54 protein-coding genes and 8 tRNA genes (1 of these 62 running past the window's edge) are annotated in these 57,671 nt (G+C 34.6%); 7 read left to right on the top strand and 55 right to left on the bottom strand.

Features of this window, described 5'->3' with window-relative positions; genetic code table 11:
• From CAN42_RS05070 to CAN42_RS05035, 8 genes are all read right to left on the bottom strand, one after another.
• Window positions 1-2,056, bottom strand: the 5' portion of a protein-coding gene (locus tag CAN42_RS05070; protein WP_085875807.1) for a Rib/alpha-like domain-containing protein. Its footprint begins 650 nt before the window's first position; 2,056 of the gene's 2,706 nt are visible here — the first part of the coding sequence; the start codon lies at window positions 2,054-2,056; its stop codon lies off the left edge, out of view.
• A 215-nt stretch (window positions 2,057-2,271) separates the two neighbouring features.
• Window positions 2,272-3,375 carry a polysaccharide pyruvyl transferase CsaB gene (gene csaB / locus CAN42_RS05065; RefSeq protein ID WP_085875806.1) on the bottom strand — a complete coding sequence of 368 codons (1,104 nt, stop codon included), beginning with the start codon at window positions 3,373-3,375 and terminating at the stop codon, window positions 2,272-2,274.
• 13 nt (window positions 3,376-3,388) lie between these two features.
• The gene (locus tag CAN42_RS05060; RefSeq protein WP_085875805.1) at window positions 3,389-4,531 is read right to left on the bottom strand and encodes a glycosyltransferase family 4 protein; all 1,143 of its coding nucleotides are present in this window, start codon (window positions 4,529-4,531) and stop codon (window positions 3,389-3,391) included.
• 136 nt (window positions 4,532-4,667) lie between these two features.
• On the bottom strand, window positions 4,668-6,032 hold the full coding sequence (locus CAN42_RS05055) for an O-antigen ligase family protein (RefSeq protein WP_085875804.1): 1,365 nt from the start codon (window positions 6,030-6,032) through the stop codon (window positions 4,668-4,670).
• Between the two features lies 1 nt (window position 6,033).
• Window positions 6,034-6,510: a DUF4330 domain-containing protein gene (locus CAN42_RS05050; protein WP_085875803.1), complete on the bottom strand. Its 477-nt coding sequence runs from the start codon at window positions 6,508-6,510 to the stop codon at window positions 6,034-6,036.
• The gene (locus CAN42_RS05045) at window positions 6,507-6,974 is read right to left on the bottom strand and encodes a DUF4330 family protein (protein ID WP_085875802.1); all 468 of its coding nucleotides are present in this window, start codon (window positions 6,972-6,974) and stop codon (window positions 6,507-6,509) included. The genes CAN42_RS05050 and CAN42_RS05045 overlap by 4 nt, the downstream gene beginning before the upstream one ends.
• Window positions 6,955-8,031, bottom strand: a complete 1,077-nt coding sequence (locus CAN42_RS05040; protein WP_167627559.1) for a glycosyltransferase — start codon at window positions 8,029-8,031, stop codon at window positions 6,955-6,957. The genes CAN42_RS05045 and CAN42_RS05040 overlap by 20 nt, the downstream gene beginning before the upstream one ends.
• A gap of 107 nt (window positions 8,032-8,138) precedes the next feature.
• Window positions 8,139-8,324 carry a hypothetical protein gene (locus tag CAN42_RS05035; protein WP_085875800.1) on the bottom strand — a complete coding sequence of 62 codons (186 nt, stop codon included), beginning with the start codon at window positions 8,322-8,324 and terminating at the stop codon, window positions 8,139-8,141.
• Between the two features lie 314 nt (window positions 8,325-8,638).
• Here CAN42_RS05035 and carB point away from each other — a divergent pair, with 314 nt between their 5' ends.
• Window positions 8,639-11,842, top strand: a complete 3,204-nt coding sequence (gene carB, locus CAN42_RS05030) for a carbamoyl-phosphate synthase large subunit (protein WP_085875799.1) — start codon at window positions 8,639-8,641, stop codon at window positions 11,840-11,842.
• 54 nt (window positions 11,843-11,896) lie between these two features.
• Here carB and CAN42_RS05025 read toward each other — a convergent pair whose 3' ends face one another.
• The 4 genes from CAN42_RS05025 to CAN42_RS05010 all read right to left on the bottom strand — a co-directional run bounded on the left by CAN42_RS05025 (window position 11,897) and on the right by CAN42_RS05010 (window position 15,182).
• The gene (locus CAN42_RS05025) at window positions 11,897-12,649 is read right to left on the bottom strand and encodes a TRM11 family SAM-dependent methyltransferase (RefSeq protein ID WP_085875798.1); all 753 of its coding nucleotides are present in this window, start codon (window positions 12,647-12,649) and stop codon (window positions 11,897-11,899) included.
• Window positions 12,649-13,533 (bottom strand): type II restriction endonuclease, encoded by an 885-nt coding sequence (locus CAN42_RS05020; RefSeq protein ID WP_085875797.1) that lies wholly within the window; start codon window positions 13,531-13,533, stop codon window positions 12,649-12,651. The genes CAN42_RS05025 and CAN42_RS05020 overlap by 1 nt, the downstream gene beginning before the upstream one ends.
• Before the next feature lie 24 nt (window positions 13,534-13,557).
• Window positions 13,558-14,541 carry a DNA adenine methylase gene (locus CAN42_RS05015; RefSeq protein ID WP_245149848.1) on the bottom strand — a complete coding sequence of 328 codons (984 nt, stop codon included), beginning with the start codon at window positions 14,539-14,541 and terminating at the stop codon, window positions 13,558-13,560.
• 119 nt (window positions 14,542-14,660) lie between these two features.
• Entirely contained in the window at window positions 14,661-15,182 is a 522-nt protein-coding gene (locus CAN42_RS05010; protein ID WP_085875795.1) for a DUF3783 domain-containing protein, read from the bottom strand.
• A 186-nt stretch (window positions 15,183-15,368) separates the two neighbouring features.
• Here CAN42_RS05010 and CAN42_RS05005 point away from each other — a divergent pair, with 186 nt between their 5' ends.
• Together CAN42_RS05005 and CAN42_RS05000 are read left to right on the top strand one after the other, a co-directional pair.
• Window positions 15,369-15,809: a LytTR family DNA-binding domain-containing protein gene (locus CAN42_RS05005; protein ID WP_085875794.1), complete on the top strand. Its 441-nt coding sequence runs from the start codon at window positions 15,369-15,371 to the stop codon at window positions 15,807-15,809.
• A gap of 9 nt (window positions 15,810-15,818) precedes the next feature.
• Window positions 15,819-16,271 carry a DUF3021 domain-containing protein gene (locus CAN42_RS05000; RefSeq protein ID WP_085875793.1) on the top strand — a complete coding sequence of 151 codons (453 nt, stop codon included), beginning with the start codon at window positions 15,819-15,821 and terminating at the stop codon, window positions 16,269-16,271.
• Window positions 16,272-16,371: 100 nt separating this feature from the next.
• On the opposite strand, the gene gloA is transcribed toward CAN42_RS05000, so the two are convergent.
• The 12 genes from gloA to CAN42_RS04940 form a co-directional block, all read right to left on the bottom strand.
• A complete protein-coding gene (gene gloA / locus CAN42_RS04995; RefSeq protein ID WP_062571695.1) occupies window positions 16,372-16,752 on the bottom strand; it encodes a lactoylglutathione lyase in 381 nt (126 codons plus the stop codon).
• Between the two features lie 202 nt (window positions 16,753-16,954).
• The gene (locus CAN42_RS04990) at window positions 16,955-17,638 is read right to left on the bottom strand and encodes a V-type ATP synthase subunit D (protein ID WP_062571696.1); all 684 of its coding nucleotides are present in this window, start codon (window positions 17,636-17,638) and stop codon (window positions 16,955-16,957) included.
• The gene (locus CAN42_RS04985) at window positions 17,638-19,062 is read right to left on the bottom strand and encodes a V-type ATP synthase subunit B (RefSeq protein ID WP_085875792.1); all 1,425 of its coding nucleotides are present in this window, start codon (window positions 19,060-19,062) and stop codon (window positions 17,638-17,640) included. Before CAN42_RS04985 ends, CAN42_RS04990 begins: the two co-directional genes overlap by 1 nt.
• Entirely contained in the window at window positions 19,055-20,824 is a 1,770-nt protein-coding gene (locus CAN42_RS04980; RefSeq protein WP_085875791.1) for a V-type ATP synthase subunit A, read from the bottom strand. The genes CAN42_RS04985 and CAN42_RS04980 overlap by 8 nt, the downstream gene beginning before the upstream one ends.
• A gap of 27 nt (window positions 20,825-20,851) precedes the next feature.
• Window positions 20,852-21,166: a V-type ATP synthase subunit F gene (locus tag CAN42_RS04975; protein ID WP_062571699.1), complete on the bottom strand. Its 315-nt coding sequence runs from the start codon at window positions 21,164-21,166 to the stop codon at window positions 20,852-20,854.
• Window positions 21,159-22,151 carry a V-type ATP synthase subunit C gene (locus CAN42_RS04970; protein ID WP_085875790.1) on the bottom strand — a complete coding sequence of 331 codons (993 nt, stop codon included), beginning with the start codon at window positions 22,149-22,151 and terminating at the stop codon, window positions 21,159-21,161. Before CAN42_RS04970 ends, CAN42_RS04975 begins: the two co-directional genes overlap by 8 nt.
• A gap of 17 nt (window positions 22,152-22,168) precedes the next feature.
• Complete coding sequence (locus CAN42_RS04965) at window positions 22,169-22,717, bottom strand: V-type ATP synthase subunit E (protein WP_085875789.1); 549 nt, start codon at window positions 22,715-22,717, stop codon at window positions 22,169-22,171.
• 8 nt (window positions 22,718-22,725) lie between these two features.
• Window positions 22,726-23,196 (bottom strand): V-type ATP synthase subunit K, encoded by a 471-nt coding sequence (locus CAN42_RS04960; protein WP_197415059.1) that lies wholly within the window; start codon window positions 23,194-23,196, stop codon window positions 22,726-22,728.
• A 10-nt stretch (window positions 23,197-23,206) separates the two neighbouring features.
• Window positions 23,207-25,156 carry a V-type ATP synthase subunit I gene (locus CAN42_RS04955; RefSeq protein WP_085875788.1) on the bottom strand — a complete coding sequence of 650 codons (1,950 nt, stop codon included), beginning with the start codon at window positions 25,154-25,156 and terminating at the stop codon, window positions 23,207-23,209.
• The gene (locus tag CAN42_RS04950; RefSeq protein ID WP_062571703.1) at window positions 25,143-25,466 is read right to left on the bottom strand and encodes a hypothetical protein; all 324 of its coding nucleotides are present in this window, start codon (window positions 25,464-25,466) and stop codon (window positions 25,143-25,145) included. The genes CAN42_RS04955 and CAN42_RS04950 overlap by 14 nt, the downstream gene beginning before the upstream one ends.
• A gap of 265 nt (window positions 25,467-25,731) precedes the next feature.
• Window positions 25,732-26,277: an ECF transporter S component gene (locus CAN42_RS04945; RefSeq protein WP_085875787.1), complete on the bottom strand. Its 546-nt coding sequence runs from the start codon at window positions 26,275-26,277 to the stop codon at window positions 25,732-25,734.
• A complete protein-coding gene (locus CAN42_RS04940; protein ID WP_085875786.1) occupies window positions 26,274-27,221 on the bottom strand; it encodes a nucleoside hydrolase in 948 nt (315 codons plus the stop codon). The genes CAN42_RS04945 and CAN42_RS04940 overlap by 4 nt, the downstream gene beginning before the upstream one ends.
• Before the next feature lie 160 nt (window positions 27,222-27,381).
• Here CAN42_RS04940 and CAN42_RS04935 point away from each other — a divergent pair, with 160 nt between their 5' ends.
• Together CAN42_RS04935 and CAN42_RS04930 are read left to right on the top strand one after the other, a co-directional pair.
• Complete coding sequence (locus CAN42_RS04935) at window positions 27,382-27,972, top strand: TlpA family protein disulfide reductase (protein WP_085875785.1); 591 nt, start codon at window positions 27,382-27,384, stop codon at window positions 27,970-27,972.
• Window positions 27,973-28,219: 247 nt separating this feature from the next.
• A complete protein-coding gene (locus CAN42_RS04930) occupies window positions 28,220-28,759 on the top strand; it encodes a glutathione peroxidase (protein WP_167627558.1) in 540 nt (179 codons plus the stop codon).
• A 174-nt stretch (window positions 28,760-28,933) separates the two neighbouring features.
• Here the strand turns inward: CAN42_RS04930 and tuf are convergent, their stop codons facing one another.
• From tuf to CAN42_RS04830, 19 genes are all read right to left on the bottom strand, one after another.
• Entirely contained in the window at window positions 28,934-30,127 is a 1,194-nt protein-coding gene (gene tuf / locus CAN42_RS04925) for an elongation factor Tu (RefSeq protein WP_062571798.1), read from the bottom strand.
• Between the two features lie 18 nt (window positions 30,128-30,145).
• Window positions 30,146-32,221, bottom strand: a complete 2,076-nt coding sequence (gene fusA, locus CAN42_RS04920; protein ID WP_085875783.1) for an elongation factor G — start codon at window positions 32,219-32,221, stop codon at window positions 30,146-30,148.
• Between the two features lie 15 nt (window positions 32,222-32,236).
• A complete protein-coding gene (gene rpsG, locus CAN42_RS04915) occupies window positions 32,237-32,707 on the bottom strand; it encodes a 30S ribosomal protein S7 (RefSeq protein ID WP_085875782.1) in 471 nt (156 codons plus the stop codon).
• Between the two features lie 92 nt (window positions 32,708-32,799).
• Window positions 32,800-33,213 carry a 30S ribosomal protein S12 gene (gene rpsL / locus CAN42_RS04910; protein ID WP_019124174.1) on the bottom strand — a complete coding sequence of 138 codons (414 nt, stop codon included), beginning with the start codon at window positions 33,211-33,213 and terminating at the stop codon, window positions 32,800-32,802.
• Between the two features lie 199 nt (window positions 33,214-33,412).
• Window positions 33,413-34,003: a hypothetical protein gene (locus CAN42_RS04905; protein ID WP_085875781.1), complete on the bottom strand. Its 591-nt coding sequence runs from the start codon at window positions 34,001-34,003 to the stop codon at window positions 33,413-33,415.
• A 299-nt stretch (window positions 34,004-34,302) separates the two neighbouring features.
• A complete protein-coding gene (locus tag CAN42_RS09100) occupies window positions 34,303-34,632 on the bottom strand; it encodes a hypothetical protein (protein WP_245149847.1) in 330 nt (109 codons plus the stop codon).
• A complete protein-coding gene (locus CAN42_RS04895) occupies window positions 34,620-35,264 on the bottom strand; it encodes a hypothetical protein (RefSeq protein WP_085875780.1) in 645 nt (214 codons plus the stop codon). The genes CAN42_RS09100 and CAN42_RS04895 overlap by 13 nt, the downstream gene beginning before the upstream one ends.
• A 94-nt stretch (window positions 35,265-35,358) precedes the next feature.
• Complete coding sequence (locus tag CAN42_RS04890; protein WP_085875779.1) at window positions 35,359-36,387, bottom strand: DmpA family aminopeptidase; 1,029 nt, start codon at window positions 36,385-36,387, stop codon at window positions 35,359-35,361.
• A 106-nt stretch (window positions 36,388-36,493) separates the two neighbouring features.
• Window positions 36,494-37,450 carry an ABC transporter permease gene (locus CAN42_RS04885; protein ID WP_085875778.1) on the bottom strand — a complete coding sequence of 319 codons (957 nt, stop codon included), beginning with the start codon at window positions 37,448-37,450 and terminating at the stop codon, window positions 36,494-36,496.
• Window positions 37,443-38,570, bottom strand: coding sequence for an ABC transporter permease (locus tag CAN42_RS04880; protein ID WP_085875777.1), 1,128 nt, complete (start codon window positions 38,568-38,570; stop codon window positions 37,443-37,445). The genes CAN42_RS04885 and CAN42_RS04880 overlap by 8 nt, the downstream gene beginning before the upstream one ends.
• Entirely contained in the window at window positions 38,557-40,089 is a 1,533-nt protein-coding gene (locus tag CAN42_RS04875; protein ID WP_085875776.1) for an ABC transporter ATP-binding protein, read from the bottom strand. The genes CAN42_RS04880 and CAN42_RS04875 overlap by 14 nt, the downstream gene beginning before the upstream one ends.
• A 117-nt stretch (window positions 40,090-40,206) precedes the next feature.
• Complete coding sequence (locus CAN42_RS04870) at window positions 40,207-41,289, bottom strand: BMP family lipoprotein (protein ID WP_085875775.1); 1,083 nt, start codon at window positions 41,287-41,289, stop codon at window positions 40,207-40,209.
• Window positions 41,290-41,659: 370 nt separating this feature from the next.
• Window positions 41,660-44,788, bottom strand: coding sequence for a stalk domain-containing protein (locus CAN42_RS04865; RefSeq protein ID WP_085875774.1), 3,129 nt, complete (start codon window positions 44,786-44,788; stop codon window positions 41,660-41,662).
• 403 nt (window positions 44,789-45,191) lie between these two features.
• Window positions 45,192-46,220, bottom strand: a complete 1,029-nt coding sequence (locus tag CAN42_RS04855) for a hypothetical protein (protein ID WP_085875772.1) — start codon at window positions 46,218-46,220, stop codon at window positions 45,192-45,194.
• An 83-nt stretch (window positions 46,221-46,303) separates the two neighbouring features.
• Window positions 46,304-47,350, bottom strand: coding sequence for an ABC transporter substrate-binding protein (locus CAN42_RS04850; protein WP_085876369.1), 1,047 nt, complete (start codon window positions 47,348-47,350; stop codon window positions 46,304-46,306).
• 8 nt (window positions 47,351-47,358) lie between these two features.
• On the bottom strand, window positions 47,359-48,141 hold the full coding sequence (locus tag CAN42_RS04845; RefSeq protein WP_085875771.1) for an ABC transporter permease: 783 nt from the start codon (window positions 48,139-48,141) through the stop codon (window positions 47,359-47,361).
• Window positions 48,141-48,971 carry an ABC transporter permease gene (locus CAN42_RS04840; protein ID WP_085875770.1) on the bottom strand — a complete coding sequence of 277 codons (831 nt, stop codon included), beginning with the start codon at window positions 48,969-48,971 and terminating at the stop codon, window positions 48,141-48,143. Before CAN42_RS04840 ends, CAN42_RS04845 begins: the two co-directional genes overlap by 1 nt.
• A gap of 1 nt (window position 48,972) precedes the next feature.
• Window positions 48,973-50,007 (bottom strand): ABC transporter ATP-binding protein, encoded by a 1,035-nt coding sequence (locus CAN42_RS04835; RefSeq protein WP_085875769.1) that lies wholly within the window; start codon window positions 50,005-50,007, stop codon window positions 48,973-48,975.
• Between the two features lie 10 nt (window positions 50,008-50,017).
• Window positions 50,018-50,557, bottom strand: coding sequence for a helix-turn-helix domain-containing protein (locus CAN42_RS04830; protein ID WP_085875768.1), 540 nt, complete (start codon window positions 50,555-50,557; stop codon window positions 50,018-50,020).
• Window positions 50,558-51,027: 470 nt separating this feature from the next.
• Between CAN42_RS04830 and CAN42_RS04825 the strand changes: the two genes are divergently transcribed.
• Window positions 51,028-51,735 (top strand): heparan-alpha-glucosaminide N-acetyltransferase, encoded by a 708-nt coding sequence (locus CAN42_RS04825; protein ID WP_085875767.1) that lies wholly within the window; start codon window positions 51,028-51,030, stop codon window positions 51,733-51,735.
• Here CAN42_RS04825 and CAN42_RS04820 read toward each other — a convergent pair whose 3' ends face one another.
• The 4 genes from CAN42_RS04820 to CAN42_RS04805 are packed head-to-tail and all read right to left on the bottom strand — an operon-like array spanning window position 51,736 to window position 55,491.
• A complete protein-coding gene (locus CAN42_RS04820; RefSeq protein WP_085875766.1) occupies window positions 51,736-52,584 on the bottom strand; it encodes a TPM domain-containing protein in 849 nt (282 codons plus the stop codon).
• A 9-nt stretch (window positions 52,585-52,593) separates the two neighbouring features.
• On the bottom strand, window positions 52,594-53,166 hold the full coding sequence (locus CAN42_RS04815) for a LemA family protein (protein WP_085875765.1): 573 nt from the start codon (window positions 53,164-53,166) through the stop codon (window positions 52,594-52,596).
• Complete coding sequence (gene thiI, locus CAN42_RS04810) at window positions 53,156-54,337, bottom strand: tRNA uracil 4-sulfurtransferase ThiI (RefSeq protein ID WP_085875764.1); 1,182 nt, start codon at window positions 54,335-54,337, stop codon at window positions 53,156-53,158. Before thiI ends, CAN42_RS04815 begins: the two co-directional genes overlap by 11 nt.
• Window positions 54,338-54,345: 8 nt before the next feature.
• Window positions 54,346-55,491: a cysteine desulfurase family protein gene (locus CAN42_RS04805; protein WP_085875763.1), complete on the bottom strand. Its 1,146-nt coding sequence runs from the start codon at window positions 55,489-55,491 to the stop codon at window positions 54,346-54,348.
• 145 nt (window positions 55,492-55,636) lie between these two features.
• Here CAN42_RS04805 and CAN42_RS04800 point away from each other — a divergent pair, with 145 nt between their 5' ends.
• Window positions 55,637-56,599 carry a ribonuclease H-like domain-containing protein gene (locus CAN42_RS04800; RefSeq protein WP_085875762.1) on the top strand — a complete coding sequence of 321 codons (963 nt, stop codon included), beginning with the start codon at window positions 55,637-55,639 and terminating at the stop codon, window positions 56,597-56,599.
• Window positions 56,600-56,877: 278 nt separating this feature from the next.
• Here the strand turns inward: CAN42_RS04800 and CAN42_RS04795 are convergent.
• From CAN42_RS04795 to CAN42_RS04760, 8 genes are all read right to left on the bottom strand, one after another.
• Window positions 56,878-56,964: transfer RNA gene (locus CAN42_RS04795), tRNA-Leu, on the bottom strand.
• Between the two features lie 41 nt (window positions 56,965-57,005).
• Window positions 57,006-57,082, bottom strand: a tRNA-Arg gene (locus CAN42_RS04790).
• 9 nt (window positions 57,083-57,091) lie between these two features.
• A tRNA-Gly gene (locus tag CAN42_RS04785) sits at window positions 57,092-57,166 on the bottom strand.
• A gap of 24 nt (window positions 57,167-57,190) precedes the next feature.
• Window positions 57,191-57,276, bottom strand: a tRNA-Tyr gene (locus tag CAN42_RS04780).
• A 27-nt stretch (window positions 57,277-57,303) separates the two neighbouring features.
• Window positions 57,304-57,379, bottom strand: a tRNA-Thr gene (locus CAN42_RS04775).
• Window positions 57,380-57,433: 54 nt separating this feature from the next.
• A tRNA-Asp gene (locus tag CAN42_RS04770) sits at window positions 57,434-57,510 on the bottom strand.
• A gap of 6 nt (window positions 57,511-57,516) precedes the next feature.
• Window positions 57,517-57,592: transfer RNA gene (locus tag CAN42_RS04765), tRNA-Val, on the bottom strand.
• A 3-nt stretch (window positions 57,593-57,595) separates the two neighbouring features.
• Window positions 57,596-57,670: transfer RNA gene (locus tag CAN42_RS04760), tRNA-Glu, on the bottom strand.
• Between the last annotated feature and the right edge of the window lies 1 nt (window position 57,671).

The following is a 57,671-nucleotide window of genomic DNA, read 5'->3' as shown; positions in this document are numbered from 1 at the left end:
CTTCCTTTCCAGGTTCTTCTTCAGGATCTTTCTTGTCTTCTTCCTTTCCAGGTTTCTCTTCAGGATCTTTCTTGTCACTTTCTTTTTCCTTTAAGACTATAGTATCTTCTGGACTTATAACATTTTTTGATCCATCAGCATAGACTAAAGTTACCTCTCCCTTATCACTTACTTCTACTGTGGTTGCTTGAGAATTAGCATTCTTAACTTTTTCTACAATTTCAGATTTTTCTGAAGGACTTAAGGACTCAAGCTTTTCAACTGGAGTTTTATCAGGCTTTTGAACTTTGTATTTGTCTGCAAGAGGATGTAAAACTTCAACAGGAATCTCTACAATTCTTGATGAGCCTTCCTTGAAAGTAACTTTAACTTTTCCAGTGTAAGTCCCTGGTCTTTTTGTGTCGATTGGGCCACTTACATCTTCAACTTTTGCTCCATCTGGAAGGTCTTTAATATTATCTGAAAGATTTATTACTCCATTGTAAGGAATCTCTTCTTTGATGATATCTTCAGCTTTTATTGTTGGAATCGGTGTAATTATTTTTCCAGGTGTTTTATCAATTACCTTGACAGGAACTTCAACTTCCTTAATTGATGTGTCAGAGAAAGTTAATTTTAATATAGCAAGACTCTTTCCAGTTTGAGAAGTGTCTGCTTTGGTTTTAATTTCAACTTTAACAAGATTGTTTGGAAGATTTGTTATTCCTCCTTTTAATTTTTCGATAGTAGGGTTATCACCCTTATTTACTTCTACTTCATTAACCAATGGATTAAATTTTTCTGATTCAAAGTCTCTCACTCTCCTTAATGTGAATACTTTATCAGAATCAATTACTTGTTCAAGGATATTGTCAATCTTCTTATCACCATCATACCAAGCAACTTTTCCTTCATAGTCTTTAAGGTGAGAATCTTCTAATAGTAACTCAATATATCTAATAGTTTTAAGTCCAACGCCCCTCCTTATTGCAAATTTTGTATAATAATGAGAATCATTAAATTTATATCCATCTTCGGGTTGGAACTCCACTTTATAACAACCTCTTGGTATTGGATTTTCTTCTAAAATCGCATAATTTTTTATTATTGCATATTCACCAATGAATTCAGCATAAAAATCTAAATTTTTTGAACCCATTTCAAAATCATCTTTAGGTAAAGAACTGCTTAATGACCAATACCAAAAAGTTTTACCTTCACTATTTATTACATCTGGTTTAAAATCTACAAACTTATAAATTCCTGAATCTTTCCTTATATAAAAATATATTTTTTTTGAGTTTTGAATTTCTTTCAAGGAGAACTTTTTTTGTGAATCTTTTAATGAAAGTGAACCTTTCCAATTTTCATTTTCCGCAGTGGCAATAAATTCTACTCTTTTATAATTATCTTTTATTTGCAAAATTTCATAACCGTCGGAATCTCTTTCTGGTGTAAAATCAATGTCGTAAAAATATGGCTTATTTTGAAAGGCCGCCTTAAAGATGCGGGGCTTATCAATTGAATAAATATTTAATGGAAAACTATAATTATCCGCAAATATATTGGTAATCCCATCACCTGATGTCCATCCTAAAAATTCATGTTCACTCTTTATTTCTGGATCACTTTCATTATTATCCGCTTTCCTAACATAGAGAACCTGTTTATTATTTTTTTTATAATATAAAATACTCCTCCACCTTGCACCCTTTAGTACATAATATTCTTTGCCTTTAATAACTTTTCCATTATAGGAGATATCACTTAATGAAACTTCATTCCCTTCCTTATCTAAGAGCTTTCCATAACGTTGCACTCCATTAACCTTCCTAGTTTCTGGAACAAAAATTATCTTGACATACTTGTCCTTGACCCCATCATCTGGCATATTTTCTATAACAAGTGGGAGTTCTTCTTTCTTCTCAGAATTTTTTACATCAGAAGCTTGTGCTTGAAGAGCTAAAGTCTTCTCCAAATTATTATATGTAAAATTTTTGCCTGCTGCCCAAGTTGGACTTAGGCTTGAAGATAAAATTGCCAAACTAGTTACTAATGAAAACATTTTTCTATTCATGATGTTCCTCCTGTCTAAATAAATATAAGCCCTTTCAACAAAGAATTTGAAAATTATAAATCTACAAATTCATAAATAATGTATTCGTTTTCTTCGCAACTTTATTATAACAAAATTAAACTTATCATTCTATAAGCACAACAAAAAAAGAAGTCAGTTGTCTGACTCCTCATTTCAAAAATTTTATTTACACTTTATGACTTATAAGCATAATCTTAAAAATTTTTTTCACCTAACAAGGTCAAAGCTATCTCGATATTTCTCTTTGACTCTTGCTTCATTTCTTCTGTCCTTTGACTTAAAACTTTTCTCCTCTCTTCTAAGTTTTCAAGAGCTAACTTTGTCTTATAGAAAAGTTCTTCTGGAGTGAAGTTCTCAACATCAACTGCTTCTTCAATGCCAAGTTCTTTAACCATGGCTTCTACCTTTGGGTCGTAAATTATTCCCACCATTGGAAGGTCAACACTTGCTGCATATACAAGTGAATGAAGTCTCATTGCTGCAAGAAGTTTTAATTTTTTAAAAATACCCATTAAGTCTCCTGCTGAGTAGGTGTTTTCAATTAGCATTACCTTGTCCTTATGTCGACATCTTTCAGCAACTTCACTTGAATAGATGTTGTCTCTTGGATTGTGGAAGGGCACAAGTAGGATGTCGTAACCATCTTCTATTAGCTTGTCGATAGTTGCTGCAAATTTATCCTTTATCTCGTCAATATTCTTCTGATCTCTTATACAAAATCCTATAGTCTTATCTGTAATCTTAATATTTTCACCTTGCAAGATTTTGTTCACCCTATCTTCTCCTGCTGCTGCTAAGGTGAAGACTGGATCAGCTGTCACTTCTATATTTTTGTTTGTTACTCCCAAGTCTCTAACAAATTTATAGGACAAGTCATCTCTTAAGGTAATGTAGTTTGCCTTGTTAAGTACCCATCTTGTCAAAAATCTATTGAGTTTTTTATCTATTGGCCCAATACCATTGGCATAGACGTAGACTTTTTTTCTTAAAAATTTCGCCAAGATAATAACAGAAAGATAATAAATTATGGACCTCGTTGATGTAATGTCTTGAAGTAGTGATCCTCCACCTGACAAGAGTAGGTCTGCATCTTTTAAGGCTCTGCGAACTTCATTAAAAGAAAATCTATTTACTGCCCCTATCCCATAAACTTGTCTTGTCTTCTCAGGATTGTTTGAGAGTGCTGTCATCTCTAAGTCAATATTTAGTTTTTTAAAATCATCTACCATGGCCTTTAAGATGGCATCGTCGCCAGAATTGTCAAAGCCAAAGTATCCTGATACTACAATTTTTTTCATAAGATCACTCTGTTTATTTATTATTTACCAAGAGATTTTTCTCGCTTAAAATATCTTGGTAAATTTCAAATTGTTTTTCTCCCATGGCATTGTGTGAATAATCTGATTTCACAAAATTATTTATATTTTCGCCAAGATCTTCTAAAAGTTTTCTATCATTATAGATTTTTAAAATGCTTTCAGATAATTTTTTTGAATCTCCAACTTCAAATAAAAATCCTGTTTTTTCATCTATGACAATTTTTGGTATTCCACCAACTCTTGTTGCAAGTGTTGGAACTTTTAGAAGAGCAGCCTCTAAGATTACATAAGGAAAAGACTCAGAAATACTTGTAAGCACATTTACGTCCATGGCATTAAAGAGACTGTACTTGTCCTTTACAAAGCCAAGTAAATGGACCTTATCCTCTATTCCATATTCCTTTAAGAGCTCTTCAATCCTAGATTTTTCTGGTCCACCACCAGCTATTAGAAAGATTATGTCTGTATTCTTGTCTAGGGTTTCCTTGCAAGCTCTTACAAAAGTTTCATGGTCTTTGACCTTATCAAGCCTAGCAACAATTCCTACAACTAACTCACCATTGTAATTAATCTTGTACTTTTCAAAGAAGCTAGTCTTTGGAAGGTAGTCAATCTTTTCTTCAGTGTCAATCCCGTTATAGAGAACGTAAATGTTTCTTCTTTTAAAGCCCCTCTTTATAAGCATCCTCTTAAAGGTATCACTTACACAAATGTAGTAATCAAACTTCTTTAGTGCAATTTTGTTAAGGCTTGTATAAATTAAATTTTTGTAAAAGCTGTCCTTGAAGTCCAACTTGTAGTCTGAATGGATAGTGGTTAGCATTGGTATGTCAATTTTACTTTTCAAAAACATACAAATGAAGTTGGCACGAGCACCATGGGCATGAACTAAATCATAGTTTTCACTTATAATTAAGTCCCTTATTTTTGAAACAACAGAAAGGTCTGACCTCTTTTCTTGGTAAAAGACTTCTATGTCAATTCCTCTTTCCACTGCCTCATCGTAAAATTCGTTTTTTATAAAGCAGATGATTTTTGCATCTACCTTGCCCTCAAGCCCCTTCATCAAGTTAAAAATATGGGTCTTGGCGCCACCATTATCTCCTCCAGAAATTAAATGGAGAACCTTAATCATTGTTCATCCCCCTTTTTGTAAAGAGTTCTATCTTACTTTTATTATTCAAATCGTTTCCCTTCTTCATACCTACAATTTATTCAAATATGACATAAGGTTAAATAATTGTCTCCAACTACTTAACCTTACAAGTAAATCAATTTTTTATATTTAATGAAGCCCTTAAGATTGCAAGAACTATAAAGAATAGGCTCACAATTCTAAGGTAGAACCATGTGTAGTCTGCGAAACTCATTACCATAAATCCACATATTGCTGCTATGCCTCCATATTGAACAAGGCTAAGAGCAGGATCATTTTCCCTAAATTCTTTAAAGCTAATTAAGATTTTTGAAAAAAGCTTAATTATATGTCCTATTAAGAAGAAGAGTCCATAGGCTCCAATCTCTATCATAAGTTGAAGGTAGAGATTATGACAGTGAGCCACCTTAGTTAGTTGTGGTGACTTGTAGTTTTCAAAGGCAGCCTGGAAGACTTCATTGCCCAGTCCTACTCCACCTAACTTTGAAAAATTCTTTTTCATAATATTTGCACTTTCGTAAATATATTTTCTGTAGTTAATTGAAGAGTCACTCTTGTTAAAAATTGACATAAGCCTTATTTGTATATTTCCTGGCAAGAAGAAAAATAAAATCAAGCCAAGCATAAAAAATATAGGAAGTAGTCTTGGATTGTAAAGCAAAGTAAATACAAAAACACAAATGGCAAAGGATGCCCAAGCAGACCTTGATCCAGTTGTCAAAAGCACAAACATAGAAATTAAAATTGTAAAGGCTGAAAGGATCTTTATATACTTGTTTTCATTTTTTAAAAAGTTAGCAACTATTAGGGACACTGTCAAGAGATAGTATTCTCCCAAGACATTTGGATTACCCATAGTTGAATAAATTCTTCCACTTAGTTCTTGGCTTATGGACATATCTGTTTGTGAAAGGTCAACAGAAACTCCAATTACAAATTTTTGTAGAAGTCCATAAAAACTTACAAGTAAAGTTGCTAATGTTAGGGCTGTCAATATTTGAAATAAATCCTTGCGAGTCCTAATGTTGTTGATAAAAATTGCATAAAATAAAAATACTGAGAAGTAATTTACTGCATACTTAAGACTTAATCTTGGATAAATTGAAAAGACTGTTGAAAGACCTATTGTCAATATAAATAAGACTAAGAAGTCATCAAAGGCAAGTCTTTTTTTATCCTCTTTCCTATATAAGTTTAAGATCCACAAGATAAAGACTATTAGGTATAAGTAGAGGTTAGACCACAAATTAAAGGGAACTATACTTATAAATATAAGACTAAGGGCAATTATTATATTTATGTGCCTTGATAGGCTCTCTAAAAGTCCAAAGAAAAAACTCTTTTCCTTTAAAAAGTCTAAAATCTTTGCAAAAATATTTTCAAAAAATAAGCGAATCCTCAATAGAAGATTTCTTATTAGCGAATCATCCCAGGCATTGTAATCTAAATTAAATCTCAGCAAGTCAAAAAATTTTGTCATTTTACTCACCAAGATACTTTATGCCAGATATCCTTACGTTAAAAAGTTTTACAAGTCCAGCTCCAAAGGTGTTAGTTTGACCTGTGAAATAATTTGTTTGTCCTATTAGGATACCCTTGTCAGTTTTCTTACCCTGAGCTTCAATTGTAACAGTGGCTTTCTTATAAAGTTTGTCATCAAACTTAAGAACTTTTCCTTCAAAGGTAAAGTCCCTAGGATCAATTTTATTTACTTCAATCTTTGTTACCTTTCCAATAGGATTATTTGCCATAACATCTTTTACAGGGTCACCAACTTTTAGGTGGTCAATTATTTCACTTTCAATAAAAGGAACAGCCATAGTGATTTCTGCCTTTTCATCCTTTTGTAGGACTTGACCTCGTCCATCTGCTAGGTTTAATCTGCTAACAAAGAGGATTCCTGCCCCAATGCAAGCAAGTATTATAAATAAATCTATAAATTTAAACTTTAATTTCATTTGCTCACCTCAAGGTTCTTAATCTTTGCAAAAATTTGCAAGTCACCAACAGTAAATGTGAGTTCATCACCTAGGAGATAATTAAAACCATTTACATAGATTCCATCATCCTTGACCTTGGCTTTTGAACTTACTAAAAATCTAATAGAATTGAATTCTGAATTTTTTTCTCTTCCATTTTCAATTCCTGTGTATTCAGACATAGGGTTATCAATAGCATCATTAACTTGGATTTCTTTTACAACCCCAATTTCACTATTCCTCCTCTTGTCAATAACCTTGTCGCCGACCTTTGGCACATCCTTATTGTAAGATTCAGTTTCATCTGCTTCAAGTGTTAAGACCACACTTGTGTCAGCCACATCTATATCTTTAGAAGATTTTTGCTTGAATACAATTACTAAGAAAACTGCAAACAAAATTACAAAAATAATATCTAAAATTTTAATTCTTCCTGCTTTCACTTATTGCTCCTTCATATACGCTTTCAATATTTTTAATTACTTGTTTTTGATTTAAGTCCTTATTCAAAATCTTTTGGGCCTTGTCCTTTAAATTATTTTTAAGTTCATCCTTAGTTAATATCTCTAAGGCCTTTAGCTTAAACTCTTGAATGTTTCCATATTCATAAGTCAAGGCTGATCCATTCTCTTCATTAAAGTAGTCCCTTGCTCCACAATTATTTGTGATGAGTAGAGGTGCCCCAGAGTATGCCGCCTCAACTATGGAAAGTCCAAAGGCTTCCTCCTTAGAATGGTTGACGTATAAATCAGCCGCTGCCAAATAATCAAAAGGTTTCGACCTATAACCAACAATTTCAACCTTACCTTCAAGATTATAATCGTGAATTTTCTTTTTCATCTGGTCTTCAAGATCACCATATCCAATTATCAGTGCCCTTGCCTCATCAATTTCCTTAAAAAGTTCATTTATTCCATCAATAAAAAAAAGAATTCCCTTTTCTTCTGAAAATCTCCCAACAGAAAGAATCCACTTTTCATCTTTTCCCTTATTAAGAGGCACAACTTGATTAATCACTGGGATTGGTGGTGGAAGGACTAGGACTTTTTCTTCATTAGCACCTTCTTCCAATAGCTTCTTCTTTACCAGAGAGCTAACTCCAATAATTTTTTCATTCTTTGTGAAGAATATTCTATTTAAGATAGCAGATTTTTTTGAAATTTGTGACACCATGTGCCTTGTGTTTATCACAGGGACCTTCATTCCAAGGACCTTGCTGAGAAAGACAATCCCATTTTCTCTCATAAAGTGCGTGTGAAGAAGATCTATGTCACTTTCCTTCACATAATTTCTCAAAAATTTTGATGCTTTTAAGTCCAAGGGAGACCTCATATCGCATTGGATAGTTTTTACTCCCAAGTCTTGGAAGTCTTTGACTCCACCTCCATCAATATTATAAAGAAGCTGGTGGTCAAAGTCTGACCCAGTATTTATTAAATTTTTGATGTAGCTTTCGCTACCTCCCCTACCAACATAATTTAATAGGTGCAAAATTTTCATAATCATCATCTTTCATTTGATAAAAACTTAATCATTGAATAAAATCTAAATAATTATATCAATAGGACAATTGCTTGTCAATTTAATGGCTAGAGCCTTTCTTAACCCTATGCGACTTTACAAAATCCTTCAACTTTTTTAACTTTTATGACTTCATAAAGTCCTACAACTTTTTCATCTTTTACGACTTCATAAAATTTTGCGACTTCATAAATTTTTGCGACTTCATAAATTTTTACAAGTCTATAAATATTTGTTAACTCATATCTTTTTATGACCCTAGGGTCTTCCACTCCTTTATAAGTTTTTGTAAGCTTACATTTCTTAATTTAGCTAATAAAAATTTACAAAGAAACTTTTATAATGTCCTCCAAACTTGTTAATTAAGCCAGTTAATGAAAATTATTTTTTATTTAGAAAAAGTTCTTGCAATTGAATCTAAAAAGTGATTTAATGTTAAAGATAAAAAAATAAAAAATCAGTCCAAGGACTGACGTTAATCATGTCCTTGTGCATGATTTTTTTTTGAGCAAATTTAATAACATAAATTTTTTTTGCCCATTTTTAAGAATGTTTGATCTTTTATTTGGAAAAAAAGGAGAAAAAAATGCCAAGAGATAATTCAATTAAGAAGACGCTAGTAATAGGATCTGGTCCCATTGTCATAGGACAGGCTGCTGAGTTTGACTACTCAGGTACACAAGCTTGCGAAACTCTAAAGAATAATGGAGTTGAAACTGTTCTTGTAAACTCAAATCCTGCTACTATTATGACAGACAAGGGTGTTGCCGATAAAATTTATATCGAGCCAATTACCATTTCCTTTATTGAAAAAATTATAGAAAAGGAAAGACCTGATTCACTAATCGCTGGTATGGGTGGACAAACTGGTCTTAATATGACCCTTGAACTAGACAAACGTGGAATCCTTGACAAGTATGGAATAAAAATTATTGGTACTGATATTGATGCCATAAAGAAGGGCGAAGATAGAGATATTTTTAGAAAGACAATGCAAGAGATTGGAGAGCCAATCATTGAATCTGAAATTGCAACAAGCCTTGAAGAAGGTAAGGCACTTGCAAAGAAAATTGGTTACCCTCTAGTTGTTAGACCTGCCTATACCCTAGGAGGAACTGGCGGCGGCTTTGCCTATAACGAAGAAGAACTTGTTGAAGTTTTATCTCACGGTCTTAGCCTTAGCCCAGTAAATGAATGTCTTCTTGAAAAATCTATTCGTGGTTGGATGGAAATAGAATTCGAAGTAATAAGAGACTCTGCTGGCGAAAAAATTATTGTCTGCGATATGGAAAATGTGGATCCAGTTGGAGTTCACACAGGAGACTCCATAGTTGTTGCCCCTTGCCAAAGTCTTGATAAGGATGTTTTACAAAAGTTAAGGAATTCTGCCTTAAATATAGTAGAAAATGTAAATGTTGTTGGTGCTTGTAATGTCCAACTTGCTCTTAACCCTGAAACTCTTGACTATGCAGTCATAGAAATTAACCCAAGAGTTTCTCGTTCATCAGCTCTTGCATCAAAGGCAACTGGCTACCCAATAGCAAGAATCGCAACAAAGATTGCCCTTGGTCTAAACTTAAATGAAATCCAAAACGAAACTACTGGTGAAACAATAGAAACTTACGAACCTTCTTGTAACTATGTAGTTGTTAAAATTCCTAAATGGCCTTTCGACAAGTTCAAATTTGCCAATAGAAAGCTTGGCACAAAGATGATGGCAACTGGTGAAGTTATGTCAATTGGCTCATCCTTTGAAGAAGCCCTCTTAAAGGGTATAAGATCTCTTGAAATTTCTAAATTCTCTCTTGAATCAAAGTTCTCTGAAGAAAGAACTACTGAAGAATTAAAGAAGAGAATAAAATTCCCTGATGATGAAAGACTCTTTGATGTTGCAGAAATCATTAGACGTGGACTTTCTATAGAAATGATTCACGACATAACAGGCATAGACCTCTACTTCTTAGAAAAAATCAAAAATATTGTTCACGAAGAAGAAAATCTTAAGAAGTTAAGCCTTGACACAATGACTCCTGAAGAATTATCTAAGCTTAAGAAGCTAGGCTTCTCAGACAAGACTATTGCTTCTGCCCTTGGCGTAGACATTGATAAGGTAGTAGAACTTCGTAAAAAGAACAATATCCTTCCAAACTATAGAAGAGTAGACACATCTCCTTTTAGAAAAAATGGTGCCTACTACTACTCTACTTATGAAAAGACAGACGAAAATATAATCTCTGACAAGAAAAAAATAATTGTAATTGGATCTGGCCCAATAAGAATTGGTCAAGGTATCGAATTTGACTACTGTAGCGTTCACGCAATCAAGGCCCTAATCAAGATGGGAATCGAAACAATTACAATAAACAACAATCCAGAAACTGTTTCAACTGACTTCGACACATCAGACAAGCTTTACTTTGAACCACTTACAGAAGAAGAAGTTAAATCAATAATTGAAACAGAAAAACCAATGGGAGTTATCCTAGCCTTTGGTGGTCAAACTGCAATTAAACTTGCAAAATATCTTCACCAACAAAAGATAAATATACTTGGAACAGACTTCGAAGATATCGACAGGGCTGAAGACAGAGAAAAGTTTGACGAAATGCTTGAAGAATTAAAAATCAACAGACCTAAGGGACACGGGGTCCTCACTGTAAAAGAGGGACTTGAAACTGCAAAGGAACTTGGCTATCCACTACTTGTTAGACCATCCTATGTACTTGGCGGTCAAGGTATGCAAATAACTTATGACGAAAACAGCCTTATGACTTACCTAAAGAGTGCCTTCGAAAGAGATGCAATTAATCCAGTCTTAATAGACAAGTACCTAGTAGGTCGTGAGATTGAAGTTGATGCAATCTCCGACGGCGATGATGTCCTAATACCAGGTATCATGGAACACCTTGAAAGGGCTGGAGTTCACTCCGGTGACTCAATAACAATTTATCCAAGTATTAACATCTCAAGTAAAATCAAAGATAAGATACTTGACTACACAAAGAAAATTGCCAAGGCACTTCACGTTAAGGGCATGGTTAACATCCAATTCATCGAATACAAAAATGACCTTTACATCATAGAAGTAAACCCTCGTGCATCAAGAACAGTACCTTACATCTCAAAGGTTTCAGGAGTGCCAATAGTTGACCTTGCAACAAAGACAATGCTTGGTGAAAAATTAAAAGACCTTGGTTATGGAACAGGAATTTACAAAGAACCAAAGTTAATGGCTGTTAAGGTACCAGTCTTCTCTATGTCCAAACTCAACAGAGTAGAAATTTCTCTTGGACCTGAAATGAAATCAACTGGAGAAGTTCTTGGAGTTGGAAAAGACATTGACGAAGCACTTTTCAAGGGCTTCTTAGCAGGAGGCTCTGCAATAGAAGACAAGGCATCACGTGTGCTTGCAACAGTAAATGACAACGACAAGGAAGAATTCTTAGGAATTGCTAAGACAATGAATGAAATGGGCTACAAGATTGTAGCAACTAAGGGAACTTGCAAATTCTTAAGAGAAGCAGGAATTGATGCAAAAGAAGTTGGCAAGATCAACGACCCAAGGCCAAATATCCTTGACGTAATAAGAAATGGCGAAATCGACTTAGTAGTTAACACTCCAACAAAGGGTGGCGACTCAACAAGAGATGGCTTCAAAATTAGAAGAATGGCTACAGAATACGGCATCGACATAGTGACATCCCTTGACACCCTAGCAGCAAGAGTAGCTGTGAAGAATAAAAAATTCCATGAAGAAAATATGGACATCTACAACATAACAGAATTATAATATAAAAACCTTATAAGACATAAAAATAACCTCGGTGTAAATAAAACATCGAGGTTATTTTGATTTTCTAAATATGAATAAATGCTCATGAGCAATCAATAAAAAATTGTATTTTATACTGTTCGTTTTCCAAAATCCAGTAGCTTTACAATTATGTTGTTCTTTAATTATCATTTCTTTCATTTTAAATCCTGCTTCTTCAAAAACTTGCATTACATAAAATGAAAGTGGTATCATGTGCCCTTTTTGTCTAGTATCTCCAATTAATACTGCACAAAATTTATCTTTCTTTAAGACTCTGTAACTTTCTGATGCAACTTTTTTCATTTCTTCCAAAAAGTCTTTAATTTTTAAACGAGATAAGTCTTCTTCGATATCTTCACTGTACTCTATTATATTTGCATATGGTGGATGAGTGCAAATCAAATCTATGCTATTATCTGATATAAAGTCTAAGTTTCTTGCATCGCCTTTTTTCAAAAAAACTTTTCCATCCGCACCCATATGTTTAAAATCAACTTTTTCTTTACAACGATTAAGAGCAACATCGTTAACGTCTACTCCGATTATATTTCTATTTAATAACTTTGCCTCAACAAGTGTTGTTCCTCCACCTGCAAATTGATCCAATATTAAATCTTTTTCATTAGAATATCTCAAAATTATATTCCTAGGTATGTAAGGCGACCAATTTCCTCGCCACTTTGCATCATGCGTCGCCCAGTTTCCACGTTGAGGAAAAGTCCAATGAGTTGTCATCTCAAGTTCAAAATTTTCAGGTTCCCATTTTGTTATTTTATTTGCCATTACCTAAATACCTCATTAATTATGCCATCTTCAAGTTCCTTTATATTGTATATATTTTCCATAATATCAAAAGTTTCTTCAAGATTATTTTTTGCGCTAAACCAACCTTTTCCATCAGTAATCCATACGAAAGTAAATCCATCAATATCTTGTGATTCAACTGCCAATGTTTTATAGCTTCTGGCTGTTTCATTGAGTTTACTTCCACCTCCAGAATAAAAATTTGTTTCAATTGCATATATCATACTTGAAGTTTTTAATACAAAATCAAATCTCTTCTCCATTTTTCCTTTATTAGAAATATTTGATAAATCTATATTCCATTTAGAAGATATTTCACTAATATACATTTCTTTAAAATAGTTCTCATTTTTTCTAAATCCAGCTCTTTTAATGTAATTTTCTACTAAATTTTCCATTAAATGCCCACCGCGATTTTTTCGACCATTGGAATCAAGCCCTGTCTCAACGCCAGTAACATAATCTATTAAATTATTAACTATATGATTTTCTAAAAGATCAAAAAGACCTGTCTCTTTCATAAAATACACATAATTATCATAATCCATTGTTTTTTCTTCTACGTTCTGTTGTAGTACATTAAATTTATATAAGAATCCACCATTATCGTCTTGGCAATAAATTTCATTAAGCCTTACTGCCAATAGAATTGGAATGCATTTTATGATTTCTGGATAATTCTTTATTAATTTTATAAACTCATTTTCTATATCTTTAGAGCCAATAAGAGAATTTAGAATATTAAGCTCAACTTTTATTTTATCAACATTATCATAAATTTTTTCAAAATTGATGTAGTATTTATAGTCGGATATACTATTTCTAAAATTACTTAGCCATTCCGTAAAATTCTTTTTTTCCATTAATAGCTCCTTTAACTCATTACTTCAAAAATTTGAAATCAATAACTCCTTAACATTTCCTCTTTTTTTGCTATTAGAATTTATCATTCTTTTAGCATCTACTCTTCTTATTTTAAATTCAGAATATAGATCATCAAAAAAATCATCCTCGTCATCGGTGTTTTTTGGGTCTGAATTACTTAATACAAATTTTGCCCCTTTCTTATCAATCTTTTTTACAAAATTTGCTAGTTCTATCTGATTATTATCATTAAATTCATTAGATGTATATGCTGTAAAGTTAGCAGTCTTAGTTATTGGTCTATATGGCGGGTCAAAATATACAAATGTATTTTCATCTATAAAATCTTCAGAATCCTTAAAATCAGCACATTCTATTTTAACTCTTTTTAATTTATCTGAAATCGCAATAATATTTTTTTCATCACAAATTTGTGGATTTTTATATGTGCCCATAGGAACATTAAATAGACCTTTACTGTTTACACGATATAAACCATTAAAACATGTTTTGTTTAAAAATATTAAATAAGAAGCTTTTAAAACATTATGTTCATTACTACCTTTGATTTTTATATCATTATATTTTTCTCTTTTTTCTAAATAATATTTCTTTCTATGTTCTTTATCCTTGTTCAAGTATTCTTTTTCCATAATTTTTAATAACTTAATTAAGTCTAGCTTATTATATTTTATAGTTCTATAGGCATTTATTAAGTCGTTATTAGTATCACTGATATAAATGAATTCCAAATCATACTTATTTATAATATCAAAAAAGACTGCCCCTCCACCAACAAATGGTTCAACATATTTTTTTATATTATAATCATGAAACGGATACTGCTTTTCTATTTCTCTAAGAAGTTGACCCTTTCCTCCTGCCCATTTTAAAAATGGTTTGACATTATAATCACTAATTATTTTATTCAAATTTTGGACTTTATAAGAAAAATCGTCGTTTTTATTAAATTGTATTTTTGAATTAAGTATCGTCTTAGATATCAAGGCAACTTTTCCTTTCATTTTCAATAAGAATATTATATTAAAGAATTTTTCTTATTACAAACTTTCGATTATAAAAAAATATAAAATATATTTTCCTTAGATTCTATTTTAGTGTAATCTTATTTTACATTTAATTTTTCTTTTAAGTCTCTTATGTCCTTGTCGATTTTTTCTTCGTCAAGTTCTCTGTCCCTATTTTCCATTGCCCTATCCACAAGGCCCTTTAGGTCTTGGTCTATTTCTTTTTCGAGTTTTTCAAGGGCAAGTTTAACAAGTCCACCAAGTTCCCTAAATTTTGTAACCACTCTGTGTTCATCTGCAATGTGTCCCATTAAAAATCCAAAGGTCCACTCTGCATTGGTCTTTGTGAGGACGCACTTATGGTCAACCATGACTCCCCTGTCTTTAAGTGTAAGCAAAAAGTCTCGAAGTTCTTCCCTATCCATATCTGGAAAAACCATTAACTTTTCTTCTGCTTCAAGGCTTTCATTTTTGCTTAAGTCTTCTTTAAAAAGTTCTCCAACCTTCTCTTCTAGGTTTTCTTTATTTATCTTATTTAATTCAATTCCAAAGTACCTTGCAACTTCTTCAGTGATTTTTGTCTTTTCAATATCTAACCCATATAATAAAATTTTCTTCATTTAAACACCTCTGTATTAGTTTACCCAATTTTAATTTATTTATTGTCTTTATTATCTTTATAATTTTTATGAGATAAATTTAGAAACTCTTTTATTTTTCCACTTACATTAAATTTTCGACCACTTAGATAAGTTTTATTTACTTTTCTTCATAATGATTTATATTATAAGTAAAGGAGGTCGGAAATGGATTTTGAAATTAAAATAGATGAAAATTTTAAGTTGCCCAAGGCTGTTGTTTATACTGATAAACTTACAGAAGAAGTTTTAAGGCTTAAGTCCTTTGTCTTAGAAAATTCCGATAATATTTTGCTTGCCTATCTTGGCGAGAAGATTAAAATTTTAAATCCCGGCAAGATTTATAGGATTTATACAGAGGATTCAAAAGTTTTTGCTGAGTCTATAGATGAAAAATTTCAGATAAAGAAAAGAATTTATCAACTTGAAGAGGACTTAAAGCTAAAAAAGTTTGTGCGGATTTCAAATTCTGAACTAATTAACCTAAACTTAGTCGATAGCTTCGACTTATCTTATTCGGGAACTATTTCTGTCATTATGAAAAATAAGTCCAGAACCTTTGTCTCTCGAAGATATGTGAAAAAAATTAAGGAAACTCTTGGTATATGAGGTGATTTTATGAAAAAAATTATTAGTCAAATTATAAATGGGATTTTGATTTGTGAATTTGTATTACTTGTTATTTCAATTTTTATGTCCTACATTTTTTTGGATGGGGGTTTCACACTAGCTAACCCTGACTTAATAGAAAGTTCTGCTTCTGTATTCTCTGCAAGCCTTTCTTCCATCTGCCTTACGGGACTTCTTGGCATAGTTTTTAGCCTTGCATCTCTTGTTTGGAAAGAAGAAAAATTTTCTATTTTAAAAAAGACAATCATTCACTTCCTTTTAACTGCCTTTACAATAAGCTTTGTGGGTTATAAGTTATTTTGGTTTCAAAGATCCCTTCAAGCCTTGGCAATCTTCTTTGCCACTTACTTTTTAATCTACCTTGCAATTTGGTTTATTGAATATACAATTTTCAAAAGGGACGTAGAAAAATTAAATGCAAAATTAAAAAATAATATTTAAAAAAGAAACCACCTTATGAATTTGAACTAACCCCAAAAGTTGGACTTAAAAACCAACTAGAGGATAGCACTTCAATTTTATTTCACAAGGTGGTTATTCTTTATTTATTTTTTTCTCCAATTACTTCAATCTTATATCCATCTGGGTCCTTCACAAAGAAGTAGAAATCTGACTTGTCTGAAAGCGACTTTAATTCTGTTACATCGTAACCCTTGCTCTTCAACTCTTCCCTAAAGGATTTTATGTCTGGGTGAGAAATTGCAATGTGACCGTATCCGTCACCAATTGTATAATCTCTTCCGTCGTAGTTATAAGTTAACTCTAATTCAAAGGGTGAGTCTTCTAACTTTAAATACAAAAGTGTGAATTCATCTTCTGGGAAGTCCTTGCGTCTTGACTCAACAAAACCCAGTGCTTCTTTGTAAAATTTCTCTGACCTTTCAAGGTCCTTTACCCTAATCATTGTGTGTAAAAATTTCATTTCTTCCTCCCTCTCTTATATCTTGTCTTGCTTTTCTTTAATTAATTTATAACCAAAAGTTAATCTACTTACACAAAAGTGTCCTTCCATACTTAATGGATGAGTCTGTAGTAATTTATAAAAAATTATTAAGAAGTAGTTTTATGTTTACTTATGCTTGCAAAAGAAAAAAGCCAGAGAATTTTCTCTAGCTTTTTTATTCTTATGCAAGTTCTGCATTTACTTTTTCTGTTTTTTCTTCCTTCATCTCTTCCTTTGAGATGATGTCCTTGACTTTCATAAGTCTTGTTATATTTGCTCTTTCACTTTCATCAAGTTTTGAACGAATATATTTTATCGTTTCTTCTAGGTCTGGAATAGTCTTATACTCAAGAGCGTTCACCCTTCTCCTTGTCTTTTCGATTTCATTGGCGAGGAGTTGAGATGCCTTTTCCTTTTGAGTTAGAGTGAGTAGCTCTTCCATAACTTCTGTTAGATTATCAATTGCTGAGTCAAGGTCCGAAGTTGTCTGAGCATATCCGTAGGGATATCTTGAAGCATCTTCTGATGTCTTCTCAGTTAAAAATTCCATCTCTGGCACGTCAACAGACATTACGTTTTTCTTTCTTATATCAACAAGAGTCTTTGTAGTTGGAAGGGCAATAGCCTCTTCTAACATCTCTGGACTCATGGCAGCTGATGCCATTAAGAAGGCCTTAAAGGAATTTTGTAGTTTATCTTCTACTTCAAGTCTTAGCTTTTTATTTTCTTTGATAAGAGTAATGAACTGTCTCATAAGTTCATCTTGCTTGTCCTTTAATAATTTGTGGCCTCTCTTTGAAGTTTCAAGTTTAGTCTTTAGAATGGATAAGTTCATCCTTGTGGGGTTTATATTTAGTCTTGCCATTATAATCCCTCATTTTCTAAATTTTTAGGATTCTTAGAATCCTCCTCTTTATTCTCCTTATCGCCCAAATATTTTTCAATTAATTTGTCGTCAATTCTCTTAAGCTCTGTCTTAGGAATTATTGATAGAAGCTCCCAACCTAGATTTAGGGTATCAAGTATAGGTCTATTTGTTTCAAAACCTTGAGATACATATTGTTTTTCAAACATATCTGCAAATTGTGCAAAGGCCTTGTCAGTTTCTGTAAGGGCAGTTTCCCCTAAGATTGCTGAAAGTTCCTTTGCTTCCTTACCAGCTGTATAGGCAGCGTAAATTTGGTTCATTGTATCTGCATGGTCTTCACGAGTCTTGCCTTCCCCAATACCCTTGTCCTTAAGTCTTGATAGGGATGGGATTGCGTTAATAGGTGGTTCAAGACCTTGCTTAAATAATTGAGTTGATAGGATTATTTGTCCCTCTGTGATATAACCTGTCAAGTCAGGGATTGGGTGAGTGATGTCCCCTTCTGGCATTGTTAAGATAGGAATTTGTGTAATAGATCCTTCTCTACCCTTAATCCTTCCTGCTCTTTCGTAGATACCTGCAAGGTCAGTGTATAAATAACCTGGGTAACCACGCCTACCTGGAACTTCTTTTCTTGCTGCAGAAACTTCTCTTAGGGCTTCTGCATAGTTTGTCATATCTGTTAAGATAACAAGAACGTGCTTACCTTGTTCAAAGGCCAAGTACTCTGCTGCAGTGAGGGCCATCTTTGGTGTTGCAAGTCTTTCAATAGCAGGGTCATTGGCAAGGTTCATAAATAGAACTGCCCTATCAATGGCTCCTGTCTTTGTAAAGTCATCAATAAAGTATTGGGCTTCTTCAAAGGTAATACCCATAGCTGCAAAGACAACGGCAAAGTCTCCACCAGAAAGTACTGTAGCTTGTCTTGCTATTTGAGCTGCAAGCTCGTTGTGAGGAAGTCCTGCTTCAGAGAAGATAGGAAGTTTTTGTCCCCTAACAAGAGTGTTAAGTCCGTCAATTACAGATACTCCTGTTTGAATAAACTCTGATGGGTAGTCCCTAGATACTGGATTGATTGCAGTACCATTTATATCAATTTTTTCTTCTGGAATAATTTTTGGACCGTCATCAATTGGTTCTCCAAGTCCATCAAAGACTCTACCAATCATATCAGGTGAAACTCCAAGTTCAAGAGGCTTGCCTAAGAACCTAACACTTGTATCCTTTAGGTTAATTCCACTAGACCCTTCAAAGATTTGTACCATGGCCTTGTCGCCATCAATTTCTATAACACGACCACGTCTTTTTTCTCCATTTTGCAGCTCAATGTCAACTAATTCTTCATAGGCTGCACCTTCTACACCTTCAACAGTCATAAGAGGTCCAACAACTTCTGTTACTGATTTATATTCTTTAAGCATCTGTATCACCGACCCCTACTAAATTCTTAAGTTGACTATCAATTTTGTCCTTTATTTCATCAAGTTTTTCCAATTCATCATTTGGAAGGTACTTCATCCTAGCAATACTTTCCTTTACATCAAGCTCTTCGATTTCGCTGAAGTAAGCTCCCTTAACTAAGGCTTCTTGTCCCTTATCGTAGAAGTAAAGAATTGTGTCAAGCATTTTAAATTGCTTTTCTAGTGGACAGAAGGTATCAACATCGTGAAAGGCATTTTGTTGTAAGAAGTCTTCACGAATTGACTTACTTGTGTGTAACTTCATTTGATCTTCATCAGAAAGTGAATCACGGCCAACAAGTCTTACTACTTCAAGTAGAGAAGTTTCTTCTTGTAGAAGTGCCATGGATCTCTTTCTAAGTTTAGAAAATCTTCTGTCTATATTTTCATCTAGATAAGCATCTATCTTTGGTTGATACAAAGAGTAAGAATCTATCCAGTTAATCGCTGGGAAGTGCCTTTGATATGACAAATCATAGTCAAGTTTCCAGAAAATTTTTACAATTCTAAGTGTGTTTTGTGTAACTGGTTCAGAAATATCTCCACCTGGAGGAGAAACTGCACCTATAACTGATAAGGCACCTTCCCTTTCTTCTTTACCATTTACAAGAACACGTCCTGCTCTTTCATAAAATTCTGCAATTCTTGATGCAAGATAAGCTGGGTAACCTTCGTCACCAGGCATTTCTTCAAGACGACCAGACATTTCACGAAGGGCCTCTGCCCAACGAGATGTTGAGTCAGCCATCATGGCTACAGAATATCCCATGTCCCTAAAGTATTCAGAAATTGTGATTCCTGTATAAATTGAAGCTTCACGAGCAGCAACTGGCATATTAGATGTGTTGGCAATAAGAACTGTCCTCTTCATAATGGATTCGCCAGTAGCTGGATCCATTAGTTCTGGAAATTCCATAAGTACGTCTGTCATTTCATTTCCACGTTCACCACAACCAACATAGACAACTATTTGTGCATCTGCCCACTTGGCAAGTTGATGTTGTACAACTGTCTTGCCTGAACCAAAAGGTCCTGGTATAGCTGCAGTACCACCCTTAGTTATTGGGAAGAAGGTATCAATTACCCTTTGTCCTGTTATAAGTGGTTCCTTAGGATCAATCTTTTTCTTGTAAGGTCTTCCCTTTCTTACAGGCCACTTTTGAATCATATTAAGTTCCTTGTCGCCATCTTCAGTTTCAATAACTGCAATTATATCAGCAACTGTGAAGGAACCTTCTTTTATGTCCTTAACTTTACCCCTTATTCCATTGGGAACCATAATCTTGTGAGTTACCACTGAAGTTTCTTCAACTGTACCAAGAACATCTCCTGGTTCAACTTCATCTCCAACATTGGCAACTTTTTTAAATTCCCATTTTTTATCTCTATTTAAAGGATTTACTGTAACTCCTCTTTCTAGAAAGTCTCCGGCTTCGTTTCTAAGTCCAACTAGGGGCCTTTGGATTCCATCAAACATTTGCTCAATCATTCCAGGTCCCAGCTCTACTGATAGGGGTGCTCCTGTTGTATAAACTTCATCTCCAGGACCTATGCCTGTAGTTTCTTCATATACTTGTATAGAGGCCTTGTCCCCTCTCATTTCAATAACTTCACCAATTAATTTGTCTTTAGAAACTTCTACCACGTCATAGACATTGGCATCTTCCATGCCGCTGGCTACAACAAGTGGTCCGGATACTTTAATTATCTTTCCTGATTTCAATAAAGATCCTCCTTTATAAAAAGGTGACTAGTCACCTAATATATTCGCTCCAACTGCCTTTTCCACGTTTTTATTTAAGTTCTTCATACCAATACCAAGAGTTCCCTTGTTAGATGGGATAACTATAATGGCTGGTATTAACTCATCATTATATCTTTCGATTGTCTTTGGTATTTTTGCTGCAAGATCCTCTGTGATATAAATTACACCATAATCTTCCTTTGCAAGACTATCTACCAGACTTCTCGCTTCCTTATCTTCATAGGCAACAAAGACTTCTATGCCTATTGCCTTAAAAGATAAAACCGAGTCCTTGTCTCCAACAACTGCAATTTTATACATAACTATCACGCAACTTTTCTCTTATAAATTCACCATCAAGTCCGTTTAATTTAGAAACCAAAATAATTCTTAGGTTTTTAATTTCCATTTCCTTTGCCAAGACATTAGCAAAAATAACTTCTGGACCATAGGTGATGTATTTTACATCCTTAATAAGGTCTATAAAGTAATTGTCCATCTCCCTCTCAAAGTTTGATAGGCTTCCCTTTTCTTTAAAATCGTCAAGACCATCCTTTATATACTTATAAATATCAAGCCTCTTGAAGGCTTCAGTATCTGAAGAAATTTCCCTATTTAATAAATCAAGATAGGCTTCTTCTCTTAGCTTACCTCCAGGAAGGATAATGTTTCTTAAAAATTCCACATCCTTTTCCTGTTTTTTTGCCCTGAGAAGGGTCCTAATATTTGTAAAATCAATTAGATTTTTTGCGTAATTTATAAATAGGTCAACTTCAGATTCTTCTGCAAGGTCAAGTAGGTCCTTAAAGTAGGCATTATCAAGATATATATCAATAATTTGAGGGTCCTTCTTTTCTTCGTAGACTTCCTCAATTTTTCCTATAAGTTCAAAATATTTATTTCTCTTGCTACCCTTTAAGATTCCATCTCTATATTCCTTGATATCAAAGCCGCCAAATGCCATAAAGAGGTCCTTTAAGTCTTCTCCCCCAATCTTTTCCTTAATTAGGACCTTTAGATTGTGGTAGAAGTATTTTAAAGTAACTAGGTCAACTGGGATTCTTGATGGGGAAATGTCATAGACCTCATTATAGAACCTCGTGAGCTCCTCTTTTAAGATGACTTCATATTCTGTGGGAGAAGATATTTTATTTATAAACTTGTTGTAAACTGTATCAGATAGAGATCTAAGTGCGTCTTCCAAAGTATCTTGTTCAGATATTCTTATAAAGTTCTCACTTTTTAAAAGTTCCTTTTCCAAAACTCTTAGCCTTGTGGAACTTTGGATAAATTTATTTCTATCCATTAAATCACCTTTTCCTCTTAACTGAATAGTTTTTCAGCTAAAAATTTCTCTAAGTCTTCTCTCTCAGATTTTACAAGAGACCTAAAATCTCCATTGTAAATTAAATTATCCTTGTTAAGGACAAAGCCACTCTTTAAATCCTTATCAGATATTTTAAAGCCAAGGTCTTCCTTTTCTACAGCATCCCTATATTTTTGGGGAATATCAATAGTACCACCCTTAAGGTTTTCATCTCCTAAGTTGTTTTTTAAGAATTTTACAAAATCATCTTCAGACAGATTTTCAAGTTCACTTACAACTTTTTCAAGGACCTCGTCTATTATCCTGTTTTTTTCAGATAAGATTTTATCCCTTGCCTTAAGTTCTTCTGATGACTTAGATCTCTTTAAGATGTCTTCTCTTTCTCTTTCAGCAATCTCGCCTATTTTGTTGGCGAGAAATCTGCCTTCTTCTTCTCTATTTTCTATAATAGTTTTTTCTTTTTCTTCAGCTTCTTTTATTATGAGTTGGGCCTTTTCCTCTGCATCCTTAATTATTTTGTTTAAAATATTTTCAAGTCCTGCCATAGTATCACCTAGGCTCTGAATAGGATAAAGAATGAAATTGCAAAGGCAAGAATAGCGTAAAGCTCAACCATTACTGCAAAGATAATACCCTTTGCTTGTTGTTCTTCGTTTTTAGCAAGGATGTTGATACCTGCAACAGATACCTTACCTTGAGCAACTGCAGATACAAGTCCTGCAAGACCAATTACGGCACCACTTGCTAGGTACATAAATCCTGTGTTAATTGGTGTATCAACAGCAAGTCTAAATAAAATAAATAGTCCAATTACAAAACCGTAAAGACCTTGTGTACCTGGAAGCAATTGAAGTACAAGGGACTTACCAAATTTTTCTGGTTCGTCAATTACTACTCCAGCAGCAGCTTCCCCTGCCATACCTACTCCCTTAGCTGATCCTGCACCAGAAAGTGCTACTGCTAAAAAAATTCCAATTGATCCTAAAATCAATCCGCCATATTCTTCCATTAGTCCATTAAACATATTAATCCTCCTAGTCTATATTAAAGTAATCTGAATTTTCTATCATTTTTTTGAAAGGTATGCCTCCACCTTCATAGAATTTATTAAACATTTCTACATAAGTAAGCCTTGCTGTATGAACATAGGCTGACAAATAAGAAAGAAAGGCATTAAATAATTGGAATACCACAAAAATTACTATGGCAAATAATTTGCCCAATAAGTTTGATTCAAAAAGCATTCCTGCAATCATATTTATGGCAAGTCCCAGGAAGGAACCTGATAAAACTAGCGCCATAAGTCTTAGGTAAGATACAAAGTCTCCAAGATAAGATGTGATTCCGTAAAGAGAATAAACTCCCCAACCAATCTTTGCTCCCCTCGACTTTTCTTCCCTGCCACCTGTTGCAACAATTCCAACCATGCCAATAATCATTATAATCATGAGTAACTTGCCATAAGGTGCAACTTGTGGAAGGACCTTTCCAAGTATAAATCCAATGGCTCCCAAAACTGCCATATACCAAAATCCTACATCGTATAGGGCATCCTTTGGCTTGCCGTCACGTATATTCATATAAGCCCTGATACCAAGACCGAAGAATATGTGGATTCCGCCTAGGATAACTGAAATGATTACCAAGAGAGTAGAGTCCTCTGCTGGGTCAATAAGGCTTGGCAATTCAATAATTCCTCCAAAGAAGGACCCGAATACTAATCCAAATATAATTGTGGAAATAGATAGGTAGTTGAAAAACTTGAAAAACCTTCTCTTCTTATCTGTTAGATTAAATTTCTTTAAGGTAAAGAATGTTGCCAAAAATACTAGCAAACCATAACCAAAGTCGCCAACCATTATCCCTGCAAATATAAAATAAAAAGGTGCAAAGAAAGGTGTTGGGTCTATTTCATTATATCTAGGCATGGAGTACATTTCTGTCATAATCTCAAAGGGACTTACAAAGGCGTTATTCTTTAGTAATATTGGCACCTCTTTTGAATCCCTATCTGGTTCTTCAGCCCTTAAATAGTAGTTGTCCTTGCAAACTTTTTGGATTTCCTTTTCCAAATCACTTAGTTTATCTTCTGGAACGTAACCCTCAATTAGGTTTACTTCAGTAGTTTTCAAAAACTTCCTCTCAGACATTATTTTTATCTTTTCATTCCTGTAATGTTCATAAGAGTACTTAAAGTCTTCTAGGTATTTTAAATAAGTCCTTAATTCATCTTCGATTTTATTGTTCTTTTCAAAAAGTAAATCTTTATCTTTCTCATAGGATCCTATTGTCTCCTTTACTTTTCCATCTGACTTGATATTTATAGGAGTGAATCCATAACTTGTCATGAGAGTCTTAATTTCATCATCTATGGATTTTTCAACTATCATCAAATAATAGTTAAAGTTTTTGTCCTTAGAAACTCTTTCAAGGTAGACCAAGTCATTTTTTATAACATCTCCCTCAAAGTTTTCTGCATGATTTGATGATACTGTTCCTGTGTAAATGTTTACATAACCCAGCTTACTTAAATCTTTTAAGGAAGATGATAGGTCCTCCCAAGGTTTTAACTCTGCAATTTTTGAATCAATATTTTGAATCTTGCTCTTGTTTTTATCTTTTTTATCTACAAGGGTCCTTATCTCTCCATCAATTTTTTCAAAGGGGAAAGTCATGGCTCTTGCCGTAAGTTCTTCAAGGCTTATATTACTAACCCCATCCTTCATGGCCTTTATCGGGTTTTCCTTGTCCTTAAACTTAAATAATAAATCAATATCTTCCTTGGATCTCTTGATTTTGTCATCAATTTCAATTAAATCTTCTGATGACCTAGGTCTTGTGAAATCATCTTCTGAAAACTTGTCCTCATCAAAATCAGACTCGTCAATGTGAACATAGTTAAACTTTTGAAATTTATTTATCAAATTTTCCCTGTTCTCATCAAAGATAAAGAGTTTGAATTTTTTCATCTTAACTATTGCCATTATTCACAATCCTCTCTACCACTGACTTTACAATTTCAGCTTCTTTGCCTTTAGAATTTTTTGAAATTTCAGCAATTTTTTTATCTGCCTCTTCACCTATTGGTTTAATAGCTTCCTCAGCTTCAAGTCTTGCCTTTTCAAGATAGGCATCCTTTCTACTGCCAGCTTCATCAACTATTTTTTGATAGGCTTCTTCGGCTTTCTCTTTTGCCTTTTTCATAATTTCCTTGGCTTTAACTTCAGCATCGCCAATTATTTTTTTTGCCTCAGCTTCAGTGTCTTTAACTTTTTTTACTGCATCATCTGACACTAAATCACCTCCAGTGTAAAATCTTTCACAAATTAATTATATCACTTGTTAAAACTATATTTAACTAAATATTTTTAATCTTTAAATTGTATATAGCTTACTGTTACCCTACTTATGATTATTTATTTAAAATTTAGTAAAAAAGTAAATATTAAATTCAATTTTGTGAATAAAAGTAACTGGATTTATAAAAATAATATAACAAAATAAAAAGATTTTTTCCTAAATAAAAAACCACCTCTCGCGAAGTGGTTAGCTAATAAATTTAATTTTTTAGAATGTTTTGAAAGGCTGTCATGTTGTAGATTTTTGAAACTAATAAAATTGAAATTAGTTTGTCTGCATAGTCTGTAATAATTTGAATTATAAATACTATTAAAAAGTCTGGCAAGTCCATCACAGCACGAAGGGCTTGTACTATATAGGATGAACCAGCAGTTGTAACAGTACCAAAGAGATAGGTTGCAATTAGTGCTGATGAAATTGCAGCAGGAATTGACATAAAAGGAGTGAGATAGAATTTGGACATATAGTCATCTCGCTTTAAAAATTCAAAATAACCTGCAGTGAAGCCAACGATTAATTGAGTTGGCATAAAGTATAGGGCAATTGGATCACCTATTGTATTTGCAAAGGCTGTTACAAGTCCTGCTAAAACACCAAAGATTGGTCCAAAGGCAAAGCCTGCCATAATAGTTCCAATGGAGTCAAGATAAATTGGAAGCTTAACAGCTACTCCAATCCAAGACCCCACCATATTGATAGCTATACAAAGTGCCAAGAGGGTGATTTTTTTTGTTGAAAACTTCATAGTAAATCACCTAAGACATCAATGTCTACTTCTTCGCCAGTTATTAGCTCTATGAAATCTCTCCAGACTTCAAAGACTTCTATCCCTTCATATATAATTACATTTTTTTCTTTTTTCATAAAGTCCATGGCATCCACCATAAGCATACCTCTTGCAGGTCCATCACAAATGCAGTCTGCATGATAGGTCCTTCCCAAAAATAAATCTGGATTTCTCTCTAAAAGAATTGTGAGGGGATCATTTATCACAGACCCAATAATTTTTTCGTACTTCCAGTGGAAATCCATGTAGAAGTTTGTAATTTTTTCTAAAAAGTTTCCAACTTCAAAATTTAATCTCTTAATGTAAGCAAGTATGCTTGGTGTTAATACAAATTCCCTTGTGACATCAAGAGGTACAATTTCAATTTTTATCAGTGCATTTTTAATTACATAGTCTGCTGCCTCTGGATCAACATAAAAGTTAAACTCTGCCACAGGACTCATATTGCCAAAGCTCTTGAAGTTTCCACCCATTACAATTATCCTAGTGTCCTTAAAGGCCTCCCTATCTTTTTCAAGTGCCCTTGCAAGGTTAGTTAGGGGTCCCAGAGCAAAAATTGTCAAGTCGCCCTTCCTTGCTTCCTCAATTAAAAAGTCAATGGCATCTCCATCAACTTCTTTCTCATCATAGTCTAAATAAGTTTCACCAAGTCCATCTTGACCATGGGTGTCCTCTGCATTAATAAATTCCTTGCAAAGGGGACCTTCTGAGCCCATGTAGATTTTAAAATCTTTCTTTAAAAACTTCATAAGCCTTAGGACATTTTTTCTTCCCTTTTCAATATGAACATTTCCTGAAACTAAAGAAATCCCGAGAATTTTATATTCCTTTACCATGCTGGCTAGCATAAGAGCAATGGAATCATCAATCCCGGGATCTGCGTCAATAATAATTTTCTTCATAATAACCTCCATTTCTTTGGAGAACAATTAGTTTTTTATACTTGGAGTTCCCGAACAAGTGAGATAAATTATACCTTATTTTTATTAAATAGACAAGCTTTTGTCTATAAAGTATAATTGACTTAGGCAAAATTAAAAAATTTTACACTGGAGTGATTAAATGAAAAAACTATTTAAAATCCTAATTCTATTTGCAGTGGCACTAAGCCTTTTCGCCTGCAATAAAAAAACCGAAAACAATTCAAAGGATGCAAATTCTAAAGAAGCTACAGGAAAAACTGCATCAGCAATTAACTTAAAGGACATGCCAATTGAAAAGTTTGACTTCCAAACTCTTGAAATTGAAAAGGGAGACATTATAAAGTCTGAAGATTTTTATAAGGAAAAACCTCTTACACTTGTAAATGTTTGGGGTACTTTCTGTGGACCTTGCAAAGAAGAGATGCCAGACCTTGCTGCACTTCACGAAGAATACAAGGACAAGATCAATTTTCTTGGGGTAGTTGTCGATACTAATGCAAGTATGGATACAAATGTTGAAGAAGCTCACGAAATTATCAAGAAGGCTGGTGTTACTTACACAAATATTATGCCAAATCCAACAACAGAAGATAGCCTTGTTAATATAACTGCAATGCCAACTACATTTTTTGTAAATTCTGAAGGAATGGTCCTAGGTGGCTTCGTAGGTAAAAAAGACAAAGACTCAATTGCAGCTACAATTGACAAATTATTAGAAGAAAATAAGTAATTTTTTGCTCATAATAATTTACAAACTTATAAAAAATTACTAAGTCAAAAAAATCATTAGCTTGTAAAAATTTACAAAGTCATAAGAAATTACTAGCTTGTAAAAATTTATTAAGAGATGGGAAACCATCTCTTTTTTGTTTTATCAACTGACTCTTAATCAGTGGTCCTTATTAATTTTATTAAAGTCTTAATATGTTGTTAATCTTTCGCTAATGGGTATTTAATAAGAGATAGGAGGATTAAATATGATTTATGATTATAAAGTAGAAAAACAAGATGGTTCTTTTTTAGATTTAAAAGATTTAAAGGGTAAAGTTATCCTAATAGTTAATACTGCAACAAGATGTGGCTTTACACCACAATACAATGACTTGCAAGACCTTTATGAAAAATACCACGACAAGGGACTTGAAATAATTGACATACCTTGCAACCAATTTAAGGAACAAGCTCCAGAAAGTGATGAGGAAATAACAAAATTCTGCCAATTGAATTTTAATATTGAGTTTCCACAAATGAAAAAAGCTGAAGTTAATGGAGAAAATGAACTTGAACTCTACAAATTTTTAAAATCTCAAAAGGGCTTTGAAGGCTTTGGTCATAGTCCAAAGGCACTTGCCATGGCTACTCTTTTAAAGACTAGGGACAAGGACTACAAGAACAACCCAGATATAAAATGGAACTTTACAAAGTTCTTAGTTGATAGAGATGGCAATGTAGTTGAGAGATTTGAACTAACTGCAAAGATGAATTTTGTTGATGAAAAAATTTCTGAATTAATATAATTTTTTCTGATTAATTTTTATTTATTATGTAACAAGAACTCCTGTAATTAATTTTACAGAAGCTCTTGTATTTTATTCTTTAACCACCTATGTAAGGTGATCTTTGTTTAAAAGTTTGCACAAAAAAGAGGGAGTCTTAACTCCCTCTAATTTTTTTATTTTGTTAGCCAAGGATTAGTCAAGAATCTTTGATACTACTCCTGATGCTACTGTTCTTCCACCTTCACGAATTGCGAATCTTAGTCCTTCGTCCATTGCGATTGGTGTGATTAGTGTTACTGTAAATGTTGAGTTGTCTCCTGGCATTACCATTTCTACTCCGTCTGCTAGTTGGATGTCTCCTGTTACGTCTGTTGTTCTGAAGTAGAATTGTGGTCTGTATCCGTTAAAGAATGGTGTGTGTCTTCCACCTTCTTCTTTTGTTAGTACGTATACTTCTGCTTCAAATTTTGTGTGTGGTTTGATTGTTCCTGGTGCTGCTAGGACTTGTCCTCTTTGGATTTCTTCTCTTTGTACTCCTCTTAGTAGGGCTCCTATGTTGTCTCCTGCTTCTGCTAGGTCTAGTTGTTTTCTAAACATTTCTACACCTGTTACTACTACTTGTCTGCTTTCGTCTGTTAAGCCTACTAGTTCTACTGTGTCTCCTACTTTTACTACACCTTGTTCTACTCTTCCTGTTGCTACTGTTCCTCTTCCTGTGATTGAGAATACGTCTTCGATTGGCATTAGGAATGGGTGTTCTGTATCTCTTACTGGTGTTGGAATGTATTCGTCTACTTCTTCCATTAGTTTTACGATTTTGTCTCCCCATTCTCCCTCTGGATCTTCTAGGGCTTTTAATGCTGATCCTACTACGATTGGTGTGTTGTCTCCATCAAAGTCGTATTCACTTAGTAGGTCTCTTACTTCCATTTCTACTAATTCAATTAGTTCTGGATCGTCTACTTGGTCTTCTTTGTTTAGGAATACTACTATCTTTGGTACACCAACTTGACGAGCTAGTAGGATGTGTTCTCTTGTTTGTGGCATTGGTCCATCTGCTGCTGATACTACTAGGATTGCTCCGTCCATTTGTGCTGCTCCTGTGATCATGTTCTTTACATAGTCAGCGTGTCCTGGGCAGTCTACGTGTGCGTAGTGTCTGTTTGGTGTTTCGTATTCTACGTGTGATGTTGAGATTGTGATTCCTCTTTCTCTTTCTTCTGGTGCCTTGTCTATGTGTGCGTAGTCTACGAATTCTCCTCCGCCGTATCTCTTGTTCATTACAAGTGTGATTGCAGCTGTTAGTGTTGTCTTACCGTGGTCAACGTGACCAATTGTTCCAATGTTTACGTGTGGTTTATTTCTTTCAAATTTTGCTTTTGCCATTATTAATCCTCCTATTTATTATTTTTTCTTTTTATCTCCAACTACTTCTTCAGCAATTGATGCAGGTACTTCTTCGTAGTGATCAAATATCATTGAGTAGTTTGCTCTTCCTTGTGTATTTGAACGAAGGCTTGTTGCGTAACCAAACATTTCTGCTAGTGGTACATAAGCTGTAACGATTTGAGCTCCAGCTACAAGTTCCATACCTTCCATTCTACCACGTCTTGAGTTAATATCACCGATTACATCTCCCATGTATTCTTCTGGAGTTGTAACTTCAACCTTCATTGTTGGTTCAAGAAGTACTGGATCAGCTTTTGCAAGAGCATCTCTTACTGCCATAGATCCGGCAATCTTAAATGCCATTTCTGAAGAGTCGACTTCATGGTAAGAACCATCATAAAGAGTTACCTTAACATCAAGAACTTCGTATCCCCCAATGATACCAGATTGAAGTGCTTCTTCGATACCTTGTTGAGTTGGTCCAATAAATTCCTTAGGAATTGCACCACCAACGATGGCATTTTCGAATACAAATCCAGCGCCTGGTTCGTTTGGTTCGATTCTAATCTTAGCGTGACCATATTGTCCACGACCACCTGATTGACGAGCGTATTTAGCTTCACCTTCAGCAGCTTTTCTAATACCTTCTCTATAAGATACTTGTGGATTACCAATATTAGCCTCTACCTTAAATTCTCTTAGTAGTCTATCAACGATGATATCAAGGTGAAGTTCACCCATACCAGCGATAATAGTTTGACCAGTTTCTTCATCAGTGTATGTTTTGAAAGTTGGGTCTTCTTCTGCAAGTTTTGCAAGAGCAAGAGCCATCTTATCTTGAGAAGCTTTAGTCTTTGGTTCAATTGCTACAGAGATAACTGGGTCTGGGAATTCCATATTTTCAAGAATAACTTGATTCTTTTCATCACAAAGAGTATCACCAGTACTTGTGTCTTTAAGACCAACAGCTGCTGCGATTTCTCCTGCGTGGATTTCTTCGATTTCTTCTCTCTTGTTAGCGTGCATTTGAAGAATTCTTCCGATTCTTTCTCTCTTACCCTTTGCAGAGTTCATAACATAAGAACCTGCTTTAAGAACTCCAGAGTAAACTCTAAAGTAAGCAAGCTTACCAACGTATGGGTCAGTTACGATTTTGAATGCAAGAGCTGAGAATGGTTCATCATCAGATGCGTGTCTATCAACTTCATTTCCATCAGCATCAGTACCAATAATTGCAGGTACATCAATAGGAGATGGGAGGTAATCAATAATTGCATCTAATAGAAGTTGTACACCCTTGTTCTTGTAAGAAGAACCACAAGATACTGGAGTAATCTTAACAGCAAGAGTACCCTTTCTTATAGCTTTCTTAAGAAGTTCTTTGTCGATTTCTTCACCTTCAAGATAAGCCATCATTAGATCTTCATCAAATTCAGATGCAACTTCAATTAAGTTTTCTCTATATTTTGTTGCAACTTCCATGTACTCTTCAGGAACATCTGTAATTTCGATTTCCTTACCAAGTTCATCCTTGTAAATTTCTGCTTTCATTTCAACAAGGTCAATCATTCCTATGAAAGTATCTTCTGCTCCCATTGGAATTTGAATTGGAACAGGGTTACCCTTTAGCTTCTTGTCAATAGTATCAACAGATCTAAAGAAGTCTGCACCTGTAACGTCCATCTTGTTGATGTGTGCGATTCTTGGAACATGGTATTTGTCTGCTTGTCTCCAAACAGTTTCAGATTGAGGTTCTACACCACTTTTTGCATCAAAAAGTGCAACAGCACCATCAAGTACTCTTAGAGATCTTTCAACTTCAACTGTGAAGTCAACGTGTCCCGGAGTATCAATGATATTAAGTCTGTAGCCCTTCCAGTGACATGTAGTAGCTGCAGAAGTAATTGTGATACCTCTTTCTTGTTCTTGTTCCATCCAGTCCATTTGTGCTCCACCGTCGTGAGTTTCACCGATTTTGTGAATCTTACCAGCGTAGAAAAGAATACGTTCTGTAGTAGTAGTCTTTCCAGCATCAATATGGGCCATAATACCGATATTTCTATATTTACTTAATGGTATTTCGCGAGCCATAAATTCCTCCCCTTATTACCATCTATAGTGAGCAAATGCCTTGTTAGCTTCTGCTGTTCTATGCATTTCATCTTTTCTCTTAACACTTCCGCCTAAACCGTTAGATGCGTCTAAAATTTCTTTTGCAAGTCTTTCGTGCATTGTCTTTTCGCCTCTTACTCTTGCATATTTAACTAACCATCTAAGGCCTAGAGTTTGGCGTCTTTCCGGTCTTACTTCCATTGGTACTTGGTAAGTAGCACCGCCTATTCTTCTTCCCTTTACTTCAAGTACAGGCATTACATTGTTAAGTGCCTTGTAAAATACTTCAAGTGCGTCTTCTCCAGTTTGTTCTGCAATTGTTTCAAGTGCTCCGTATACAATTTTTTGAGCAGTACCTTTTTTACCGTCAAGCATAACATTGTTTATAAGCTTAGTGATAACCACATCAGCATATACTGGATCAGCCATAACTTCACGTTTTTGGATATGTCCTTTTCTTGGCATAACTTCCCTCCTTAACTATTTTTCAGTCGATTCATTGGTACTCAGGTTGAGCCCGTAAGCCAAAAATCTATAAAATCTCATGTAAAATTCTATCAATTTTTAGGTTTCTTAGTACCATATTTAGATCTAGATTGCTTTCTGTCTGTAACTCCAGCTGTATCAAGAGTACCTCTTACGATATGGTATCTAACACCTGGTAAATCCTTTACTCTTCCACCACGGATTAAAACAACACTGTGTTCTTGTAGGTTGTGTCCGATTCCTGGAATGTAAGCCATAACTTCGTATCCATTTGTTAAACGAACTCTGGCAACTTTTCTAAGAGCTGAATTCGGTTTCTTAGGTGTTACTGTTCTTACTGCAACACAAACTCCTCTTTTTTGTGGAGAATTAACTTCAGTTTCAACTTTTTTAAGTGTGTCATAGTTTACATCAAGAGCTGGTGATTTAGATTTACTGTGAATTTTCTTTCTACCATTTCTTACTAATTGGTTAATTGTAGGCATTAATTGCACCTCCTGTTTTATTAATAGTATTGGACATTTCAAAGACTACCTGCATTTAGGTAGTCTTTCCGTCTCAAATACTCATCAATTTTATCATTAGATAATCACTAAGTCAACAAAAAAATATGAGAAATTGGCGAAATTTCCATATTTTTTGAGAATTAATGATTTTATTTTAAATTTACATAAATTTATCCAGTTAAAAAACAAACCTATCTGCATTTACAAGATTATAAATTATAAAGAAAGCTTGAGATAGGATAAATATTCCATCTATAATAGTAAAAACTTTTCTGTAATTGTCTTTCTTTATAAAAATTGTCCTAAGATTCTTTATTAAAAAATATATATTAACAATAAAAAATCCTATTAACAAATAAATCATAGTACTAATATAAGCTGACCTGTTGAAGTTTTCTATTACAGTCCCATCTTTTAAAGTTAGGAAAAATATAATTTGATAAATTGTAAAAATTATGCAAATCGAAATAGTAATAACTTTTAAATACTTTTCCTTTTCATAAGTTTCAAAGTCAGACTTAAATAATTTAAGAAAAATATTTATAAATATGTAGCCTCCTATACAGTATAGAATCAACTTGTTTCTTGAATAAATGGAATTAATCCAAAAAAGAAGCAGTATTGTACTGGCATTATAGTAATCTAAAAGTTTTTCTCCCCTGCTAAGTTTTTTATTAAAAAATCTTTTATTTGATAATTTTTCAAAAATTATAAAAAATATTAAGGCTAGAAAAGTTCCAATAAGAGCATTCCTCATTCCTTCTGTCATTTCTTTCTCCTTTAACTCCCAAAGTTTTACATCCTATCGAGATAAAAATCAAACCTTTTAATATTAATGAAATTATAGATTGTAAAGGCTACAAAAATTATTATAAATAAAATTTGTAAAGTGATAAAAAGCTTCCTGTAAGTATCCTTATCATTAAATAATATAGTCAGTGATTTTTTTGAAAAATAATAGCTAAGCCACAAAATAGCTAAAACAAAGCATGGCAAAATAATTGAAAACTCATTTTTTGCAAAGGAGTCAATCCTATGGCCATCTTCAAGGGTTATAGAAAATATTAGTTAATAAATTATAAGTACAACTTGAACAATAATTGTCGTTATTTTATAAAGTCTAGGATCATCCTTGTACTTGTTTTTCAAAATATCTTCTGTCAAAGTTTTATATACAAAATACGCTACAAGACCAAACACTACTAGATAAAAATATAGTTTATTTTGGCAAAAAATCATTGAAAGCCACATTTCAATAACTGTAAAAGCATAAGTATAGGTCCTCATTACATCGCTATTGTCAATTTCTATTCCCTTGTTCTTCTTGTACTTGTCTGCAATTGGAATAATTGAACAAAAAATAATCGTTCCTATAAAAAATATAATTAAATTTCCCATAATTCCTCTCCTGATGTTTCTTGATAATCTTCACTTTCTACATAAAAATCAAAGCGGTCGACATTTTTTATATTATAGGCACTTCCTAAAGCTAATACCAAAATCAAAATAATTTCTGAAATAATAAAAGCTCTTCTCCAAATATCTTTTTCAAATAAAATTCTTTTTAAAACTTTCAAGTCTAAAATAATTCTAATGTAGCTAACAAAAAAAATTGAAATTATTAAAATTTTTCGAAAGTCACTTTTGTTGTATGAATAAACAGTAGCTCCATCTTCTAATTCTAAAAAACTAAGACTTGCTAATAATATAAAAGATATTGAAATAAATAAAACCCTCCACTTAGGCTCATTTTTATTTTCCAATAACTTGCTTCCCCTTTTGCTATCTGTGTAAAGTTTATAAATAGCCCAAATCACAAAATAAACAAATATGCTAACCATAATCGCAAGCCCAATATTTTGATAAATTTTAAAGTAAAATTGTAAGATTAAAAAATTGCTCATTAGAAAGGAATATATTATATCATTCTTAGAGTCTTTTTCTTCTTTCTTATCTTCTCTTATGTAAATAAAAGTGACTAAGGCTGATGTAAAAATTGCCACTAAAACATATCTTGAAAATTCGCTCATTAATCCACCTCAAAAATGTTTTGTTAATATAAAACTTTTCCTTCTTAATTTATTATAGAACCCCACTCATAAATTGTAAAAAAGTTAATAAAAATCAAAAATCAATTCCTAAATTTTTTAAGTTATCTTCAAGAGAAAAAATCTTTTTGCCATCTTTTGTAATTTCTGACTTTGAATAAAGTAAAGACTTAATTACAGATTCTTCAACTGACTCTGCACAAGCCCTAAAGGCATCATCTAATAAGTCTTCTTTTATAATTTTAATTTCTTCAAAATTATTCTCTCTAATCTTATTGGCAGTTGAAAAGGCAAGTACAATGTCTCCTGATCCATGACCCAAGTATGATCCTACATTTCCAAGACCAATTGTCGCCCTCTTTGATAGTCTCTTTAATTGTCTTGAACTAAGGGGCAAGTCTGTTGCAAGGACTATAATAATTGAACCCTTGTCCTTATCATCCCTCTTTTCCTTGGACCTTAAATACATTTCACGTCCTATGGGTCTTCCTTCTATCTTTAGGTCTTTTATCCTGCCAAAATTTGACAAGACAAGACTGCCTAGGGTGTAGTCCTCTCCCTCTATTTCAATAATTCTTGATGATGATCCAATTCCACTTTTGAGGTTAAAGGAAATCATTCCAGTTCCCGCTCCAACTGACCCTTCTTCAAAATCTTCTTTTATATTTTTAAGAGCCTCTAGGACATTTTCTTCTTTTACATGAAGGCCCCTCATGTCATTTATAACTCCATCGTTGCATTCTGTGACAATAATGTTTGGTGCTCCAGCCTTGTCGCCCACATTTTCATACTTATCTATCATCCACTTCATCGAAGAGTCAAGCACTCTTCCAAGGCTCATAGTGTTAGTCATAAAAATTGGTGACTCAAGAGTCCCCAACTCTTCAAGTTGAACAAGACCAAGACTTTTTCCATAGCCGTTAATTATGTAAGAGCTTGCTAAGAGTTTTTCATTAAAGACATCACCATCATGGGGCATGATACATGTCACTCCAGTTTTTATTTTTCCATCCCTAATAGTTGAGTGACCAACCTTAACTCCCTTAACGTCAGATATTTTATTAAGTCGTCCCTTCCTGCTATCCTTAAAAATTTCAAAAGTCATAAACATCCTCCTCTTAAAGAAATTATATCAGATAAATTTTATAATTTAATAAGATAAATTAGGACATAAAAAAAGTCCCAGCCGAAGCTGAGACAAAATTTTATTTTTAATTGTTTCTTTCGTAAGGAATACCATCTGCTGATGGTGCTCTTGATCCCTTTACAAAAATTATTAATACAAGAAGTGTTATTGCATAAGGAATCATAGAAAGTAGGTTTGTATCGATTTTTATTCCAATGGAGCCAAGGAAAACTGAAAGTCCTTGAGCAAAACCAAAGAGTAGGCAAGCAAGCATAGCTCCTTGTGGTTTCCATCCGCCAAAGATTACTGCAGCAAGGGCAATAAAGCCTTGACCAGAGATAAGTGTTTCCCTGTAGTTGGATACAACTGCAAGGGACATTGAAGCTCCACCAAGTCCTGCTAAAAATCCAGATGCTAGTACGCAAATGTATTTGATTTTGTAAGCATCTACTCCAAGAGTTTCTGCCGCCTTAGGGTATTCTCCAACTGCTCTTATCCTTAGACCAAGTCTAGTCTTGTAAAGTATAAAATAAACTACAAAGACAAGAACGAAGGCAAGGTAAACTGATGCATATTGTGAGAATACAATATCAAAAAATTTGCTTATGCCCTTTCCACCACCAGACTTAAAAACTTTTCCAAATAAGATTGGAAGTTTGTTTTCATAAGGTATGGACTTTGACATAGCTGCTCCATCAAAGAAGAGCCTACAAAGGAAAAGTGAAAGTCCCGGTCCAATTAAGTTAATAGCAATACCACTTACAACGTGGTCTGCCGCAAAGTTAACTGTGGCTATGGCGTGAAGAAGGGCTACTAACATTCCACCAAGTCCTCCACACAAGAATGCCAACCAAGGATTGCCTAGGTAGTAACCAACAATGGAACCAACAACTGCTCCTATGGACATCATTCCTTCAAGTCCTATGTTTACAACACCAGAGTTTTCAGATAAGACGCCTCCAAGGGCTGTATAAATAAGGGGAGCTGAATATAAAAGTGTTATTGATAAAATACTTGCTAAGCTTAAAAGTGAACTATTCATTTGCTCCTCCTTTTTCTAATTTTTTTCCATCCTTCTTTGACCACTTAGTAAAGAAGAATTTTATAATATCCAAAAGTTTTGGCATTGCAATAAATAGAATCATAATACCAATAATAATTTTTACGACTTCTGAATAAGTTCCTATTGTAGTAAGCTTTCCTCCACCATAAGTTAAGCCTGCATAAAGAAGGGCTGCTGGGATTGTGCCTAGTGGGTTGTTGCCTGCTATAAGGGCAACTGCCATTCCATCAAAGCCGTAGCCTTCTTGGGCTGCCATAATTCCAATGTCGCCAGAGACACCAAGAACAGTTATCGCACCAGCAAGTCCTGCCAAGATTCCTGCAATACCCATGGATTTTACAATAGATTTATTGATGTCAATTCCACCGTATTCAGCTGCCTTTTCATTGAAACCAACAGCACGAAGTTCATAACCAAGTGTAGTTTTCTTTAGGATATACCAAACTACTAGGGCTGCAACAATGGCAATTACTATACCAAAGTTTAGAGGTGGATTTAAAATATCCTTTAAAAATTTGTGTTGAGCAAGAAAAGCTCTACCAGATTCACTCATCTTCCAAGCACCAGCAATTTTTATGCTGGCAGAGTCCTTAATTGGATAAGAGTTATCTGATTCAATTGACCTTAAGATTGGAAAACTCAAAAGATAATTGCTTAAATAAAAGCCAATCCAGTTCATCATAATAGACGATATAACTTCATTAACTTGAAATTTTGCCTTTAATATTCCAACTATAGCTCCCCAAAGATAACCACAAAGAGCTCCAACTAATAGAGCTACAAGTCCGTGAATTACTGGAGGAAGGTCCAACAAAAGTCCAACGACAAGGGCTCCAATGGAACCAACTATGTATTGACCTTCGGCACCAATATTAAATAGGCCTGTGTTGAAGGCAAAGGCAACTGAAAGTCCTGTTAAAATTAAAGGCACAGCCTTTACTATTGTCCAGGAAATATACTTAGGCTTTCCAAAGGCACCCAAGAAGATTACCTTATAGGCCTCAACTGGATTTGTTCCACTAATTAAAAGTATAATTGAACCAATTATTATCCCAAGTACAATGGCAAGAATTGTGTATATAAACCTATTTCTCTTCATTTTTACCTCCTGCCATATATAGCCCTAGCTCTCTTTCATTAGTTTCCTTCGCATCAAAAGTCTTTAGGATTTTTCCATTATAAATAACAGAAATCCTATCAGATAGGGCAAGAATTTCATCAAGTTCAAAGGAGATGAGAAGGACTGCCTTCCCCTTGTCCCTTTGCTTTATCAAGAAATTCCTAATGTATTCAATGGCACCAACATCTAGCCCCCTAGTTGGTTGGGCTGCAATAAGAAGATCTGGATCTCCAGAAATCTCCCTTGCAATAATAACCTTTTGTTGGTTACCACCAGAAAGGGCGCCTGCAAATTGTTTAATGTTTCTTGGTCTTATATCGTAGTCCTCTGAAAGGTCGACTGCATTTTTTTCAATATTAGGAAAGTCCAAGATTCCCTTTTTAGAAAACTTGTCCTTGTAGTATTCCTTTAAGATAATATTTTCTGCAACAGAAAAATCTAGGACAAGTCCTCGAAGTTGCCTATCTTCTGGAATTGAGTTTAAGCCTCTTTCAATAATATCCCTTGGAGTATGATTTAAAATTTCTTCTCCCTTAAAGATTACAGAACCAGCTTCTGCCTTTTTAAGACCAGTGAGAGTTTCAATTAGTTCAGATTGACCATTTCCATCAACACCTGCAATACCATGAATTTCTCCAGCCTTGATGTCGAGATTTAAGTCATCTAACTTTTTGACCTTCCTAATATCTCTTGCAGTTAACCCCTTGATATCAAGAATTGTGTCACCAGAACTAGCATCTGCCTTATTAACATCTAGGTGAACAGCTCTTCCCACCATCATATCAGCAAGTTCAGATTCACTTACATCAGCAACATTAACTGTATCAATCTTTTTACCACGTCTAATAATTGTACACCTATTAGCAACCTGTTTAATTTCCTTTAGCTTGTGGGTGATAATAATTATAGACTTGCCTTCCTTGGCAAGATTTTTTATTATTTCGATTAATTCAGTGATTTCTTGAGGAGTCAAAACAGCAGTTGGCTCATCAAAAATCAATATATCGGCACCCCTATACAAAACCTTAAGTATTTCCACCTTTTGTTGAGTCCCAACAGTTATGTCTTGGATCCTTGCATCGGGATCAATTTTAAAACCATATTTTTCAGAAAGGGCAACTACATCTTCCCTTGCCTTCTTTATGTCCACCTTGATTCCCTTCATGGGCTCCATGCCAAGAATAATATTTTCAACAACAGTGAAGGGTTCAATAAGCATAAAGTGCTGGTGAACCATACCTAGTCCTGCCTTTATGGCATCATTAGGATCCTTAAATTCTTTTTTTTCATCATTTATATAAATCTCACCTGATGTAGGAGAACTTAAGCCGTAAAGCATGTTCATAAGAGTAGTCTTTCCGGCACCGTTTTCTCCAAGAAGAGAATGGATTTCTCCCCTCCTAATATCAAGATCAATTTCGTCGTTCGCCACGAAGTCACCAAACATTTTGGTAATCTTCTCCATCCTTACGACTAAGTCTTTGTTATTAGTTTCCAAATACAAACGCTCCTTTGTTATGTTAAATAAATTATACCAAAGAATTGGGCAATTTTGAAATAATTTGCAATAAAAAAGTCATCTCAAAGATGACTCCTAAGAGATGACTTTTTAAACTTATTTGTATTGGTTGTAAGTTTCTTCGTTGTAAGGAACTTTGATTTCGCCAGAAATAATTTTCTTAGTTATTTCGTCAACTTTCTTTAAAACTTCAGGCTTAACATTCTTGTCAGAAGTTGGTGCAATACCTACTGCTCCATCATCAGCTAGACCAAGTTCAACAGTTTTTCCACCTTGGAACTTACCTTCTTGCATATCTTTTACAACTTGGTAAACAGCAACATCGCCATTCTTCATTGCAGAAGTTAATACATTTTCAGGAGCTCTGTCGCTTTGGTCTCTATCAACACCAATTACCCACTTGCCAGCTTCTTTAGCAGCTTCGATAACACCTTCGCCTGCTCCACCAGCTGCGTGGAATACTACGTCAGCACCGTTTTGGTACATAGTAGCAGTGATTGATTTACCCTTTTGTGCATCAGAGAAGTTACCAACATATTGGCTAAGAACTTCGATGTTAACGCCTCTTTCCTTAGCTGCGTAATCAACACCAGCCTTGTAACCATATTCGAATCCCCAAATAATGTTACCTTCTTGACCACCAACGAAACCAACCTTGTTAGTTTCAGTAGTCATACCAGCAATATAACCAACTAGGAAAGAAGGTTCTTGTGCCCTAAACATAATTCCAAGTAGATTTGAAGGAGCTTCAACCTTATTACCATCTTTGTCAACTGTAACGTCAACGTCAACTATTGCATAATTAGTTTCTGGGTACATTTTAGCAGCTTCAGTTACTGCTCCACCCATTTTGAAACCAGCACCAACAATAAGGTTTTTGTTTTTGTCAGCAAAAGTTTCTAGGTTAGGAGAGTAGTCCTTAGTGTCCTTAGATTCAACATAGTCAGCCTTGATTCCAAGTTCTTTTTGTGCCTTTTGAAGTCCTTCCCAAACTCCTTGGTTAAAGGATTGGTCATTAACTCCACCTTCATCAGTTACAAAACCAACGTCAATATCTGACTTAGCTTCAGCTGTTTTTTTAGTAGCGTTTCCATCTGCTTCTTTTTTGTTGCCTCCACCACAAGCAACAAGTGTCATTGCAATCAATAACACTGAAAGTAATGTAAGTTTCTTCTTCATTTATAATCCTCCTATAATTATTTAAGTAAATTATATATTAAATCCCCTCTTATTTCAATTTCAAAAAAAATAGTTTTCCTATTTTTTTACAATTTTTATTTACTTTGTAAATATTTATTAAGTCATAAGAGTTGAATTCTTTATACGACTTTATAAGTTTATGAAAATTTATAAGTTTATGAAAATTTATAAGTTTATGATTCATCACTAAATAAGAGAAATTTATTTTTTAATTTTCACCAAGGTCTAAACTTTTATTAAAAATTTAAAACAAAAAAAGTCCAATAAGATTGAACTTAAAAAAGGAGTAATAACGAATATATTTGTATATTCATTATTACTCCCCTTGCAAATTTTAAATTATTTAAAATTATCTCTTAACATAAACTGTAACTGTTCTGACTTCTTGATTCCATTCAATATCTTGATCTTTTTTATCTTGTTCATTTCCATTAGTAAGACCAAACACATTGGCTAGATTAACAACAGAAACTAACATCCTATCTTTGACAATAAGTGGTTTTGAATCCATTTTAATAGTCTTGCCATTAGAAAGGACTATTTCATCTCCATCAATTTGAATACTTGCAGTTAATCCATTCTTAGTAAAAGATGCTGTTCTAGTTTCTGCATCCCACTTAACTTCAGCTCCAATAACCTCTGCAACATATCTAAGTGGTACCATAGTTCTACCTTTACTAATTATAGGCGTGATATCCATTGTTCTTTTAGTTGTAACACCATTTATAACAACATCATACTCAAGTTTATCTATATGGAATACGTACCATAGACTTTCTCCTTTTCCCTTAACAAGTTCTTCTGATTTCTTAGGAATAGATACTATTACTGGATGTGTTGGAGTGGAGTATTCTTTAATTTTAATTCCACCTGGGAAATAATCCCCATAACCTGGTATATAACTATCTTGACTTTCGTTGTCTTGACTTACAGCTTGATTTGCTGGTACTGTTGCTTTTTTTCCATCTTTTGTTACTACTGCTTCTCCGTTGTCTTTTACATCAATATTTGCATCTTCTAATTTTAAAGTTGGATTTGCTTCTTTTATTGCATCCTTAACCGCTTGTTTTTCTTGTTCCGTTAATTGAGCCGGGTTCTTTACGGCTACTTTCGTCGTCGGAGCAACAAGATCGAGCACTTTGCTTTCTTCCACGACGCTGGCGCCTTCGATGGTGCCGGTTTTATCGCCCTTCTTGACAGTGACTTTTCCGTCGTTATCGACAGTGATGTCCTTGTCTTCCAAGTTCAAGCCTTTGTTCGCGTCTTTTACCGCGTCTTTCACGGCTTGTTTTTCTTGTTCCGTTAATTGAGCCGGGTTCTTTACGGCTACTTTCGTCGTCGGAGCAACAAGATCGAGCGCTTTGCTTTCTTCCACGACATTGCCTGCTTCGATGGTGCCGATTTTATCGCCCTTCTTGACAGTGACTTTTCCATCGTTATCGACAGTGATGTCCTTGTCTTCCAAGTTCAAGCCTTTGTTTGCGTCTTTTACTGCGTCTTTCACGGCTTGTTTTTCTTGTTCTGTTAATTGGGCCGGGTTCTTTACGGCTACTTTCTTCGTCGGAGCAACAAGATCGAGAGCTTTGCTTTCTTCCACGACATTGCCTGCTTCGATGGTGCCGATTTTATCGCCCTTCTTGACAGTGACTTTTCCATCGTTATCGACAGTGATGTCCTTGTCTTCCAAGTTCAAGCCTTTGTTTGCGTCTTTTACTGCGTCTTTCACGGCTTGTTTTTCTTGTTCTGTTAATTGGGCCGAGTTCTTTACGGCTACTTTCTTCGTCGGAGCAACAAGATCGAGAGCTTTGCTTTCTTCCACGACATTGCCTGCTTCGATGGTGCCGGTTTTATCGCCCTTCTTGACAGTGACTTTTCCGTCCTTATCGACAGTGATGTCCTTGTCGTCCAAGTTCAAGCCTTTGTTCGCGTCTTTTACCGCGTCTTTCACGGCTTGTTTTTCTTGTTCCGTTAATTGGGCCGGGTTCTTTACAGGCACTTTCGTCGCCGGAGCAACAAGATCGAGCACTTTGCTTTCTTCCACGACATTGCCTGCTTCGATGGTGCCGGTTTTATCGCCCTTCTTGACAGTGACTTTTCCATCGTTATCGACAGTGATGTCCTTGTCGTCCAAGTTCAAGCCTTTGTTCGCGTCTTTCACCGCGTCTTTCACGGCTTGTTTTTCTTGTTCCGTTAATTGGGCCGGGTTCTTTACAGGCACTTTCGTCGCCGGAGCAACAAGATCGAGGATCGGGCTTACTAAGTTCTTATGTGTTTGCTCAACTTTCTCTAGTGCTGTTACATAATCAGCCTTGCTATTTAGCTCCGTCGAGTCAACTAAGGCTTTCATTTTTTCCAACTCAGCCTCATAAGCCGCGATACTTTCCGGTGTCTTGTTTTTTATATCTTCAGCTTTTTCTTCGAGCAGCTTATTGTAAATTTGAGTGAAAAGCGATTTCGCCAATTGTCTCGTATCTTGAGTTATATTAAAATCAGCTCCACTTATAGGAAGTGCGTATAATTGATACTTGGATTGGTAGCTCATACCCAACCTATCTTGATCTCCTATAGAAATTTTTACCTTATATTCTGTTGCTCCTACAGGTAGTTGGATGTCTTCACTAAGAAATGTGCCAACTGTTCCGTTAGGTACTTTTTTATCATTATTTATTTTTGCTTCCGCTTGTTCTTTGGTCAATCCTGTGACGTCCAATTGACTAACAGTTCCATCTTTTGCTGCTTTCACTTCTGAAGTGTTTTTTGTTGGATCTAATACTTTTAAATATTTACTTTCCCATTGTCCATCTTTAGTATGAGCAAGAACTACTACTTTATATTTGGCTTTTTTACCATTAATATCTCCTGTATAACCTATTTTGAACCCAACTTTAACATTTGAACCTGTTTCTGGAGAATAGGCTTTAAAGGTTTTTTCTATACCATTAAATCCCTTTACATTTCTTGCAATATCACCGCCTTCACCTGTATGTTTATATGGAGTACCATCATGAGCTGGTTCATCTCTATTAGCTCCTGTTACAGTTTTGCCTAATAGAAGAGTATAGTCATTATTTTTTGTGTCAAGGACACTTTCTTGTACGAAAGCCTCTTCTTTTCCTCCCTCTTTTCCTTGAGCTCTTGTGACATTTATTGTTCCTATAGGAAAGAATCCATACTGAGTTTTCTTGGCAATGGCAAATTTGCCTTCTTCATTTTCGGACTCACCACCTTTAATTGCAGTCCAGCCACCAAATTCCTTGATTTCCTTTATCTCGCCGGCTTTTACCTGTGTCTTATCCCCCAGCTCAGTCATTTTATCTTTGACTTTACTGTTGTTTTCAACCTTTTCCGGTAATGATTTTAGTATGTCTGAAAGAGTTTTAGAGTTAGCATCTTTGATTTTGGAGTTATCAAAGGTTTGATTTGCAGATGTATCTTCATCTGCACCTCTAAAACCCCCCCCCCACTTGTGGGTTGCCACTAGCTGCTACTACATCCATTTTTAAAGGATAATAGAAAGAGGATGTTAGCATTGTAAAGGCAAGTGTTGCCGTCAAAAGACGAAATTTATTTTTACCTAACATCGTTTTCCTTATTCTTTTAATTATAGGTTCTTGAAATTTCCTTCTCATAACTGAAACCCTCCTTGGTTTTAGAAAATTTAGAATAATACAAAAACAAAGGGACAAAATCTAAATACTGAGGTCTTTTACTGTTTAATCCTATAAAAGAGTTTTGGATTTCATCAATTCCTCTGTATCATTACTATACAATTATATTAGTCTATAATCTTCTATATTGCAAGTATTCTTTATCCCTTTGTTCATTTAATTGTCATATCATATATTTGTATTTATAAATTGGTTTTAATCTTAAATCTTTACTTATCCTATGAATACTCTTGGTATCACAAAGAAAATTAGTGAGAAAACAAAGTACATTAATAAAAATGCAGTTGATTGTTTTATTTCCTTGCTATTTATTTTAAAGTCGCCATCGGATGCAAGTAGCCTTGCTGCGATTGAGGCAATAAATCCTAAGATTGGATAGACTATTAGGACACCAAGGTTGCTTGTTCCCTTGTCCATAAACCTATAGAAAGCAGGGATCATTATGAAGAGGGCGCCAAGATAAATTTTAAAGTTACCCCTATCAAGCCAAATTAGAGCAATCATTCCCACTGTTAATACTAAGAAGATAACTGTGCTTGCTGTGTTGATAAGAGAAATTTTATTTATTAGTCCTTGGTTAATTAATTCGATCTTATTTACATAATAACCTGAGTTTGTGTAAGCTTCCTTGACACTGTTGTTTGACTTAATTGATTCAGTCCAATTTTCTACCTTTGCATTTGTCACAAATATTGAAGCATCTTCAACCTTTTGTCCACCTGAAAAATATAGTGGGTTTGCTGGGTAGTAAACTGTGAATTCATATTCGCCAACTTTTTCCTTTAGGTCAAGTTTAACTTCACTCACTGCCTTGAAGTCCTTGTTGTCTGTCTTGTTATAAAAATCTTTTACCTTTAATTTTAATTTTTCTTCGAAAAGAGATTTGTTAATTTTATCGAAGTCTCCCTTTAGGTTGACCTTTGACTTGCCATAAGTAATTCCTTCTCCAAAGAAAATTTGTCTATTAGGCCTACCTAAGATTCTTGCTGTTGAATCTTCGCCTTTGTAATCAAATTTTATGTCGTATTTTATTAGATTTTCTTGGCCTTCTCTTGCCATGGATCTTGTAACTTGTAGATTTTCTACTCCATCAGCATTGTTAAAAAGAATTCCGTCGAACTCCCTATCTACGTCAGCGTTTGGCCACATAAGAGACTTACTGAAAAAAGCAGTTAGAGAAGCTAACATAAGTACTAGTATGAAAATTGCAAAAACCACAAGCTTTTTTATTCTCTCGTTCATTTTAAACCTCCATTATGAAAACATTTCGCTTAATATACATAATATCACATAGAGGTCTTAAAATAAACAAATTTATTAGCATATTAAAGATTAGAAGCATTTATTTCTGTCCAGATTCTATCGTAAACTTTTATAAAATCTCCTAGGTCCTTAAAGGATTCTAGTGGTGGAAGTTTGTCCATATCTGGATAAGCAACCTTTGAGTTTTTAATTTCATCTGGTAAGAGTTCCTTCACTCCCTTAACTGGTGAAGTGTAACCTACGCAGTGCTTAACATTTTTTGCTTGAACTTCTTTTTCTAGCATATAATTAATAAATTTTTCTGCTCCTTCAACATTTTGTGCATTCTTTGGAATAACCATAGAGTCGTACCAGATGTTTGAGCCTTCCTTTGGCACCACATAGTCAAGGTCTTCGTTTTGTTGCATCATAAGAAGGGCATCTCCTGAGTACATTACTGATAGGTTTGCATCTCCTTGGACTACAACATCACGTCCATCATCATCAAGGTAAGCATATACTAGAGGTTTTTGTTCTATTAGCGACTTCTTAGCTTCTTGCAATTCCTTTTCATTTGTTGAGTTTAAAGAATATCCCAATCTTTTAAGGGCAACTCCAAGAGTATCCCTTTGTGAATTGTACATAATTATTTGGTTCTTATATTTTTCATTCCAAAGGATATTCCATGAGTCAACCTTGTCCTTAACTTCTGCCTTGTTGTAGATAATTCCAACAGTGCCCCAGAAGTATGGTACAGAGTATTTGTTTTCTGGATCGAAGCTTGGATTTTTTAAGATGTCTTCTACATTTGCAAAGTTTGGAATCTTACTGAAGTCAATTTCTCTTACAAGTCCTTCTTTGATTAGTCTTTCAATCATATAATCACTAGGCACAACTACATCATACTTGTCTTGTGATTGAGTCATTTTGATATAAAGGTCTTCGTTTGATGCATAAGTGTCGTAGTTTACCTTGATACCTGTTCCCTTTTGGAAGTCCTTTAGGATTTGTGGGTCAATATACTCTCCCCAGTTGTAAACATAGATTTCTTCTTTTGGTGTTTTCCCTTTACCACATCCTGTTAGGGACAATACCATTAAGATAGCAAAAGCAAAAATAATTTTTTTCATCTGTTTCATTAAATTACCTCGATTTTTTTCATTTTTTCACTTCTCTTGTTGATTATCACAAGAAGGATTAAAAGTGCTACTAGCATTAATGTTGATACTGCATTTATTGATGGATTGATTCCCTTTCTAGCCATAGAATAAATTGTTATTGAAAGGTTTGATACTCCTTGGCCTGTGTTGAAGAAGGAAATAACAAAGTCATCAATGGAAAGCGTAAAGGACATTAGTGCCCCAGTTAATATTGCAGGTTTAATTTGTGGAATCACCACATTTAATATAGCATATGTTGGAGTTGCTCCCAGGTCTAGGGCTGCCTCAAGTGTATTCTTTTGCAGTTGATTTAACTTTGGCAGGATTGAAAGTATAACATAGGGAATGCAAAAGACAATGTGTGAAATTATCATTGTAGTGTATCCCATTCTTATGTTAAAGAGTCCAAAGAGTCCCATAAGGGCAACTGCTGTTACAATGTCTGGGTTGATTACTGGCAAATAATTTATATTTAGGATGGTATCCCTTTTGACTCCCCTTAGTTCATTTATGGCAATGGCAGAAATTGTTCCAACAATAGTTGAAATAACAGTAGCCACCACTGCTACTATAAGAGTTGTCCAAAGTGAGGATAAAATTGCTGGATCAGTAAATAAATTTTTGTACCACTTTAGGGTGAAACCTGCCCAAGACCCCCTTAGCTTGGAGTTGTTAAAACTAAAGACAACTAGGATGATAATTGGTGCATACAAGAATAAAAATATTAAAAACAAGTAAATCCTATCTATTATTTTTTTCATTATAGGCCACCTCCTATTTCGCTAGTTTTAATTTTCCCGTTAAATATCTTTGGAATAATCAATATCAAAAGCATTATTACAATCAAGATCATAGAAATTGCAGATCCAAAGCCCCAATCTCCTGTGAAGGTAAATTGCTTTTCAATTAAGTTGCCAATTAAGTAGAAGTTGTTTCCACCTAACAAGTTTGGCACAACGAAAGTTGAAATTGCCGGTATAAATACCATGGTGATACCAGTGTAAATTCCTGGCAAAGAAAGTGGAAGTATAACCTTTATAAAAACTTTGAAGTCGTTGGCTCCAAGGTCCTTTGCTGCTTCAATTAGTTTCTTATCCATTTTTAATAGGACTGTATAAATTGGCAAAACCATAAAAGGCAAGAAGTTATAAACCATACCAATCATTATTGCCTTGGAATTGTACATAAGGTTCCAGGGTCCCCAGCCAAAAAGTCCAATAAATTTATTGATTAGGCCCTTATTGCCAAGAAGTGTAAGCCAAGCATAAGTCCTCAAAAGGAAGTTCATCCACATTGGGATTATAAAAATTAAAATCATATTGTTTCGAACTTTTTCGCTCATTTGCGAAATTATATATGCCACTGGGTAGCCAATGATTAGGCACAATATAGTTGAAAGTCCTGCCAATACAAGAGATGTAAGTAAAATTTTTACATAAAGTGGCTCAAAGAACCTTGAGAAATTGTCTAGGGTAAAGGCAAAATCTCCCAAATCTGTGTTTGAGCTCAAAGAGTGGGCAAGTATTAAAAATAGTGGGAAGACAATAAATACTAGGCCCCAAAATAAATAAATTAATGAAAATTTCTTCATATTAACCTAGCCTCATAACGTGAATTAGGTCTGGTTTGATGATTATGCCTGTCTTTTCTCCCACTTCTCTTTTTTCTGTTGATTGAACAAGCAAGGAGTAACCGCCAATATCCACTGTCATTTCATAGTGAACTCCCTTAAAGACAAGACTTGTTACTACGCCTTCAACTTGGTAGTTTTCATCAACTAAAATCACATCTTCAGGTCTTACTACTACTTCTACATCTTCATTAACCTTGAAGCCCTTGTCAACGCAAGGAAAATCAAAATCTAAAAATCTTACCTTAAAGTCCTCAAGCATCCTTCCCTTGATAATGTTGGACTCGCCAATAAAGTCTGCAACAAAGGCATTCTTTGGCTCGTTGTATATATTTATTGGGCTATCCATTTGTTGAATCTCGCCATTGTTTAAAACCACAACAGTGTCGCTCATGGAAAGAGCTTCTTCTTGGTCATGGGTAACGTAAATGAAAGTTATGCCAACACTTTTTTGTATCCTCTTAAGCTCTATCTGCATGGCCTGTCTTAATTTCAAGTCAAGGGCACCAAGGGGTTCGTCAAGCAACAAAACATCTGGCTCATTTACAAGGGCTCTTGCAATGGCTATCCTTTGTTGTTGCCCACCTGATAGGGACTCTATCTCTCTATTTTCAAAACCCACAAGGTTAACAAGCTTTAAAACTTCCTTTACCTTTTCCTTGATGACTTTCTTATCCATCTTCTTAATCTTTAGGCCAAAGGCAATATTGTCGAAGACATTCATATGAGGAAAAAGAGCATACTTTTGGAAAACTGTGTTGATTCTTCTCTCATAGGCTTCCTTGTTTGTTATGTCTTCTCCATTAAAAAGGATTTGCCCCTCATCTGGCTCCTCAAAGCCTCCAATTAATCTCAAAATTGTAGTCTTGCCACAACCTGACGGTCCAAGAATTGTAAGGAACTCATCCTTCTTTACCTTAAAGTCAAAATTTTCTAAAATTACATTGTCGCCAAAGCTCTTGCTAATATTTTTTAATTCAATTACATAATTTTCCATATTTCACCGCCTAAAAATTTGGTGGAGATGATATCCACAAAATCTCAGTATCGCACTTTCCTTCATTTTTTAAGTAATGGGACTTAGTCGCCTTGAAATAAAAGCACTCGCCCTTCTTCACCTTGTACTCTTCACTTCCATAGTAGAGTTTGACCGATCCCCTTAGGACAAAGCCAAACTCCTCGCCCTCATAGGGCTGGATCTCCTTAGAAGTTCCACCGGGTTTAATTAAAATCCTCATAGGCTCCATTTGGTTTTTTTGTGCATTGGGAATAACCCAGTCAAGGACATAGCCAAGCTCTACATTTTCACTTTCGAAAAAGTCCTCTTCAGCGAAAATTATTTTTTCATTTTCTTCCCTCTTAAAAAAAAGCCCGGGGTCAGTACCAAGGGCCTCAAGTATATCTAAAAGAGAGTCGACAGATGGCGATGTCAAATCTCTTTCGATTTGAGAAATGAAACCCTTAGTAAGTTCTGACCTATCTGCCAGCTCCTCTTGGGTAAGTCCTTTTTCAATTCTCATTTCTCTTATTTTATTTCCAATATTCATTGCATCACCTATAATATTAAACAAATTACTTAAATTATTAAACTCATTAGAGTATAAATGTTAAAATATTTAAAGTCAATAGCTTAATCAATTTATTTTATTAAATTTTTTGTAAAATATAATTTACCAAAAATTGATCGCATAACTTTTAGCTTTTTCTTATTTTTGTCTTGTCTTTAGCAAGTTTAATTTAGTAAGTTTTCCCTTTTAAACATTTTATAATATTGCTTTTTGATATTTATGAAGTTTAAAATTTTAATTAATAAGTAAGAAACTACAAACTCATATTATTTTATAAGTTAATAAACTTTCACAACTTCATAAATTTTTACAACTTCATAATCTTTTTACAAACTCATAATCTTTTATAACTTCATAAATTTTTATAAACTCACAATTTTTTACTAAGTCAACAAGCTAAGCCCCCTTACCTCACTCTTATTTGTGTTATAATTTTTCTGAGGTGTTACATGGATACAATTAAAAAAAGATACAACGCCATAGATTTTTTGCGTGGCTTCACAATTATAAATATGATAATTTATCACGGTCTCTTTGACCTTGAAAATTTCTACGGTTTTAATTTCAACCACAACTTTTATTACTACCAACAATATATTTGCATTTCCTTTATTTTGATTTCAGGTTACTCAACTCACTTTTCCAATAGCTTTAAGAAGAAGTTTTTAATCTTAACTGGACTTTCTCTCTTAATCACTCTTGGGTCCTACGTCTACTCCAGGGAAGATGCAATTTATTTTGGAATCATTCACTTCTTTGCTCTTGCGACTTTGATCCACATCCTGATAAAAAACTACATAAAAAAAATAAATCCAAGGCTTGGACTTATTTTAAGTACGATTTTATTTGTCTCTCTAAAGAGGATTTACTACGGAAGTATTTTCTTTGGTAAGATCACTCCACCAAAGTCCCTCTATGATTTAAACTTATTTATTCTTGGTCTACCAGGCGACAACTTTTCATCAGGCGACTACTTCCCTATTATCCCCTGGATATTTTTATTTTACATGGGCTACTTCCTCTTTGACTTAGTAAAATTTACAAAAAAAGAAGCCTCCCACAATATTATCAATATCATGGGGAGGCACTCTCTTTTAATTTATTTTCTCCATCAAATAATTTTGATTGGAATTTTTTCTCTTATCTTTGGCTTTTGATTAAATGCTTCCGCTGGCACCTCCGCCACCAGAGGAACCTCCTCCGCCGAAGCCACCAAAGCCTCCGCCGCCAAAGCCACCAGATGATCCACCGAAACCACCTGATCCTCCGAAGTCACCAAAGCCGCCAAAGGAACCTGGTCCCCAGAAGATTACTGGTCCTTGTCTCCTTCTCCTGCTTCCTGGTCCACTTCCGCCACCAGGTCCTCCATTATTTCTATTTCTAAAAATCATAGAAATTACAGCAATGATAAAAATTAATTTAAAAATTGCCAAGAAGGGATCTCCATCCTTGTAATTATCATCAGAATAATCAATTTCCTCTTGTGGCTCTCTTGCTGCGATGTTAACGCCATATTCTCCTTCATATAATTTTATTATTTGGGCATATCCTTCTAGGACTGCCTTCTCAAAGGGTCTGTCATTTTCATTTTCAGCAACAACCCTTCCCATTTCCCTTATAATTCTCGATGCATAGGCGTCAGGGACAAAACCCTCTGCCCCATATCCTGTCTCGATTTTTACCTGCCTATTGTCCTTATCAAGTAGAGCAAGAAGGATTAGGACTCCATTGTCTTTGTCTTTGTCACCAATTTTTATGTCATTGAAAATCTTTGTGGCATATTCTTCAAGACTATAGCCTTCCAAACTTTTTACAATGACAACTCCTATCTCCCCACCAGTTTTCTTTTTCAAGTCATAAGTGGTTTTGTTGAGATAGTCTATAGTCTCCTGGCTCAAAGTATTTGTCTCATCGTAAACATTATAGGACATTTTGTCCTTGTCAAAGGCATAGACATTAAGGACAAGGATTAATGCACATAATATTGTAGCTAACAATTTTTTCATAGCTATCTCCTAAAATTTAACTTCTGGTACTTGATTGTCCTTTTCTGAAACTTCAAAATAATCTCTTGGTCCAAAACCTAATATTTTTGCAATTATATTTGTTGGGAACCTTCTGACCTTTTGGTTGTAAGCCTTAACTGTTTCGTTGTATCTCATTCTTTCTGTGGCAATCCTATTTTCAGTCCCTTCAAGTTGAGCTTGTAGATCTAAGAAGTTTTGGTTTGCCTTTAATTCAGGATAATTTTCCACAACAAGATTAAGTCTACTAATGGCTTGAGTTAAGTTGTCATTGGCTTCAGCAAGTTTCTTAGGTGTATTTGCTTCAGTAACACCTGCACGAGCCTTAGTTATTTCTGTGAAAGTTTCCTTTTCGTGACCTGCGTATCCCTTAACAGTTTCTACAATATTTGGAATTAAGTCAGCACGTCTTTTTACTTGGTTTTGGACTTGTGCCCAAGCACCATTAACATCTTCATCTAGCTTGACTAGCTTGTTCCATTGGCCTCCGAAGAAAATTGCAATTACAACAACTACAGCTATAATAGCAATAATTCCAGCTCCGCCTCTGTTTTTACTCTTCATCGCTTCCTCCTATTTTTTCAATTTTCATTTTACCTATAGTTTCTTCCACTAGCTTGTCACAGTCAAGTGGCTCTTCAGACTTTTCTATGCCCTCAATGCTTGGGGTCAAAAGTGGATGTTTTGGCAAGAATACTGTACAGCAATCTTCGTAAGGTAGGATTGATGTCTCATAAGTATCAATGTCTTTGGCTATATCAATTATATTTACCTTATCCATCCCAATTAGTGGTCTAAAGACAATCTTATCTGTGATAGCGTCAGTTACCTTTAATCCGTCAATAGTTTGTGATGCAACTTGTCCCAAGTTTTCACCTGTGATTATGCAGTCGTATCCATTGTCTCTTGCAATTTTATCTGCAATCCTCATCATAAACCTTCTAGATATAATAGTCATTTCGTCTTCAGGACAGTTTATATTTATTTCCTTTTGAATATCCAAAAGGTTTACTGAATAAAATGTCAAATCTCCTGAGAAGTTTGAAATATCTTCTGCAAGTTTCTTAACCTTTTCTTCTGCTCTTTCAGATGTGAAGGGATAGGAATGGAAGTGAAGGCAATCCACAAGTACTCCTCTTTTTGCCATCAAAAATCCTGCAACTGGAGAGTCGATCCCACCTGATAGGAGAAGAAGTCCCCTACCATTTGTACCTGTTGGAAGTCCGCCATGGGCTTTAATCTTATCTACATAAATATAGGTATCCTTTTTCAAATCGCAGTAAACAAAAAAGTCCGGGTCATGAACGTCAACCTTGATGTCAAAGTTTTTTAAGACCATTCCACCAATTTTTGCAGAAATTTCCATAGAATTAAGTGGGAACTTTTTATCCCCCCTATTTGTCTTAACCTTAAAAGTTTTGTATTCTGGATGGTCTTTTAAAGTTTCACCTACAATTTTTACAACCGCTTCTTCAATTGTCTCCCACTTAGTTTCAACCTCACAAGTCGGTGCAATATAGACAATTCCAAAAACGTGCTTTAACCTATTTATTAATTTTTCATCGTTGTCGCCACTTACTTCAACGTAGATTTTACCCATATTGTGGTAAATTTTTCCGTGGTCAAGATTTCTAAGATTTCTCCTAACAGATTTAATTAGCTTCTCTATAAACCTGTGTCTGTTTTTTCCCTTGAGAATGACTTCCCCAAGTGAAAGGGCCATAACTTTTTTCATTCAATCACCTATCTCATTATTTTTCTTATTTCATCAACATATTTTATTATTTTTTCTACAAAAATATCTATATCTTCTTTTGTTGTGTCCTTAGATGTACAAATTCTTATAGTTCCCTCAGCATACTTATCAGAAAGTCCAATTTTCTCAAGAGTTGTGGACTTGTGAGTCCCATTAGAGGTACAAGCTGATGCAGTTGAAATATAAATTTCCTCTCCTTCGAGATAATGGAGAAGAACTTCTGCCCTAATATCTAATATAGATAGAGAAACAATAAAGTCTGTGGAGTCTTCTGGAGTGTTGATCTTATAGTCTTCCAGATTTCCCTCTAGCTTCTTAAGTAAATATTCTTTAATTTCCCTTGCGTGAGCAAGTCGCTTGTCTAAATCTCTCTTTGTAAGTTCACAGGCCTTGCCAAATCCAAGTATCCCTGGCACATTTTCAGTTCCTGACCTAAGACCCTTTTCTTGGCCTCCACCAATCACAAGGCTATTTATCTTTACATCTTTTCTCTTATAAAGAGCTCCCATCCCCTTTGGTCCATAAATTTTGTGAGATGAGAAAGAAAAAGTATGACAGCCTAGGTCCTTAACATTGACAGGAATTTTCCCAACAGCTTGAACTCCATCAACGTGACAAAAGACATCCTTGTTAACAGATTTGGCTATTTCAAAAATTTCCTTGACCCTATTGACAGTCCCCAGCTCGTTGTGAACATAGATGAGGGAAACTAAAATTGTGTCCTCATCCATGACTTCCTTAAACTTTTCTATGTCAGCAGCACCTGTTTCATCTACATCGAGATAGACAACATCATAGCCCTTTTCTTTGTAGTGTTTAAATTGGTCATCAATAGATGCATGTTCAATGGCAGAAGTTATTATCTTCTTGCCCCTCCTCTTGTTCTTTTCTATTGCACCATGTACGGCGATGTTGTTGCTTTCAGTACCTCCAGAAGTGAAATAAATTTCTTCAGCCTGAGCTCCAATAAGGCTAGCTGCATTCTTCCTTGCCACATCTATTTCCTTTTCAACCCTGTGACCAAAGCTGTGAAGTGATGATGGGTTGGCAAAGTCATCAGTAAGAGCCTTCATCATTACTTCAACAACTTCTTTATCTGGTTTTGTAGTTGCACAATTATCTAAATATATCATATAACATCCTTCTATCTATTCTTAACTTTCTACTAATTTCATATTATAACACGACTTGCTTCTTGATTTCTAACCTTGTGCCTATTTAATGAGAATTTTTATAAGAATAAAAAGTTTTTAATGTTATACTTAAGATGGTGATAATGTGAAGGTTTTAGAAAGAGAAATTTCTCCACCAAAGAGAAATTATTTAAAAATAGAAACATCAGGACTCTCAAGAGACTTGGACTCAATTATATCCATTGGTATCGCAGAGAAAGACTCTGATAAGATAAAAATTTATTATGTAGAAAGTTTTAAAGACGAGAGACATTTGCTGGAAGAAGTCCTTCCACTAATTGTTGGAAAAGTCTTTATAACTTATGCAGGTAAGTCCTTTGACTTGGGTTTTTTTAAGGCAAAGTGTCAAATGTATTTCTCAAAAGATTTTTCCTTTAACTTTATAGACCTACAAGAAGTTACAAAAGCCTACAACTTTATCTTTAAACTCCCATCACACTCTAACAAAGTTCTTTTAGATAATTTTTTAGACACTTCTAACTTATCAAAAGAAAAAGACTACCAGGGAATAAAAATAAAATCACTTTTTAAAAAGTTTATAGAAGGCGACAAGTCATCTATGGATAGGATCTTGGACTACTCTTTAGAAAGTCTAAAGAATTTAATTTTACTAGATGGGTCTATTAGTGAAAATTTAAAAAAAGAACTTAGCTTTAAAGAATTATGTTTCGACTTTGTTTTAGAGGATTTTAAATTACTGGGCAATACCATAATCTTGCAAGGAAAGACTAACTATCAAGAAGACTACTTTGCATCAAGAGGACTATACAGCCTTGAAGTCTTTAATAAGCTTGAAGAAAAGCTTTCATTTTTAAATTTAAAAGAATATAACAAATCCTTTGTAATAAAAATAAACACAGAAGACGGCCTATACGATGAGAAAAATAAGTGCTACTTCATATTAAAAAAGGACTTTTCGCTTAGCTTAGAAAATAAAAGCAAGCTTAAAAGTCCTTCAAAAATTATAATTTTGTATTACTTGGATCATGTCTTCGAAAACGAAAAGGAATTATGTAAAAAGATATTAGAAGTAGAATTAAAAAACTAATAATAAATTGATTTCAAAAATTTTTTTAAGCTAGAATGCTAAGAACAAAATAAGCATTATCTGTTAATACTTCTGAATTCAAAACATTTAAAAGTTACTGGTCTAAATCATAAACATATTAAAAGCTTGGTATAATCCAAGTTTTTTTGTTTGGAATTTATTATTTAAGCCACTAATAGGAATATATTAAATAGCACTTCTAAAATATTTGACTTTAATTATTTCAGAATAATAAAAAAATATTAAAAAAGACTACTTAAATCAATAAGTAGTCTTACTGGTGCAGAAAGAGGGACTTGAACCCTCACGCGATTTCTCGCACATGCCCCTCAAACATGCCTGTCTGCCGATTCCAGCACTCCTGCACGGGCAAAAAAAAGCTTGTAATAAAAATTACAAGTTTTTGTGGCGTATCCTAGAGGATTCGAACCCCCGGCCTTCTGGTCCGTAGCCAGACGCTCTATCCAGCTGAGCTAAGGATACATAAAAAAATGGAGCGGATGACGAGATTCGAACTCGCGACCCTCGCCTTGGCAAGGCGATGCTCTACCACTGAGCCACATCCGCATAAATAAAAATTATATAAAGTTTTGGTGGAGGAGAGTGGATTTGAACCACTGAAAGTAAAACTAACGGATTTACAGTCCGTCCCCTTTGGCCAACTCGGGAACTCCTCCATGTTGTAAGTCCCTAATAAGATTTTTTGGAGCTGGTGGGAGGACTTGAACCCCTAACCTACTGATTACAAGTCAGTTGCTCTACCAATTGAGCTACACCAGCATCTCACTTATTAATAATAACATATTTGAAACAAATTTGCTATATAAATTTAATTGGCGACCTGGATCGGGCTCGAACCGACGACCTCCAGCGTGACAGGCTGGCATTCTAACCAACTGAACTACCAGGCCCAATTTTGGTGGACACAATAGGGCTCGAACCTATGACCCCCTGCTTGTAAGGCAGATGCTCTCCCAACTGAGCTATGCGTCCATCTGGTGACCCTGCCGGGAATCGAACCCGGGATACCACCGTGAAAGGGTGGTGTCTTAACCGCTTGACCACAGGGCCT

Origin of the sequence: Peptoniphilus vaginalis (assembly GCF_900176605.1) — a bacterium.
Taxonomy (GTDB): domain Bacteria; phylum Bacillota; class Clostridia; order Tissierellales; family Peptoniphilaceae; genus Peptoniphilus_A; species Peptoniphilus_A vaginalis.
Note: the sequence above shows the minus strand (reverse complement) of the source record. Positions and strands in the feature narration are given on the sequence as shown.

Excerpts from the sequence above, each read along its gene's own strand:
- CAN42_RS04855 (WP_085875772.1), bottom strand. The coding sequence starts at position 46,220 with ATGAACGAGAGAATAAAAAAGCTTGTGGTTTTTGCAATTTTCATACTA.
- CAN42_RS04885 (WP_085875778.1), bottom strand. The coding sequence starts at position 37,450 with ATGAATAGTTCACTTTTAAGCTTAGCAAGTATTTTATCAATAACACTT.
- CAN42_RS04825 (WP_085875767.1), top strand. The coding sequence starts at position 51,028 with ATGGATACAATTAAAAAAAGATACAACGCCATAGATTTTTTGCGTGGC.
- csaB (WP_085875806.1), bottom strand. The coding sequence starts at position 3,375 with ATGAAAAAAATTGTAGTATCAGGATACTTTGGCTTTGACAATTCTGGC.
- CAN42_RS04965 (WP_085875789.1), bottom strand. The coding sequence starts at position 22,717 with ATGGCAGGACTTGAAAATATTTTAAACAAAATAATTAAGGATGCAGAG.
- CAN42_RS05020 (WP_085875797.1), bottom strand. The coding sequence starts at position 13,533 with ATGGAAAAAAAGAATTTTACGGAATGGCTAAGTAATTTTAGAAATAGT.
- CAN42_RS04870 (WP_085875775.1), bottom strand. The coding sequence starts at position 41,289 with ATGAAGAAGAAACTTACATTACTTTCAGTGTTATTGATTGCAATGACA.
- CAN42_RS05040 (WP_167627559.1), bottom strand. The coding sequence starts at position 8,031 with ATGAAAATTTTGCACCTATTAAATTATGTTGGTAGGGGAGGTAGCGAA.
- CAN42_RS09100 (WP_245149847.1), bottom strand. The coding sequence starts at position 34,632 with ATGGGAAATTTAATTATATTTTTTATAGGAACGATTATTTTTTGTTCA.
- tuf (WP_062571798.1), bottom strand. The coding sequence starts at position 30,127 with ATGGCAAAAGCAAAATTTGAAAGAAATAAACCACACGTAAACATTGGA.
- gloA (WP_062571695.1), bottom strand. The coding sequence starts at position 16,752 with ATGAAATTTTTACACACAATGATTAGGGTAAAGGACCTTGAAAGGTCA.
- CAN42_RS05010 (WP_085875795.1), bottom strand. The coding sequence starts at position 15,182 with ATGAAGAAAATTTTATTATATGGGTTAGATATTGAAAAGACAAAAATC.
- CAN42_RS04895 (WP_085875780.1), bottom strand. The coding sequence starts at position 35,264 with ATGAGCGAATTTTCAAGATATGTTTTAGTGGCAATTTTTACATCAGCC.
- CAN42_RS04890 (WP_085875779.1), bottom strand. The coding sequence starts at position 36,387 with ATGACTTTTGAAATTTTTAAGGATAGCAGGAAGGGACGACTTAATAAA.
- CAN42_RS04975 (WP_062571699.1), bottom strand. The coding sequence starts at position 21,166 with ATGTATAAAATTGCAGTTGTTGGAGACAAGGACTCGGTTTTATCTTTT.
- carB (WP_085875799.1), top strand. The coding sequence starts at position 8,639 with ATGCCAAGAGATAATTCAATTAAGAAGACGCTAGTAATAGGATCTGGT.
- fusA (WP_085875783.1), bottom strand. The coding sequence starts at position 32,221 with ATGGCTCGCGAAATACCATTAAGTAAATATAGAAATATCGGTATTATG.
- rpsL (WP_019124174.1), bottom strand. The coding sequence starts at position 33,213 with ATGCCTACAATTAACCAATTAGTAAGAAATGGTAGAAAGAAAATTCAC.
- CAN42_RS05060 (WP_085875805.1), bottom strand. The coding sequence starts at position 4,531 with ATGATTAAGGTTCTCCATTTAATTTCTGGAGGAGATAATGGTGGCGCC.
- CAN42_RS05005 (WP_085875794.1), top strand. The coding sequence starts at position 15,369 with ATGGATTTTGAAATTAAAATAGATGAAAATTTTAAGTTGCCCAAGGCT.
- CAN42_RS04940 (WP_085875786.1), bottom strand. The coding sequence starts at position 27,221 with ATGAAGAAAATTATTATTGACGCAGATCCCGGGATTGATGATTCCATT.
- CAN42_RS04960 (WP_197415059.1), bottom strand. The coding sequence starts at position 23,196 with ATGTTTAATGGACTAATGGAAGAATATGGCGGATTGATTTTAGGATCA.
- CAN42_RS04970 (WP_085875790.1), bottom strand. The coding sequence starts at position 22,151 with ATGGATAGAAATAAATTTATCCAAAGTTCCACAAGGCTAAGAGTTTTG.
- CAN42_RS04820 (WP_085875766.1), bottom strand. The coding sequence starts at position 52,584 with ATGAAAAAATTGTTAGCTACAATATTATGTGCATTAATCCTTGTCCTT.
- CAN42_RS04990 (WP_062571696.1), bottom strand. The coding sequence starts at position 17,638 with ATGGCAAGACTAAATATAAACCCCACAAGGATGAACTTATCCATTCTA.
- CAN42_RS04815 (WP_085875765.1), bottom strand. The coding sequence starts at position 53,166 with ATGAAGAGTAAAAACAGAGGCGGAGCTGGAATTATTGCTATTATAGCT.
- CAN42_RS04840 (WP_085875770.1), bottom strand. The coding sequence starts at position 48,971 with ATGAAGAAATTTTCATTAATTTATTTATTTTGGGGCCTAGTATTTATT.
- CAN42_RS04830 (WP_085875768.1), bottom strand. The coding sequence starts at position 50,557 with ATGAATATTGGAAATAAAATAAGAGAAATGAGAATTGAAAAAGGACTT.
- CAN42_RS04930 (WP_167627558.1), top strand. The coding sequence starts at position 28,220 with ATGATTTATGATTATAAAGTAGAAAAACAAGATGGTTCTTTTTTAGAT.
- CAN42_RS04935 (WP_085875785.1), top strand. The coding sequence starts at position 27,382 with ATGAAAAAACTATTTAAAATCCTAATTCTATTTGCAGTGGCACTAAGC.
- CAN42_RS04835 (WP_085875769.1), bottom strand. The coding sequence starts at position 50,007 with ATGGAAAATTATGTAATTGAATTAAAAAATATTAGCAAGAGCTTTGGC.
- CAN42_RS05000 (WP_085875793.1), top strand. The coding sequence starts at position 15,819 with ATGAAAAAAATTATTAGTCAAATTATAAATGGGATTTTGATTTGTGAA.
- CAN42_RS05025 (WP_085875798.1), bottom strand. The coding sequence starts at position 12,649 with ATGGCAAATAAAATAACAAAATGGGAACCTGAAAATTTTGAACTTGAG.
- CAN42_RS04905 (WP_085875781.1), bottom strand. The coding sequence starts at position 34,003 with ATGACAGAAGGAATGAGGAATGCTCTTATTGGAACTTTTCTAGCCTTA.
- CAN42_RS04880 (WP_085875777.1), bottom strand. The coding sequence starts at position 38,570 with ATGAAGAGAAATAGGTTTATATACACAATTCTTGCCATTGTACTTGGG.
- rpsG (WP_085875782.1), bottom strand. The coding sequence starts at position 32,707 with ATGCCAAGAAAAGGACATATCCAAAAACGTGAAGTTATGGCTGATCCA.
- CAN42_RS05050 (WP_085875803.1), bottom strand. The coding sequence starts at position 6,510 with ATGAAATTAAAGTTTAAATTTATAGATTTATTTATAATACTTGCTTGC.
- CAN42_RS04945 (WP_085875787.1), bottom strand. The coding sequence starts at position 26,277 with ATGAAGTTTTCAACAAAAAAAATCACCCTCTTGGCACTTTGTATAGCT.
- CAN42_RS04985 (WP_085875792.1), bottom strand. The coding sequence starts at position 19,062 with ATGCTTAAAGAATATAAATCAGTAACAGAAGTTGTTGGACCTCTTATG.
- CAN42_RS04845 (WP_085875771.1), bottom strand. The coding sequence starts at position 48,141 with ATGAAAAAAATAATAGATAGGATTTACTTGTTTTTAATATTTTTATTC.
- thiI (WP_085875764.1), bottom strand. The coding sequence starts at position 54,337 with ATGAAAAAAGTTATGGCCCTTTCACTTGGGGAAGTCATTCTCAAGGGA.
- CAN42_RS04850 (WP_085876369.1), bottom strand. The coding sequence starts at position 47,350 with ATGAAAAAAATTATTTTTGCTTTTGCTATCTTAATGGTATTGTCCCTA.
- CAN42_RS04805 (WP_085875763.1), bottom strand. The coding sequence starts at position 55,491 with ATGATATATTTAGATAATTGTGCAACTACAAAACCAGATAAAGAAGTT.
- CAN42_RS05055 (WP_085875804.1), bottom strand. The coding sequence starts at position 6,032 with ATGACAAAATTTTTTGACTTGCTGAGATTTAATTTAGATTACAATGCC.
- CAN42_RS04955 (WP_085875788.1), bottom strand. The coding sequence starts at position 25,156 with ATGGCAATAGTTAAGATGAAAAAATTCAAACTCTTTATCTTTGATGAG.